This window comes from Mycolicibacterium sarraceniae (genome assembly GCF_010731875.1).
Classification (GTDB): Bacteria; Actinomycetota; Actinomycetes; order Mycobacteriales; family Mycobacteriaceae; genus Mycobacterium; species Mycobacterium sarraceniae.
In genome coordinates this window covers 3,070,610-3,127,270 of record NZ_AP022595.1, presented here as the reverse complement: position 1 = coordinate 3,127,270, position 56,661 = coordinate 3,070,610, and the positions used below count along the sequence as shown (strand labels likewise).

The window sequence follows — 56,661 nt, the reverse complement described above, 5'->3', positions numbered from 1 at the left end:
CACGGTGCCGTACAGGAAGCCGGCACCGGCGAAATCGGGCACCAGTGCGGCGTGCGCGGTGAACTCCTGGGCCGAGCCGTTGTTGACCGCGTAGATGATGCCCGAAATGAAGATGACGGCGGTCAAGACTGCGTACACGATGAAGACGCCGCTCATGATGCGCTGGTTGGCCGCGAGTTTGGCCAGCGCCAAGCCCACCACGGCCCACAGCAGCGCCACCTGCAGAATGATGCTGAGCGTCAGGCCGAGCTCAGCGTGGAAGGCCAGCAGCAGGAACTGCAGGATGATCGCCGGCGACGAAGCGGAGTTGAGCACTACGGGGATCCACGACAGGTAACCGCCGATGAATCCCCACGTCTCACCCATGGTTCGGGTGGCCCAGATGTACACACCGCCTTCACCGGGCCACAGGTTGCCCAGTTCGGCGACCGCCATACCCGCCGGGATCAGGAACGTGAGGATGCCGAGAATCCACATCGGGATCGCGGTCCATCCACCGGCCGCCATGATCGACGAGCCGGTGATCCAGCAAATAATGAAAACGTAGGTGGCCGTGAGGCCGAAGGTTGTCATCACCTTGGGCAGCACCTGCTCAGGGACGAGCTCTGTGGTCAGAAGCTTGTCGCGCTGGGCCGACGCTGGCGCCTCGAGTTCTTGCGTCATACGGTTACTTCCAATCCTGTTGGATCAGTTGATGATTTGTCCGTCTCGCATCCGGACAACACGGCTCGCTTCGTCGGCCACCGTGGGATCGTGGGTGCTCGCGACGACTGTGACGCCCAGCGTCGAGCACAGGTCGCGCAGCATGCGCACCACCGTCTCCCCCGTGCGGTGGTCCAGATTTGCGGTTGGTTCATCGGCCAGGACCAGCGTCGGGCTGCTGATCAGCGACCGCGCGATCGCGGTGCGCTGCTGCTCACCGCCGGACATCTTGGTCGGTTGGTGGTGCACGCGGTGACTCAGACCGACGAGGTCGAGCAGTTCCAGCGCCCGCTGGCGCAACGCTTTACGGTCATAGGGTTCGAACATGAGGGGCAGTTCGACGTTTTCGACCGCCGACAGGAACGGGATCAGGTTGTAGCTCTGAAAGATGAACCCGATCGTGTCGTGGCGCAACGACGCGAACTGGCTTTCGGTCAGTTTGGCGGTGTCGCGGCCGGCGATCAGCACCGAGCCTTTGGTCGGCCGGTCCAGGCCGCCGATGATGTTCAGCAGGGTCGACTTTCCGCTACCACTCGGCCCCATCAAGCAGACGAATTCGCCCGGCATCACCGTCAATTCGGCGGCGATCAGAGCTTTGACCACCTCGTCGCCGAGCTTGTGCAGCTTCCACACATCACTGATCTCGATCACCGGTGACGGCTCTGGCGACGGGATGAGGTCCGGGGTGGCGTCTTCGACTGCGGTCATGTCTAACCTCCGGTCGACAGGGAGCGAATGGGGGGACGCGACGCCGCGTTCCAGGTGGGCACGACGCTGGTGAGCAGGGCGGCGATGATGCTGACCGCGACGGCGATCGCCGCACCGAAGCCGATGCCGGCCAACGACACTCCGGTGGTGACCAGGCCGAGCGCGCCCATCACGACGGCGGTGATGACCGCCAGCACCACTCCGCCCAAGGCGCCAAGGACGGCGGCTACCGCGGGTTCGACCAACAGCGCGGCGATCACGGATCCGCGTGGCACACCGGTGGCCCCGAGCACACCGAGTTCGCGGGTGCGGTGCGAGATCGTGCGAGTGGTGGCGACCGCGACCTCGACGACACCGACCAGCAGCACGGTGATCGCGATCAGGATGACCGCCCGGCCGATTTCGGCGGCATGGCCCAGCGCTGCCGACTGGGCTTGGATGCCCGCCGACATCCCGAAGACGATGACCACGAGGAACGCGCCCGTCGCGGTGGTGACGATCGGCAGCACCATCTCGCGAACGCGGCGCCGTGCGGCCAGCCAGCCGTAGGAGAGTCCGAACGTGATCATCAGCGGCCTCCGAGCAGGTCGACCGGACGGTTCTGCAGCAGGCGGTGCACGGGTATCAGCGCGCCGACGATCGACATCGCCGGCAGGAAGCCCGCGACCATGCCGGCGGCCTGCAACCAGGCGATCGGTGTCGCGACGCCCGGGATCACCAGCCACACAGCGATACCCGCGGTGAGCACGCCCAGCACATGGGCCGCCACAAAGACGACGGCAGACTCCACCAGGAAGAAGTAGAGCACCTCGTCGGCCAGCCCGATGCTGGACATGATGCCGAATTCCCGCCGGCGTTCCTGTACCGCGGCCAGGAAAGATGACACGGCGATGATGAACCCCAGGATCAGGCCGATGATCGAGATGATCCCCAGAGTGGAGCTGGTGACCTTGCCGGAGAACAACGCCGAATACTTCTGGTCGAACGTCAGGGGGCCGGTGCCGCCCACCGTGTCATAGATCAGTCCGGCTCCGGCCGGGTCCGGCGTGACCGACGGGTCGGCGGTCGAGGGCAGACCGACGGCACCGCCGAAGGTGCTGCCGAGGCTGCGGCTCTTCTCTTGCCCGGCCGGCGCGTACACCGTCCACCATCCGTTGTCGCCGACGATGGTGCGGGCAAGTGGTGTCGCGACCGTCACGGACTGGCCGCCGGCACCGACCTGGACCTCAAGATCCTGGCCGCCGACGACGATCCGGTCACCGTCGTGCTTGCCGAGGCGCTGTGCCACGTCGGATCCCAAAAGTGCTTGGCCGTAGGGTGTTTCATCGTCACCGCGCAGCGCGACCGATGCCCCGTTGATATCGGTGGCCCCGGAGAGCGTCGCGATCGCACGCCACCCCTGCGGGGCACTGATCGCCGGGGCGGGGCCATCGGCGACGAGCGCCTGCACGGTGCTGTCGTAGTGCACTCCGGCGGCGGGGATTGCCCACAGCTGCGCGCCGCCCAGCACGTCGGTCACCGAGTCGGCGCCGGTGATGGCGAAGCTCGACGAAATGGTGCGCACCACCGTCACACAGGTGAGGGCCAGTGCGATGCCGAGAACAGACAGCACGAAGCGCTCGGGCCTGCGGCGGATGTTCGCCCAGGCAAACCGGAGGAGACACCCAATGGTGTTGTTTCCGGATGAGGTGGCGATCGGCGGTGGTCGCGAAATTACCGTGGAGGCAGGGGTTTCCACACCGCCAATATTCGGCGCGCCCTGTTTCGCGGACCGCAGCCGCTGATGTCGACGGGGTTACGGCAACCCCAGCGCTGTTAAATCAACGTGTCTACACCCAGGCGCGGCCATGGCTCGGCGGCCTCGAGTTCGAAGGCCAGTTCCAGCAGCCTGCGGTCGTGGCCCAGCGGCCCCGACAGCATCATGCCCACCGGCAAGCCGGACGCGGATTGCGCCAGCGGTAACGAGATTGCCGGCTCGCCGGTCGCATTCTGCAGTGGCGTGAACGCCACCCACTCCATCAGACGGTCCATGATCTGGTCATAACTCGCCGTCGGGTCGAGATGGCCGACCCGCACCGGTTCGCCCGCCAGTGTCGGCATAAGCACCACATCGTGTGAGCGGTACATCCGCGCGGTGGCCCGCCGCAACGTCGACAGCCGGAGGATCGCCAGCGGAAGCTTGTGCAGGTTGCGGACCGCGTGCCGTTCCAGACCCACCGTCAGGTTGTCCAACCGGTTGCGGTCGAAGGAGGGACCGAATGCGCGTGGCCCCATCCGCACCTGAGCCATCGCCAAAAACGCCCAATACAACACGAAGTCGTCGACGAACGATGTCGGGATCGGCACCTCGTCGAGGTATTCGACCCGATGACCCAACCCTTCGAGCAGGGCGGCGGTTTTGAGGGTGAGCTCCTTGACCTCCGGGCTGCACTCCTGGACGACCGAGCGGGTCAGAACGGCGATCCGCAGCCGGGGTCCCGGCGATTCGACGTTGCCGATCGGGCGCAATTTCGGGTTGGGACAGATCTTTTCGAGCTCGCGGTAGAAGGCCGCGGTATCGCGGACCGAGCGGGTGACCACACCGTTGGCCACGATCCGGACTGGCATCTGGCGAAGGTCGGCATCGAGTGGCACCCGGCCGCGAGAGGGCTTGAGGCCGACAAGTCCGTTGCAGGACGCGGGAATTCGGATCGAGCCGCCACCGTCGTTGGCGTGGGCGATCGGCACCACACCGGCGGCGACGAATGCGGCGGAACCCGAGGATGACGCACCGGCGGTGTAGTCGGTATGCCACGGGTTGCGCACCGGACCCAGGCGGGGATGCTCGGCGGCCGCACTGAAACCGAATTCCGACATCTGCGTCTTGCCCAGTGGGGTCAGGCCGGTCGCCAGGTAGGCCTTGGCGAAATCACCATCGGCGGCTTCCGGGCGCGGCTGCCAGGCGTCGGTCCCCCGCATCGTCGGCATACCCGCGACCGCGACATTGTCTTTGACGAAGCTCGGAACGCCGTCGAAAAAGCTGCCTCGTGATCGCTGGATATCGGCCCGCGCCCGGTCGAAGGCTTCGTAGACCAATCCGTTCAGCTGCGGATTGACCTTCTCGGTGCGGGCGATCGCGGCCTCGACAAGCTCAGCGGGTGACACCGTGCGGGTGCGGAGGGCATCGACCAGAGCTACCGCATCCAGGTCACCGAGCGCGTCGTCGCCGAAGGCGTGCACATGTTGCATTCCACCGACGCTAGCAGGCACGTGTTCAATAGTGGCCGGCCTACCGGGGCAGGTCAGCCGCCACAGCCTCCAACGCCGCCAGGTGGCCGTCGACCCCGCCCAAACCGGCGCCCATCGTGTTGATCGAGACGTGGGTGGCACCGGCCGCCGCCCAGGCCGCCAGGCCCTCGGCCACCGTGTCGCGGCCACGAGACCAGTCGACCCGGCCCTCCATGCCCAGTGCCGCCGGATCGCGGCCGACGGCCACCGCTGCGCGCTCCACCGCTTCGCGCGCCTCCTCGAGCCCGTGCCCGGGCGGCACCATCGGGAACCAGCCGTCGCCCAGGCGGCCGGCCCGCTCATAGGCACGCCGCGAGGCCGCGCCGAACCACACCGGGATGGGCCGCTGAATCGGCAACGGGGCCAGGCCCGCGCCGGTGACCGCGTGATAGCGCCCCTCGACGGTGACGCTGGGCTCGGTCCAGAGCCGGCGCATCACGTCGACCTGCTCCTCGGAACGGCGGCCACGGTTGGAGAAATCCTCGCCGAGTGCTTCGTATTCAACGGCGTTCCAGCCCAACCCAATTCCGAGTCGCAGCCGTCCGCCACTGAGCAGGTCCACCTCGGCGGCCTGTTTGGCCACCAGGGCCGTCTGGCGCTGCGGCAGGATGATCACACCGGTCACCAATTCCACCGTCTGCGTCACGGCAGCCAGGTAACCGAACATCACCAGCGGTTCATGGAAGGTGGTGCGGACGTCATACGGTCCGGCCCAGCCCTGGTGCACCGCCGGGTCCGCGCCCAGCACGTGGTCGTAGGCCAGGATGTGGGTGAACCCCAGTTCCTCGACCCGCTGCCCGTAGGCGCGGACCGCGCCGGCGTCGCCGCCGAGTTCAGTTTGGGGGAAGGTGACTCCGATGCGCATGGCTCATCCAACCGCAGACGCGCGGGGATGCTTCCCGGCTACGGCGGGGGAGCCATGTTGTTGACCGCGAATTCCGCGGTGTCAGACGTGCAGCTCAACAGAACCGGCAGCGTCATGGCATTGCCGGTGTAGCAGGTGAAGGGACCGATCTGCTGGTACTTCTCGCCTTCGGCCTGGTATTGGGCCGCCGTGGCATACGCATCGCCGCAAGTGATCGGACCGTGGACGATGTCGATTTGGGATTGATTCTGGGGCGGACAGCTCAGCCCCGGCGCCGCCGAGACCACCGCGAAACTCCCCATCAGTAACGCCACGCTGGCCGCGGGAACGAAAAGCTTCGTGATCGCCATGCCAAATTGTCACACGCGTAACACCGCCGCGTTCGGCTTTGTCCGGGAATGGCAAAACCCCGCGTCTCCGGGATCGCCGGGTTGACGCGGGGTTTTCCAGTGGACGGCCTTGTTGGTGCCGCCCAAGCTTTGTCAGGCCTGACCGACCTCGAACCGGGCGAACCGGGTCACTGTCACGCCGGCCTCGTCGAGCAGGGCCTTGACCGTCTTCTTGCTGTCGGAGACCGACGGCTGCTCCAGCAGCACGACATCCTTGTAGAAGCCCGTGACGCGACCCTCGATGATCTTGGGCAGCGCCTGCTCGGGCTTGCCCTCGGCCTTAGCCGTCTCCTCGGCAATGTGGCGCTCGTTGGCCACGATGTCGGCGGGGACGTCCTCGCGAGTCAGGTACTTCGCCTTCAGCGCGGCGATCTGCAGGGCCACGGCGTGCGCTGCGTCCTTTCCGTCACCCGTGTACTCGACCAGCACACCCACGGCGGGCGGCAGGTCGGCAGCACGCTTGTGCAGGTAGGCCTCGACGTTGCCGTCGAAGTACGCCGCACGGCGCAGTTCGAGCTTCTCGCCGATCTTGGCCGACAGCTCCGCGATGGCCTGCTCGACCGTCTTGTCACCAACCTTGGCGGCCTTGAGGGCCTCGACGTCGGTGGCTTTCGCTGCGGCCGCGGCGTCCACCACATCGTTGGCCAGCTGCTGGAATTCAGCGTTCTTGGCCACGAAGTCGGTCTCGGAGTTGATCTCGATCAGCGCACCGCCCTTGGCAGCGACCAGACCTTCGGCGGTGGCACGCTCAGCGCGCTTGCCGACGTCCTTGGCGCCCTTGATGCGAAGCGCCTCGACAGCCTTGTCGAAATCGCCGTCATTCTCGGCGAGGGCATTCTTACAGTCGAGCATGCCTGCGCCGGTGAGCTCCCGAAGCCGCTTTACGTCGGCAGCGGTGTAGTTAGCCATGTGGCCCTTCCTACGAATTAAGAAGCGTCAGTGGTGGTTGCAACAGGTTCAGCGGCCGGCCCAGCATCATTGGGGGCCGACGCGGTTGCACTGGCCAGCAGCTCCTGCTCCCACTCGGCCAGCGGTTCGGCAGCGGCTTCGGGCTTGTCGCCCGCGCCGGCACCGGAGCGAGCCTTCAGACCCTCGGCCACCGCGGAGGCAATCACCTTGGTCAGCAGAGCTGCCGAGCGGATCGCGTCGTCGTTACCCGGGATCGGGTAGTTGACCTGGTCGGGATCGCAGTTGGTGTCCAGGATCGCGATGACCGGAATGCCCAGCTTGATGGCCTCGCTGATGGCGAGGTGCTCTTTGTTGGTGTCGACGACCCACACCGCCGAGGGCACCTTGGCCATGTCGCGGATACCACCGAGAGACCGCTCGAGCTTGGTCTTCTCGCGGGTCAGCATCAGGATTTCCTTCTTGGTGCGACCCTCGAAGCCACCGGTCTGCTCCATGGCCTCGAGCTCCTTCATCCGCTGAAGGCGCTTGTGCACGGTCTGGAAGTTGGTGAGCATGCCACCCAGCCAGCGCTGGTTCACGTAGGGCATGCCGACGCGGGTCGCCTCTTCGGCGATGGACTCCTGAGCCTGCTTCTTGGTGCCGACGAACAGGATGGTGCCGCCGTGGGCGACGGTCTCCTTGACGAATTCGTAAGCCTGATCGATGTAGGTCAGCGTCTGCTGCAGATCGATGATGTAGATGCCGTTGCGGTCGGTGAAGATAAACCGCTTCATCTTGGGGTTCCAGCGTCGGGTCTGGTGCCCGAAGTGCGTGCCGCTGTCAAGCAGCTGCTTCATGGTTACAACAGCCATGTGTGGCCATACCTCATTAGGTTGTCGGTTGTGGCCCGGCTTCGGGTGAAGCCCTGCCCTGGCGCCTGAGGCATGCCGACCCGCGGACGGGACCAACCGGCATGCGTAGTGCAAGTTGCATTGGCAAACTTGCGGACAGACGCGCGAAGTCAACCCGCTCGCGCGAGTTGCGGGTCAAAGTTTACACCGCCGCAACGGGTGCTTTGTCCACAGCGGCTTGCCGGTCCACAGGGCTGGCATCTGGGCCTTTCATTTCGGCGACTGGGCGGCTGAACTGGGGTGATGCGCGTCATCGCGGTGGTTGCCTCGGTCGCGCTGCTGTGTGCGCCCGCAGCCTGGGCTGATTCCGGACGACTGGTGTGGCCGCTGCGGCCGCTGCCGGCGGTGACCAGGACGTTCGACGCGCCGTCGCCGGATTGGCAGCGAGGGCACCGCGGGGTCGACCTGGCCGGGGTGCCCGACCAGCCGGTCTATGCGGCCGGATCGGGCACCGTGGTGTTCGCCGGCACGCTGGCCGGGCGCCCGGTGGTGTCGCTGGTCCATGCCGGCGGGCTGCGTACCAGCTACGAACCGGTCGAGGCGGTGGTGCGGGCCGGCCAGTTGGTGGACGCCTCGACGGCGCTGGGCCGGCTGTTGCCCGGTCATGCGGGGTGTCCGGCCGCGGCCTGCCTGCACTGGGGCGCGATGTGGGGTGCGGCGTCACGAGCCGACTACATCGACCCGCTGGGACTGCTGGCCAGCACGCCGATCCGGCTCAAACCACTGGCGGGCTCCAGCTAGGCGCGTGGATCGTCCGTAGGCTCAACATCGATGAGCATTGCGCCCGACACGACCGTCGTCCTCGGCCACCGGTTCGCCACCGAGCTGCCCGAAATTGCGCTGCGCTGGCAGGCCGAATCCGCGCCTGATCCGCGGCTGCTGGTGCTCAACGAATCGCTGGCCGCTGAGCTCGGTCTGGATCCGGCGTGGTTGCGCGGCCCCGACGGGATCGGCCTTCTGGTCGGGACTCGACTGCCCGCAGACGCGGAGCCGGTCGCGCAGGGGTATGCCGGCCATCAGTTTGGCGGCTGGGTGCCACGCCTGGGCGACGGTCGGGCCCTACTGCTCGGCGAACTGATCGACACCGACGAGCGGTTGCGCGATCTGCACCTCAAGGGATCGGGGCGCACCCCGTTCGCTCGCGGCGGCGACGGTCTGGCGGCTGTCGGCCCGATGCTGCGCGAATACCTCATCAGCGAAGCAATGCACGCGCTGGGCATTCCGACCACCCGCGCGCTGTCGGTCGTCGCCACCGGGCGCCCCGTCCAGCGCGAAACCCTGCTCGGCGGCGCCGTGCTGGCCCGGATCGCGACGAGCCATCTGCGCGTCGGCAGCTTCCAATACGTCAGGACCGCAGGCGATCTCGCGTTGCTGCGCCGCCTCGCCGATCACGCGATCAGCAGGCACTGCCCAGGTGCCGCCGAGACGGAGAATCCGTATCTGGCGCTGCTCGATTCGGTGGTCGCCGTGCAGGCGAACCTCATCGCACAGTGGATGCTGGCCGGATTCGTTCACGGCGTGATGAACACCGACAACATGACGATCTCCGGCGAGACGATCGACTACGGGCCGTGTGCGTTCATGGACGCCTTCGACCCGAAGACGGTGTTCAGCTCGATTGACTCCTTCGGCCGGTATGCCTACGGCAACCAACCGGCGATCGCCGCCTGGAATCTGACCCGCTTGGCCGAGGCACTGCTGGCGTTGATCAGCGATGACCAGGACCGCGCGGTCGAGCTCGCCACGGAGTCGCTGCAGCGGTTCGCACCGCTGTACTCAGCGGCGTGGTCGGCGGGCATGCGCCGGAAGCTGGGGTTGGGCAACGAGGTCGACGACACCGTGGCTCAACAGCTCGTCGACGAGCTATTGGGGATGCTCGAGAGCGAACGCGTCGACTACACCTCTTTCTTCCGAGGGCTCGCTTCCGGCGAGATCGATCCGCCGTTCGAGGTGTGGGCTGCCCGGTGGCGCAGCCTGGACCCGGACAGCGAGGCAATGCAACGGGCGAACCCCGTCTACATACCGCGCAATCACCTGGTCGAGGAGGCGTTGGCCGCTGCCGCGACGGGCGACATGGAACCGTTCCACCGACTACTCGCGGTGATCAGCTCACCGTACGACGAGCGCACCGGGTACGAGCGCTACGCCGAACCCGCACCCGAGAACTTTGGGCGTTGCTTTCAAACTTTCTGCGGCACTTAAGTTTTCAAGCCCGCGGATGAGCCTGATCGTGCACGGCGCGCAGCCGTGCGACAGTCACATGGGTGTAGAGCTGGGTGGTGGCCAGCGTGGAATGGCCCAGGATCTCCTGAACGATGCGCAGGTCCGCCCCACCTTCCAGCAGATGCGTGGCAGCGCTGTGCCGCAGGCCGTGCGGACCCATGTCGGGGGCGCCGTCGACGGCCGCGACCGTCTGATGCACGACGGTGCGGGCCTGGCGAGGATCGAGCCGACGGCCGCGTGGGCCCAGTAGGAGTGCCGGGCCGGATTCGGGTTTGACCAGTTCCGGCCGCCCGTCGGTCAGCCACGCGCTCAGCGCGTCGGCCGCCGGCGCCCCGAACGGGACGGTGCGCTGTTTGTTGCCCTTGCCCAGCACGCGCAGCAGCCGACGGCCGGTGTCGACGTCGTCGATGTCCAGCCCGCACAGCTCGCTGACGCGGATGCCGGTGGCGTAGAGCAGCTCGACGATCAGCCGGTCCCGGATAGCCAGCGGGTCGCCCTGTTCGGCACCGAGGTCGGCGGCGGCCATGGCGGCCAGCGCCTGATCCTGACGCAGCACCGCGGGCAGGGTGCGGCGAGCCTTCGGCAGCTGCAGACGGACCGCAGGGTCGTCGGCCAGCAGACCGCGGCGGGTAGCCCACGCGGTGAAGGTCTTGACCGCCGAGGTGCGACGGGCCAGCGTCGTGCGGGCTGCCCCGGCGGCGGATTGCGCGGCCAGCCAGGAGCGCAGCAGCGGCAGACTCAGGCCCGCCAGACCGGAGCCGGGGGCACGTTCGTCGACGAAGGCGAACAGCGAGCGCAGGTCGGTGAGGTAGGCGCGGCGAGTGTGCTCGGAGCGGGTGCGCTCCAGTACGAGATGCTCGGCGTAATCGTCAAGGATCGCGTCGTAGTCGCCGGGGTCCACTTCCCTACGGTCGCACCTGCGGACGCCGACTCGGGCACGCCGGCGCGGCGTGTCCGCGGGTCGTGACTATTCCGTTGCTAGCCCTGGTCGCCTTCGGCGTCGGCCAGTTCCTTCTTCCACTGTCGGAATGTCTCCTCGGTGCGGCCGCGTCGCCAATAGCCGGAGATGGACGCCCATTTGGCGTCCACGCCGCGCTCCTTACGGATGTAGGGCCGCAGGTTGTGCATGACGGCTTGCGCTTCCCCATGGATGAAAACCTGGGCTTGGCCGGGCAACCAGGCCGCGGTGGTGACGGCCTCGACCAGTGGAGCATTGTCACCGGCCCGATCGTCACCGACCAGATCGGCACGCCCACCGCGGTAGACCCACGAGATTTCCACGGATTCCGGTGCGGCCAGCTCGATCTCGTCCTCAGGTCCGGCGACCTCGATGAAGACCTTGCCAATGGCGTTGGACGGCAACGCTTCCAGCGCCGCACTGATCGCGGGAAGGCCTGCCTCATCACCGGCGAACAGATACCAGTCGGCGGCCGGGTCGGGCGAGTAGGCGCCACCGGGGCCCATCAAGTGGATGGTGTCGCCCGGCTTGGCTGCCGCCGCCCACGGTCCGGCGACCCCCTGTTCACCGTGCACCACGAAATCGACGGCGATCTGGCGAGCCTTGGCGTCCACCCGTCGCACGGTGTAGGTGCGCACGGTCGGCTGCTGTTCTGCTGGCAGCTTGTTGAAGACGTCCAGAGTCAGCGGCGTGAGGCGTCCCTTCAACTTCGCCACGTCGACGTCGTCACGCACAAAGACGAATTTGACGTAAGAATCGGTGAACTCACCGGGCTTGAAGGTGTCGAAGCCGGTGCCACCGAGAACGACGCGCACCATATGCGGTGCGAGCTGCTCGGTGTGTGCGACCTGAAATGTGTGTAGTGGTCGACCCGCCACATCGCCTCCCGACGAAAATCGTTAGCCAACCATCGCGACTATACGTACCGACTGGGCTTTCGGGCTGGCTACGCCCGTTGCGCCGGAAGGCGGACCAGCTTCCAGCAGCCGTCCTCGCGGCGCACCAGTCCCGCCATCTCCAGCATCGCCAATGGCCCGAGCACCCCGATCGGTGGCAGGCCGGAGGCCACCGCGATCTCGTCAGCGCTGAGCGTGCCACGGGCCGGCAGCGCATCGTAGACCTGTTTCTCGGCATCGCTGAGACCGTCGAGCGGACCGGATGGTCGCGGTAGGTCGTCGGCGAATTCACCTGCCCGCCCGACCAATTCGATGACCTCCTCAGCGCGGGTCACCAACTCCGCACCGTTCCGCAGCAGGATGTGGCAGCCGATCGATGATGCCGACGTGACCGGACCGGGCACCGCGCACACCACCCGGCCCAACGCCCGCGCCCACGCCGCGGTATTCGCCGCCCCACTGCGCACCCCCGCTTCGACCACCACGGTAGCCGCACCCAATGCGGCTACCAGCCGATTGCGGGTCAGGAAACGATGTCGCGCCGGGCGCACACCCGGTGGATACTCGGTGAGCAGAAGACCGGAGTTGCTGATCCGGTGCAGCAAGGAAGAATGACCGGCCGGATAGAGAATATCGAGACCGCCGGCGAGGACGGCCACGGTCTGCCCCTCGACCGCGAGTGCAGCACGATGCGCGGCCCCGTCGATCCCGTAGGCCCCGCCGGACACCACGGCGACCTCGCGTTCGGCGAGGCCCGCAGCCAAGTCGGCGGTCACATGTTCGCCGTACCCGGACGCAGCGCGGGTTCCGACAATCGCCGCGCAGCGCAGGGCGAGCTCGTCGAGGCGGGCCGGACCGATCGCCCACAGGACCAACGGCGGCCGGCCCTGCGGCTTGTCCCGCACAGCGGATCCACCGAAGGCCGCGAACGCCAACGCCGGCCATTCGTCATCGTCCGGGGTGATCAATCGGCCGCCGCGGCGCTCCAGCAGATCCAGATCTGCTTCGGCCGCCTGGATATCGCGACGCGCGGCGGTGCGTTCTCTCAACGCGGGACTCAGCTCGCCCGCGGCGACCCGCAGCGACGCCTCCACGGGCCCGACTTCGGCGACCAGCGCGGCGATCTCGTCACACGGCGGTTCAGCGACTCGGGACAGATACGCCCAGGCCAGCGTTCTGGCTTCGTTCTCGGTCATGGCGCAACCTCTCCCTGGCGGAAGCTCAACGCCACCGCGACGTCGTCGACACTGGGCGTCGTGCGCCCGGCCAGATCCGCCAAAGTCCACGCGACGCGCAATGAGCGGTCGACGCCCCGGATACTGAGCACACCGCGCTCCAGCGCGGTCTTCAGCGGTGCCATCGCGACGGTGTCGAGGCGAAACTTTCGGCGCAGCACCGACCCGGTCACCTCGGCGTTCGTCGTGAAGCCGTACCGGCGCCAGCGCTCCGCTGCCGCCGCGCGAGCCTGGGCAACGCGGTGACGTACCGCGGCGGTGTTCTCCGCCTCGCCCGGGGCGAAGGCACCGGCGCGCACCATGTGCATCTCCACCCGTAGATCCACGCGGTCCATCAGCGGACCCGACAGCTTGCCCAGGTAGCGGCGTTTCTCGTGTGAGGTGCAGATGCAGTCTTTCGGGTCGGGCTGCGCGCACGCGCACGGATTGGCGGCCAGCACCAGCTGGAAGCGCGCCGGGTAACAGGCCACGCCATCACGGCGGGCCAGCCGAATCTCGCCGTCCTCCAATGGCGTTCGCAACGATTCCAGGACGCTCACCCGGATTTCGGCACACTCGTCGAGGAAGAGCACGCCGCGGTGCGCCCGGCTGACGGCACCCGGGCGGGCCAGCCCGGAGCCGCCGCCGACCAAAGCCGCCACGCTCGACGAGTGATGCGGTGCGATGAACGGCGGGTGAGTAATCAGCGGGGTGCTCTCCGACAGCAATCCGACGACCGAGTGGATGGCGGTCACCTCCAACGCCTCACTGTCGTTGAGTTTGGGCAACAGACCGGGAAGACGTTGCGCCAGCATGGTTTTCCCAACGCCAGGCGGGCCGGTGAGCATCAGATGATGCGCCCCAGCCGCGGCGACCTCAACGGCGAAGCGGGCATGGGTCTGCCCCACCACATCGGCCAGATCGGCCACCGTCTCCGGCGACGGTGTTGATACGTCGACACGATCGCCGAGTGCCGTCTTGCCTTTGAGCCAGCCCTGCAACTGTTGAAGCGTCTGCACCCCAAGCACTTCGATCCCGTCGACCAGACTGGCCTCGGCCAGGTTCGCGACCGGAACCACGACTGTGGGCCAGCCCTGCCGTTTGGCGGCCAGCACCGCTGGCAGTACACCGCGCACCGGGCGGACCCTGCCATCCAACGCCAACTCCCCCAGCAAGACCGACTTCTCCAGACGATCCCACGGGCGCTTGCTGGTGGCGGACAACACCGCCGCCGCGATCGCGATGTCGTAGAGAGAGCCAATTTTGGGCAGGGTGGCCGGGGACAAGGCGAGGACAAGCCGTGACTGCGGCCAGTCGTTGCCGCAGTTGGTGATTGCCGCACGCACCCGGTCACGCGACTCGCGCAGTGCGGCGTCAGGCAGACCGACCAGGAACACCCCGGGCAAGCCCGAGGAGATGTGTGCCTCAATCTCGACGATCTCGCCGTCGAGGCCGCGCACCGCGACCGAGTAAGCCCGCCCCAACGCCATCAGCCGACCCCGCGCAGGTGCGTGATCTCCGGGGTGCGCTGGCGGCCAATCCGAATCCCGATCACGTCGATGCGGATCGCCGCCCAACTCTGGTCCTGCTCGGCCAACCACAACCCGGCCAGCCGACGAATGCGGCGCACCTTGACCGGGGTGACCGCATACTCCCAGCCGCCGTACCCGTCACCGGTGCGGGTCTTGACCTCCACGAACACTACCGCCCGGTCGGCGTCGGCGGCGATCACATCGAGCTCGCCGTAGCGGCAGCGCCAGTTGCGCGCCACGATCCGCAAACCCAGCGAGGCCAGGTGCTCGACCGCCAGCTGCTCCCCGAGCGCGCCGATCTGGTTGCGCGTCAACATCGTCATGGGTGAAGCGTCGAGGAACCGACTGACAGCCGCCGACGGTACGGATCCCAATCGCACGAAAAGCGGGCAGTTATCCCCAGTCAGAGATTCATCAACAGGGACCGACCAGCACTAGTGCTTCCTTACCGGAATTCATAATCTTCTTGTTTTCGCCGGTGAACGTGCGGCCATCGAGATGCGTCACGTTGGAGACGCCCCATACCAGGTCCGTGAAAAGCGGCACCGGCTTGCCGTCGTAGGCGGCCATAGCATTCGGCCCACCGAAGAACAGTCCGCCGTTGCCGCCGGTCAGACTGGGCTCGAACGCGGTGTTGACGGTGAGGTCTAGATCAGCTCTATCGCCTCGGCGATCGACGGCAACACTCGCGCGGGCCGGAACGGATAGCGCTCGACATCCTCCAGCGTCGTCGACCCGGTCAGCACCAGGATCGTCTCCAGCCCCGCCTCGATACCGGCCACCACATCGGTGTCCATCCGATCGCCGACCATCACCGTGCTCTCCGAGTGTGCTTCGATCCGATTCAGCGCACTGCGGAACATCATCGGGTTGGGTTTGCCGACGAAGTACGGCTCGCGACCGGTGGCCTTGGTGATCATCGCGGCCACCGAGCCCGTCGCCGGCATCGGCCCTTCGGCCGACGGCCCGGTGACGTCCGGATTGGTGGCAATGAACCGCGCACCCTTGCCAATCAGCCGGACCGCCTTGGTGATCGCCTCGAATGAGTAGGTGCGCGTCTCACCGAGCACCACGAAATCCGGATCCGTATCGGTCAGCGTGTATCCCGCCTCATGCAGCGCGGTGGTCAGCCCTGCCTCGCCGATGACGTACGCCGACCCGCCGGGCAACTGATCATTCAGGAACGCCGCGGTGGCCATGGCCGAGGTCCAGATGGCCTCTTCCGGCACGTCAAGACCCGAACGAGCCAGCCGGGCCGCTAAGTCACGCGGGGTATAGATCGAATTGTTGGTCAGCACCAGAAATCGGCGTTGCTTATCGATCAGGCGCGCCAAGAAGTCGGCAGCCCCGGGCAGCGCATGCTCCTCGCGCACCAGCACACCGTCCATATCGGTGAGCCAGCACTCCGGCGTTCTACGCACGGTCCTCCCTTCGGAGAAGTCCCGCCCATCAGTGTTCCCCGCGGCCGAGAAGTCAACCGGGGAGTCGAGCAAGGCGGTCATGACGCGATGTCCGCGGCGGCCAGGCACTGCACCATCTGGCCCACGCCCGCGCACGTCTGCGTGAATGTGGCCACCGGCGTCGCTCGCAATACCGCGTCATCCTGCAGATGGGGAACACCATGGCCGATAACAGATTCCGACCCGACGAGCACACTCCACCCGACGGATCCATTGTCATCGGAATGGGCGACCAACAGCACGTCGCGCGCCGACATCTGGTCGAGCAACCCCTCGATCGCATGGTCAGGCTCAGCGAGCACGACGACCGGCTCGGCCCCCGCCTCGCTCAAGCGGACCACTTCATCGCGAAGTCCGGACTGTTCGGCCAGCAAGATCTGCAGAAGCATTCTGTCGCTGGACTTATCCCGATGGACCGCACCGATTCTGGTGCGCACCCACATGCCGCGGACCAGTCCTTCGATATGTTCGACGACGGGCGGCAGTGCCCGCCGGTCCACGTGCAGCCGGGCGGACAGGCATGTCCGGTACGACGCGCGGGCTTCGGCCAACGTGTTGGCACCTCCGGCGCACCCGCTGGGCACACTCCGGTAGGTGAGCTGCGGTTGATGGTCGGGATCGTGGCGGAAGATCACCTGTTCGGTCATCAGCTCGCCTCCTTCCGGACGGGTCTCTCACCCATCACGATCGTCATATGCTGCCGTGCAGGCAAATACAGTTCCACCTGCACGGGCTCGAGCTGTCTGCGCACGAAGGCCAGGACTTTCCTGATCACGGGGTGCCAACCGAAGAACGACGCTGCAGTGCCACCGAGATTGTGAGCACCACCAGTCCGCTGACGGCCAACGCGGCACCCGCCGCGGCCGGCGCGGTGTAGCCGTACCCCGCGGCGATCACCAACCCGCCGATCCACGCCCCCGATGCATTGGCGATGTTGAGCGCCGAGTGGTTGAGCGCGGCGGCCAGCGTCTGGGCATCGGCGGCGACATCCATCAGGCGGGTCTGCAACGCAGGGGCGATCGCCGCTCCCCCGGCGCCGATGCCGAACAGCAGCAGCATCGCGGTGTATGGATTGTGCGCGGCCGCAACGAATATCGCCAGCACCACTGCCAACGAGGCCATGGACACATACAAGCCACGGATCACCGAGCGATCGGCCATCCGGCCGCCGGCCAAGTTGCCGACCACCATGCCCACGCCAAAGACCATCAGCCCCAACGGAACCCAGGACCGCGGTACACCTGACACATCGGTCAGCGTGGTCGCGATATAGGTGTAGACGGCGAACATGCCGCCGAAACCGACCATGCCGATCACCAGCGCCAGCCACACCTGCGGGCGCCGCAGCGCCCCCAGTTCGGTGCGAGTGTTGGTGTTGCGGGCCGCCGCCAGGTCCGGCAGCCACATCCAGATCGCGGCCACCGTCACCAGCCCGATGACCACGACCAACGCGAACGCACTGCGCCAGCCGAAAAATTGGCCCAGCCACGACGCCAGTGGCACGCCGACGACGGTCGCGACCGTCAGGCCGGTCATCACCTGCGCGACAGCCTTGGCCCGCTGGTCGGGTCCCAACAGTTGAGCGGCCACCAGTGCCGCGACACCGAAGAAGGCGCCGTGTGGCAGGCCTGCGAGGAAACGCGCCCCGATCAGCACCGGATAGTTCGGCGCGAACACGGTGACTACGTTGCCGATAGCAAACAGCGCCATCAGGCACATCAGCACGATCTTGCGGTTGAACTTGGCGGTCACCGCGGCGATGACGGGCGCGCCGACCACCACGCCCAACGCGTAGGCGGAGATGACGTGGCCTGCGGTCGGCTCGGAGATGTACAGGTCGCCGGCGATCTCGGGCAGCAGACCCATCGAAACGAACTCATTGGTGCCGATGCCAAATCCGCCCAGCGCGAGGGCCAGGATGCCCAGCTGTGCCCGGCGTGGGCACAGGGTGGGAGACGCCGCCGGTCCGGCGGGCCGGGAAGTGACAGTCAAGAGGTATCGACTTTCTGTGCGGTGGCGGTAGCTGCCGCGCTGCAGCGTTCGATTCCTGCCGCCAACCCTAGCGTGACTTCAGTCGCACCTCCAACTACCTTTTGCCTGAAAAGAACAAAAGTGATAGGTGTCTCTATTGCTTTGTAGGCGGCATAGTTCTTGGTTCAATGGAAAGGTGCCCGTCACCAGGCGTTCTGCCGCCCCCGCTACGGCGGGGGACGTTTTTGGGCTGATTCGCGACGGCGTGACCACCACCCGCGGGGAAATACGCGAGGTCACCGGCCTATCCAGGACGGCTGTCGGCAGCCGGATTTCCGCGCTGACCCGCCGCGGACTCGTCTCCGAGGGCGATGAAGGCCCGTCGACCGGCGGTCGGCCACCGGCGCTGGTGCGGTTCAACGCCGAAGCCGGCGTGGTGTTGTCGGCGGCCATCGGTCGCAGCCGCACCCGACTGGCGGTGTGCAACCTCGCCGGTGACATCACCGCGCTCACCGATATGGACTCCGAGATCCGCATCGGCCCCGACGACCTGATGCCTGACCTGGTCAAGCGCCTTGAGGTGCTGCTCGACGAGACCGGCCACTGCGCCCGCGACGTCCTCGGCGTCGGGGTATCACTGCCCGGCACCGTCGACCAGCAGCGCGGCTGCAGCCTGGCCTCACCGGTGATGAGCGGCTGGGACGGGGTCCCGCTGGAGCCGTACTTCCGTAAGCTGACCTCGGCACCGATCGTGCTCGATAACGACACCAATGTGCAGGCCCTGTCCGAGCGCCGCGGCCCCTTGAAGGTGCACGCCAACCTGCTGCTCATCAAGGCATCCACCGGGCTTGGCGCCGGGATCGTGGCCGGCGGCGTTCTGCAGCGCGGCGCTCTGGGCGCGGCAGGCGAATTCGGCCACAACAAGATCGCGGCGGCCGATGGCATCCCGTGCCGCTGCGGTGACACCGGGTGCCTGGAGGCGATCGCCGGCGGATGGGCACTGGTGCGCACGGCGCGGGAGCAGGGCCGCGCGGTCAACCACATCCGTGACGTCGTCGAACTGGCCAACCACGGCGACGGCGAAGTACGCCAGCTGCTGCGCGAAAGCGGTCGCCACGTCGGCGAACTGATCGCCGCCGCAGTGAACCTGCTCAATCCCGAGGTTCTCGTGGTTGGCGGCGACATGTCTGGCGCCTATGACTACTTCGTGGCTGGTCTGCGAGAAACGTTGTACGGCAACGCAACTGCGTTGGCTACCCGCCATCTCCAGGTCGTGCCATCCACCTACGGCGACAAGGCCGGCAACATCGGCAGCGCGGCGCTGGTCCTGGAAAAGATCCTGTCGGCCGACGCTATCGACGCGTCGCTGCGCTGATTTACTCGGGCAGCCGCAGCTCGGGCTTCTCGACCTCTTCGATGTTGACGTCTTTGAAGGTGATCACTCGCACCTGTTTGACGAACCGGGCCGGACGATACATGTCCCACACCCACGCATCGGTCAGCCGCAGCTCGAAGTAGACCTCGCCGTCGGTATTGCGCGGTACCAGTTCGACACTGTTGGCCAGGTAGAAGCGGCGCTCGGTCTCTACGACGTAGCTGAACTGCCCCACGATGTCCTTGTATTCGCGGTACAGCGAGAGCTCCATCTCGGTCTCGTATTTTTCGAGATCTTCGGCACTCATCAGCTCAGCGGTCCTCTTGTCGTTTCATCGGTATCCATCTTGACTCACCCCTCATCGTCGCGTTGCGGGGGTGGGCACTCGGCCACCATCCCGGTACGACCGACCCCAGCTACCCGCCGCACATTGATATAGGAAAACCGGTGCTGGCGGCAGGGTCCCAGGCTGGTCAGCGCCGCGCTGTGCGCCGGGGTGCTGTAACCCTTGTGGTCGGCGAACCCATAGCCCGGGTGATCTTTGTCCATCGCGACCATCAGCCGGTCGCGGCTGACCTTGGCCAACACACTGGCCGCCGCGATACACGCCGCCGCCGCATCCCCACCGATCACCGGCAGCGACGGTATCGGTAGCCCCGGCACCCGGAAACCGTCAGACAAGACGTACCCCGGCCGCACCGACAAACCCGCTACGGCCCGTCGCATCCCCTCGATATTGGCGTGGTGCACGCCACGGCGGTCGACCTCGGGAGCCGGGATGAACACCACGTGATAGGCCAGCGCGTAGCGCTTGATGATCGGGAACAGACGCTCTCGTTCGGCCTCGGTGAGCTTCTTAGAATCATCGAGGGCCGCCAGGCTCTCGAGGCGGTTCGGGCTGAGCACACACGCCGCCACCACCAACGGGCCGGCGCACGCCCCACGGCCCACCTCGTCGACACCGGCGACCGGCCCCAAACCACTGCGATACAAAGCGGATTCGAGGGTCCGCAGCCCCGACGATCTGCGGATCACCGTCCGCGGCGGCCAGGTCATCGCCGGCACGATCAGCCCTGCTGCGGGTTGACCGAGGACACACCACCCCAGCGAGACGGCGGCCACGCGATGAACCGCGCCTTGCCGATGACGTTGCTCACCGGGACTGTGCCGGCGATCGGGTCACCGGTGCACAGGATGCCCTTCTGGGCGTCCTCGGGCGTGCTCGTGCAGTGTGCGCGGGAATCGGCCGAATGGGTGCGGTTATCGCCCATCACCCACAGCCGCCCCTCGGGCACCTTCACCGGACCGAACTCATTGCCCAGGCACGGGTAGACCAACGGATCGGCGTTCATGGTCTGCGCGTTGAGATAAGGCTCCGTGAGCGGCTTGTCATCCACGGTCAGCCCGGTATCGGCGCGACACTGGACGGTCTGGCCGCCCACCGCGATCACGCGCTTCACCAGATCGTTCTCGTCCGGCGGCACGAATCCGACCACGGAGAAGGCGTTTTCCACGTACCGGATCGCGGTGTTGTCCGAGCGGATGGACTTGTAGCTCACGTTCCAGTTGGGCGGACCCTTGAAGACGATGACGTCACCGGGCCGCGGTTCACCGAACCGGTAGGTGACCTTGTCGACCATGATGCGGTCACCGACGCATCCGGCGCAGCCGTGCAGGGTGGGTTCCATCGATTCCGACGGAATCAGGTACGGACGCGCAATGAACGTCAGCATCACGTAGTAGAGCACCACCGCGATGGCAACGAGGATCGCGCCCTCTTTGAGGGCTGACCGCTTCTTTTCTTCGCCCGCCGCGCCAGCGGCAGCGGCAGAATCATCCTGAGCAGGAGCGTCGTCAGCGGTGGTGTCGTCCGGAGCATCCGTCGTTGTGGCGGATTCCGGTGGGGAATCGTCCGGGCCGGTGTTGTCGGTCACGTCGTTAGCGTAGTCAGACGAGCTGACTGGTCAGTGCCGCGCACACCCGACGCTTAGCGCTTCTCCTTGATCTTGGCCTTCTTGCCCCGCAGCTCGCGCAGGTAGTAGAGCTTGGCGCGCCGCACGTCACCGCGAGTGAGGACCTCGATGTGATCGATGTTGGGCGAATGCACCGGGAAGGTCCGCTCGACGCCGACGCCGTAGCTTTCCTTGCGCACGGTGAAGGTCTCGCGGATGCCGCCGCCGGAACGGCGCAGGACAACACCCTTGAAGACCTGGATGCGCTGCTTGTTGCCCTCGATGACCTTCACGTGGACATTGATGGTGTCCCCGGGGCTGAAGGTCGGGATGTCGTCGCGCAGCGACGCCTGGTCGACGAAGTCCAGCGTGTTCATCGGTGACACTTCCTTGCAGTTCGCGGCGCAGCCAACTGCCTGCGCAAAGCGCTGGCGGTCGCCGGGCCGATGGATTCGGGCACGTGTTGTCTGGCGCAGCAGGCGGAACAAAAGGCCCAGCCCGCGCGGCAACTACTCAATTGTGCCAGATGCACCGCGAGCAGTGAAATCGCGCGACCCGCCGAGGTCTCAGAATGATCTAGCTGGCTAACCGCGCGGTGTCCAGAAGCTATGGTTAACCTGATTTACGGTCGGGCGGCAACGCAGCACCCAACACTACGGCGTTCCCCTGGGCCTTCGAGGAGATGGATATGCGACGGCAGCTGTCGATGCTGGTCGGCGGCACCGCGGCGGCCCTCGTCGGGGCGCTGGTGGCCGCATCCTCCGCCCAGATCAACGCCGGCCCCAACGACCGATCCGCCCGCCCGGTCAATCTGATGTCAGCCGGCCCGGACGACATCCCGCAAGCACCCGCGCTCGGTGGGATTCCCGACGCGCCACCCGATACGACCACCGGCCTCGACGTTCGGGCGAAGGTAGCCGCTTCCGAGGCCGCCCAGAACGGTGCCGATATCAGCTTCACGGTGCTCGACCGCACCACCGGTCAGACGCTCACCGGCGGTGACGACGCGCCTTTCCCGATCGCCTCGGTGAGCAAACTGTTCATCGCCGACGATCTGCTGATGCAAGTGGCCAAAGGCCAGCGCCAGCTGACCCCTGCCGAGCAGCAGTCCTTCGATGTGATGTTGCGGTCCTCCGATGACAGCGCCGCCGACGTGTTCTGGGGCGATGGTGGCGGCAACGCGATCATCAACCGCGTGAGCGCGCGGTACGGATTGGAATCGACCAGCCCGCCCTACGACGGCAACTGGTGGAACACCATGAGCACCACCGCGAACCTGGTGCGCTACTACGACATGCTGCTCGACGGCACCGGCGGGCTGCCCGCGTCTCAGGCCGCCGCCATCCTGGGCGACCTGTCGGAGTCCACCCCGACCGGCGTTGATGGGTACCCGCAGCGGTTTGGCATTCCAGACGCCCTGTTCGCGGAAACCGTTGCGGTCAAACAAGGTTGGATGTGCTGCTGGAACGGCGGCAACTGGCTGCACATGACTACCGGGGTGATCGGAGCCGATCACCGCTTCGTGATGGCCATGGCTGCACTGCAGCCGGTCGACGACGCCACTGCTCGCGCCACCATGACGCAGGTTGTGAAGACGATGTTCCCCGGCGGGCGGATCTAGCGGCGAGGTTGTCCGGGCGGCGGTGGCCGGCGGATTTCAGCGCGCGGCCGGAATGGCCGGGTCGGGATGTTGTCCTCTGTGAGTGCCGCGCCGGAGCGAATGCGCATCGTCGGCGCGGTCGCTGTGGCCGGCTCGCGATGGGAACCCAACACCATCGGACGGGTGTACTGCTCAGCACCGCCATTCTCGGCGAGCACATTGCGGGCGATGCGTTCCATCACACCCTGAACCTGCATGCGGTCGGGCCGGCCTTCGAATGCCGGTGAGCGCGTCAGGGTCTCGGTGATCCAACCCGCGATCTGGTTGCGAACGTAATTCACCTCGGCCGCACCCGAGGCGCTCAGCCACAATTGGTCGCCGCCGCGCTGGGCGTATCCCGATGCGACTAGCCGGTCGAAGACGGGTTCGAGGATCTCTGCGGGCACCCGATGGTGCGCGGCGATATCGGCCACCGCCACCGGGCCGGACACCTGGGCATGCCGATAGATCTGCAACAGCGCCCACATCCGCGGTACATCGAGATGGCTGCCCCCGGATCGGGCCAGTGCCGGCAGGTGCATGCCGCGGGTCTCGCGCATCAACCGGCTGACCGCCACCTCCAACACCTTCTCGGCGGGTTCGGTGGTGGGCATCCCGAAACCCTCGCCGAGGTCGGTGCTGCCCATGGCAGCGGCGTCGCGCAGCGGCACCTGTTTGAGGAACAGCGCGACGACGAAACCGACGACAGCGACAGGCGCCGCGAACAGGAAGACCTTGCTCAACGAGTCGGCGTAGGCGTCGACGATCGGTGCGGCGACCTCACGGGACAGCTGATGCAGGGCCTGCGGGGACTGCGCCACCCCGGGTGAGACGCCGCTGGCGGCCAGGGCGGACGGCAGCCGGCCGGCCAGGAAATTGCTGAATAGCGAGCCGAAGATCGCCGCGCCGAACGAGCTGCCGATGGTGCGGAAGAACGTGACACCCGAGGTGGCCACACCCAGATCGGTGAAATCCACGGTGTTCTGCACGGTCAGCACGAGCACCTGCATGCTCAGGCCGATACCGGAGCCCAGGATCAACAGGAACAGGGACTGCACCAGAACCGAGGTATGGGCGTCCATCATCGACAGCAGCACGAAGCCGACGGCCATGATCGCGGTGCCGGCGACCGGGAAGACCTTGTAGCGCCCGGTGCGGCCCACAATGACACCGCTGGTCAACGACGTGGCAAGCAGTCCCACCACCATCGGCAGGGTGTGCAGCCCGGACACCGTCGCTGAGACCCCGTCGACGAACTGCATATAGGTCGGCAGGAACGTCAGCGCACCGAGCATCGCGAAGCCGACGACAAACGACAGCACACAACAGACCGTGAACACCGGGTCTGCGAACAACCGGATCGGCAGAATCGGCTCGGTCGCACGACTTTCGACGACGACGAACGCGACGATTGCGACGATAGATCCGACGAACAACCCGATGATCGTCGCCGACCCCCAGGCGTAGGTAGTGCCACCCCAGCTGGTGGCCAGGGTCAGCCCGGCCGCCCCGAGCCCGATCAAGACGATGCCCGGATAGTCGATGGCCTGCCGAGAGGTCCGGCCCAGCTGCGGTATCGCCCAGGCGGCGACGATCAGCACCACCACAGCGACGGGCACGTTGATCCAGAACGCCCACCGCCAGCCGAGATGATCGGTGAACAGCCCGCCGAGCAGCGGGCCGACCACGGTGGTGACGCCGAACACCGCGCCCAGGGCACCCTGGTAGCGGCCGCGTTCCCGCAGCGGAATCACCTCACCGATGACCGCAACCGCCGTGACGGTGATCGCCCCGCCACCGATACCCTGCAGCGCCCGCGCCCCCACCAGCATGCTCATCGACCCGGCCAGCCCGCACAGCACCGAGCCGGCCAGGAAGAACAGGATCGCGGCCTGGAACACGATCTTGCGGCCGAACGTGTCGCCGAGCTTGCCGACCACCGCCGTCACGATCGTCGACGCCAATAGATAGCTGGTCACCACCCACGATTGGTGGCCGGCCCCACCGAGATCGGCGACGACGGTTGGCAACGCGGTGGCCACGATCGTCTGGTCCAGGGCCGCCAACAGCATGCCCAGCACGACGGCTAGGAAGACGAGGTTGCGTTGCCGGCCGCTCACCTGCGCGGCCGCCGGTTCTGGCGGAGCGCCGGTTGTTGGACGAGTCACGCCTTCCTCAATACCCCTCAGCGGCGACCGGTAACCAGTGCCGCGCCGGGCACTCAGTCTCCTAACAGGTCCGGCCTGCGCGACCGGGTGCGCTCGAGCGCCTGTTCGCGACGCCAGGCCGCGACCTTGCCGTGGTCACCGGAGAGCAGCACCTCCGGTACGGGCAGCTCGCGCCAGGTCGGTGGACGCGTGTAGCTCGGGCCTTCCAGGAGACCGTCCTTCTCCGGCGAGTGCGAATCGTCTTGGTGCGAGAGCGGATTGCCCATCACGCCGGCCAGCAGCCGGACGACGGCCTCGATCATCACCAAGGCCGCCACCTCGCCGCCGGCCAGCACGTAGTCGCCGATGGACACCTCTTCGACCCGCATCCGCCGGCGCGCATCCTCGGCAACCCGCTGGTCGATACCTTCGTAACGACCGCAGGCGAACACCAGGTGCGACTCCCCCGTCCAGCGCTGGGCGTCGTTTTGGGTGAACAGCCGGCCCGCCGGCGTCGGAATCACCAGAAGTGATGCCTCGGTGCAGATCTCGTCGATCGCCTCACCCCAAACCGGGGCCTTCATCACCATGCCGGGACCACCACCGTAGGGCGAGTCGTCAACGGAGTGGTGCACGTCGTGGGTCCAGCGGCGCAGGTCGTGTACCGCGACATCAAGGATTCCCGACTCGATGGCCTTGCCGGGCAAGGACTGCCGGATTGGGGCTAGATAGTCGGGAAAGATCGTGACGACGTCAACGCGCATCTCAACCGATGCCGTCCAAGTCCAAAAGTCCTTCAGGCGGGTCGATTTCGATCCCTTCGGCCAACGAAACCGACGTCACGATCGCTCCGACGAACGGCACCAAGATTTCGGCGCCGTCGGTGTTGCGCACCGCCAGCAGCTCGCCGCCGGCGGTGTGCAGCACTTCGGCGACCGTGCCCAGAGCGAGGCCGTCGACCGTCCGTACAGCGAGCCCTTCGAGCTGATGGTCGTAGAACTCATCAGGGTCCTCGATCTCGGGCAGATCAGCGGTGTCAACGACGAACAGATTGCCGCGCAACGCGTCAGCGGCATTGCGGTCGGACACGCCGTTGAGCCGAACCAGCAGGCGGGCACCATGCGGACGGACCGTCTCGATGACGACATCCTTGCCCGCGCCCCCGCGAGAAGGCTTGAGGTGCAACCGATTACCGACAGCGAAGCGCTCGTCGGGGTCGTCCGTGCGGACGTCGATCACCAGTTCGCCGGTGATCCCGTGCGCTTTCGCCACACGCCCGACGACGAGCTCCATCGCTACTGGTCGGTGTCCACCACGTCGACGCGGATACCGCGACCGCCGATACCGGCGACCAGGGTGCGCAACGCCGTCGCGGTGCGACCGCCGCGGCCGATCACCTTGCCGAGGTCCTCGGGGTGCACATGGACCTCAACCGTGCGTCCCCGCCGGTTGGTGACCATATCGACGCGAACGTCGTCGGGATTGTCGACGATCCCGCGGACCAGATGCTCTACGGCGTCAACGACGACCGAGCTCATTCTGCGGCGGCCTCAGTGGCTTCGGCGGTCGGCTCGGCAGCAGCCTCGGCGGCGGGCTCAGCGTCAGCAGCTTCAGCCTTCTTGGCGGGCGCCTTCTTCTTCTTGAGCTGGGCAGCCTCACCGGATGGCGCGCCATCGGCCTCGGCCAGCGCGGCGTTGAACAGGTCGAGCTTGCTGGGCTTGGGCTCCTTGACCTTCAGCGTGCCCTCGGCGCCGGGCAGACCCTTGAACTTCTGCCAGTCACCGGTGATCTTGAGCAGCGTGAGGACGGGATCGGTGGGCTGAGCTCCGACCGACAGCCAGTACTGCGCGCGCTCGGAATCGATCTCGATCAGGCTCGGATCTTCCTTGGGGTGGTAGCGGCCGATGACCTCGATCGCGCGGCCATCACGACGGTTGCGTGCGTCAGCGACTGCGATGCGGTACTGGGGGTTGCGGATCTTGCCGAACCGGGCAAGCTTGATCTTGACAGCCATGTAGTAACTCCTGCGGGTAATCACGCTGCAATTCAGCGATCCCGACGGGTTGCCGGATCCGGTTTTGCCTCGCGTGCGTGACCAGGCCCCGGCGCATCCTCGAAGGAAGCCGCGGGTCGGCCAGCCATTAATTGTGCCAGACGGCGCTGGTCAGGTGTTAATCGCGCATCAGCCCGGCTTCAGCCGTAGGTGAAGGAGAATACTTGCAGTCCACGGCTGACCTGGAATTCAAGGTGTCGGGGCGCGATGTCCACGCCGGCCACGATCTGGCGGCTGGTCGGCGGTCCACTGATCGCAACCGCACGCGTCCGACCACCGCGGGAGACCGTCACGGTTCCGGTGCCGCCGACGACCAGCTAGACGACTTTGGCACGGTAGTTCAGCTCGATCGCGCAGGCGTCGGCATCCGCGATCGAGCCCTGATAGTCCAGTGACCAGTGGCCACAGTAGGCAACGGCAGTGTCGCGACGCTGTGGCGGGTACTGAAAATCCCGTTTGCCTTGGCCGTATTGGCCTTGCCGACTGACAGATGCGTCTCGGGTGTCAACCCCTGAGGTGGTGTGCTGTCAGGGAAATAACTTGGTGCGGGCAGCTTTTCACCTGGATGCGCGTCGGTGAGCAGTTGACGCGGCAATCCGTTCGGTGTCGGGCGTAGCCACCTTCACCGAAGGTGATGTGCCGCACCGTTCCGATGGCGTCGACGAGGTAGCCGGCGGGCCAGTAGCGGTTGCCGTAATTGACCCAGGTCGACAGATTGTTGTCCAAGGCGATGGGACAGTACTGCAGCCGTAGATCGGGATTGCTGATGTTGGGTGTGTGTGCTGTTCAGGGGCGGTGACCGCGGCAGTGTTCAGAGTTTGTGAAGACAACCGAATACGCCGCGGTCGCCGCGGCTCCTAGGGTGAACCCTGATCGGTGGCAGACGGAGTTCTCGGTGGTGATCGACCGGATCGCGCCGCGATTCCGTCGCTACGAACCACTTCGGCATGCTGGCGCGCTGATTGCGGGCATGGTCTCGGGCCTGGACCGCAAGAATTGCTGGACCATCGCCGAGCACCGCGGCGCGAGCACTCCCGACGGGTTGCAGCATCTGCTGGCCCGGGCCCGCTGGGATGCCGACGATGTTCGTGACGATCTGCGCGAGTACGTCATCGAGGCTTTCGGTGATCCGGGTGCGATCTTGGTGGTCGACGAGACTGGCGATGTGACGAAAGGCGTCCACAGTGTCGGGGTGCAACGCCAGTACAGCGGCACCGCAGGGCGTATCGAGAACTCCCAGGTGGCGGTGTATCTGACCTACACCGCGCCGCGCGGACACGCCCTGATCGACCGCGCTGTGTACCTGCCCAAGTCGTGGACCGAGGATCCCGACCGCTGCGCTGCCGCCGGAATCCCTTAGGACAAGCAGGGTTTCGCGACCACACCGACGATGGCGGCAACGCTGATCGAGCGGGCGGTGGCTGCGAAGGCGCCCGCAGCGTGGGTGGCCGCCGATGAGGTCTATGGCACCGACCCGCGGCTGTGCGCCGCCGTGCGTGGCCACCGGCTCGGATATTTTCTGGCGATAGCGGCCAACCGGCGTGTCCCTACCCACGCCGGCGCGGTCCGCGTCGATGCGCTGCCCACGCTGATCGGCGCACACGGACCACGGCTGTACTCGTGGGCTGGGTTTCGGCTGCTGGCTGAAGACGATACCGACACCGGTGTGCACCATTTGCCGATCCGCCGCAACGATGCCACGGGCGAGTTGGCCTACCTACGCTGCTACAGCGCCGTTGCGCACCCTGGTGGCCGTGGCCGGTCAGCGTTGGCGCATCGAAGAGTCCTTCCACGCCGCCACAGGCCTCGTCGAACGCGACACCACACCCACCCCGGCAGGGCTGATCCCGTTGACTGTCAACGAGTTCCGCCGCCTCTTCGACGCCCCTGCTGCTGATCACCAACTACACCGTCGCGCCCCTGCTGGCCTGGTCACACTGGCACCGAAGACACCAATACCGAGCCCGACTGTCCCACTACCGACGGCGTGAAAACCAATGACCTCGAACTACGGCTGCAGTACTAGACGGTCACCTCGGCGAAGAATTTCAGTAGGACGTCCGCCAAAGCTTCGGGCTGTTCGATCTGCGGGCAGTGACCGGCATCGTCGACCACCGCCGAGCGGCCACCGCTGATCTGCCCGGCGATCTCAGCCGCCCACCCCGGTGCCAGCAGCTTGTCGCCCGCGCCCTCGACCACTAGGACCGGAACGTCGATCCGTTCGTAGGCCCGCTTGCTCGAGGGGGTCGGCGGAGCCTCCACGCCGGGCCGACGAAAACGAGCCGCCGCCAAAGACTCCCAGGCCCCGCGAACGATGCTCGACTCGTAGCGGCGTCGTACATAGTTTTCGTCAGAGGGGTAGGACGGGTTGAAGAACAGCGCCTCCACAATCGCGCGCATCGCCTCGTAGGAGGCGTCGTACTCGTAAAGCGCGCTCGCGTGCCGGTTCTTCTGAATCTCACCGCCGCCGCAGATCGTCACCGCGCTACGCACCGGCAGCACAGGAGCCCCCGAGGTGAGATCCACCAAGAGGTTTATGGCCCCCATCGAGTTGCCGACGAAATGCGACGAGTCGATACCCAACAGCGCACAGAACCGGGCGATATGCCGGATCCGCAGGCCCCGTCCGTCGGTGAAGTCGACGACTTTGGCCGAGTCACCGAAACCCAGCATGTCCGGTGCCAGCACCCGATAGTGCTGCGCCAGTAGCGGAATGATTCGTTCCCAGCCGATTTCGGCACTGACGCCGAACTCGCCACCGTGCAGCAGCACGACGGGGTCGCCGTGGCCCGCTTCCAGGAAATGCGTGGTCAGACCGTCGACGACAATGGTCCGGTTCTGAATGCTCACTTGATCGCGATCGGGTTGACCGGCGAGCCGACGCCCCCGGTGACAGATAGCGGCGATGCGACGAGCTGGAACTCGTAGCGACCGTCGGCCGCACAATCGACGGCCAGCTCGGTGAGGTTCCAGTACTCGCCCAGCAGCAGACCCATATCCCGCAGGCACAGCATGTGCATCGGCAGGATGGCACCATCGACCCCAGATGCCGGGTTCTCCACCATCAGGTTATCGGCCGCCACGGCCGCCACCTGGTGATCGGCCAGCCACGCTGCGCAGGTCCAGTCCAGCCCAGCGCCCGGCTCGGCACCGTCACCGGTCTCCACAAAGCGTGCCCACCAACCGGTTCGGACCAGCACGATATCGCCGGGTTCGATGGTCACGCCCTGTGTCCTGGCGGCCTCGTCGAGTTCGGCTGGGGTGATCGGCTCGCCGAGCTCACAGTACGTCGGCACCCCGCGTAGCTTCACGATGTCGAGCAACACACCCCGCGAGGTGATGCCCAAGCTGGCGACCTTGTCGATCCCCAGGTAGTAGGCGCCGAGGCTGGACACCGAGTCCGCCGGAAATCCGTTGTATAGCTTGTCCTCGTAGTAGACGTGCGACAGCGCATCCCACTGGGTAGCAGCTTGCAGCGGCATGATGATCATGTCGTCGTTGAACCGCATCGGTCCGGCTGTGCTGTACCCACTGAGTTGCACGGCCGCCGGGTTCTTGAGCCACTTGGGCCCATACTCCATCAACGTCTGAGCGTCGCCGCCGTCGATCGTCATCACATGGGTGGGATTCTGCCGATACTGGAACGCACCCTGCGGACCCGACGATCCGAAGTCGACGCCGAGCGGAAAAACCTTGCCGCGCTGGACCGTTGATGCCGCCTGAGCGACCTTCTCGGGCGTGATGAAGTTCAATGTGCCGAGCTCATCAGCATCGCCCCACCGGCCCCAGTTCCGGACGTCGTCGGACACCCGGCGGAAGTCGCTCATATCGGCCATGCCGGTCAACCCTTCTCGTAGTCGGCGGCATGGCAAGCCGCGAGGTTCCCACCGTCAGCCCAGATGACCTGCCCGGTGATATAACCGGCCGCCTTACTCCCCAAAAACACCAGCACCGCTGCCTGCTCGGCCGGGTTGGACACCCGCCCCAACGGTGTGGGAATGTCGTCGAGCAAGCCCTGCCCATAGGCCGAGCGCAGCTGATCGAGGATCGGCGTCTCGGTGACGCCGGGCCCGGTGCAGTTGATCCGAATACCGTTGGCACCCAGAGGAACGGCACCCTTCACCGCGTAGCCGATGATCGCCTCCTTCGACAGCCGGTAGCCGCCGTCGGCCAGTGCGTCGGGATGGTCGTGGCACCAACTGATGCCCTCGGCCATCGAGCCCGTCGCGAGCAGACCGGCCGCCTGCGGCAGGTTCTCACGGTAGTTCGCCGCAGCCAGCGAGGACACGCAAACGACCGACGAACCCGAGCCGAGCTTGGGCAGCATCGCCTCGGTGAAGTGCCGGGTGCCCAGGAAGTTGATCGTGACGACCAACAGCGGGTTACCGATCCCCGAGGACACCCCGGCGACGTTGAACAATGAATCGACGGAGCCCGTCACCGCCGCCGCGGCGCGATCGATCGACCCGGTATCGGACAGATCGAACTCGATGAAGTCACTCAGCCGGGGACCGTCGGATGCCGGGGGTCGCATGTCGAGGCCGACCACCTCAGCGCCCAGGTCCGCGAGCTGGCCGCACAGCTGCGCGCCGATTCCCGACGCGCAGCCGGTGACCACCGCACGACGGCCGTCATATCGCAGTAGATCGTCGATAGGTGCCACGGTTACGTGCCTTCCCGCTTCTCCTTCTCCAACTGTGCGGCTTTGACGCGGCCCTCGTTGATCTCGGCCATCGCCTCGGGAATCTCGCCGGCGGTGAACTTTCCACCGCGACCGGTGGGCAGACCACCAAAGGCGTAGGTCGCGTCGAACTGCGGTGCCTCGGCCGGTTGGCGCCGAGCCTCGACTTTCTCGATCACCGGCTCCAAGCGCTTGGCTTTGTCCTTGACGGCCTTCTCGTCGCGCTCGATGAACTCGGGCAGGATCTCCTTGCCCATGATCTCGATGGAGTTCATGGTGGCTTCGTGACTGCGCGGGTTGAGCAGCAAGATGATCTCGTCAACCCCGCTGGCCTCGTAGCCGCGCAAGAACTCCCGCACGGTGTCCGGGGAGCCAATGGCACCGCGGCCCGGACCGTAGGCCAGGGTGGGGTCTTCCTGGACGGCGTTCTCGTACAGCTCCCACACCCCGGTGCGACCCGGCGTGTGCATACCAGTGATGTAGTAATGCATGATGCCGAACGAGAAGAAACCGCCGCCGATCCCGATCTTCTTGAGCGCTTCCTCGTCGGACTTGGCCACCATCATCGACAGGTCACCGCCGATGGCGAGCAGGTTGGGGTTGATCGCCGGAGTGATCGGTTCGCCCCGCTCCTCGAGTTCCTCGTAGTAGCCGTCGACCCGCTCCTTGAGCGCTTCGGGGCCTGTGTAGGCGAAACTCAGTGCACCGATGGCCTTCTGGGCTGCCATCTGCACCGATGACGGGCGGGTGCATGCCACCCAGACCGGCGGATGGGGGCTCTGCAGCGGCTTGGGGATGACGTTGCGGGCCGGCATCTCGACGTGCTGACCCTTGAACCCGGTGAACGGCACCTCGGTCATACAGCGGATGGAGACCTCGAGCGCTTCTTCCCACATCGTGCGCTTATCGGCGGGGTCGATATCGAAGCCGCCGAGCTCGGCGACCGAAGAGCCTTCGCCGGTGCCGAATTCGACACGCCCGTTGGACAGATGGTCCAGCGTGGCCACCCGCTCGGCTATCCGTGCCGGGTGGTTGATCGGCGGGGGCAGGTGCATCACACCGAAGCCGAGGCGGATGTCCTTGGTGCGCTGGCTGGCCGCGGCCAGGAACATCTCCGGTGCGGTCGAGTGGCAGTACTCCTCCAGGAAGTGGTGCTCGGTGAGCCACACCGTGGAGAAACCTGCCTTGTCAGCGAGCTCGACCTCGTCAAGTCCATGCTGGAAAAGCTGGTGCTCATCGTCCTCCGACCACGGCCGCGGCAGCGGGAATTCGTAGAACAGCGAGATCTTCATGCGGTCACCTCTCGATCGGAATTGTGGGAGATGTGTTCTGCTGCGATGTATCCGAACGTCATCGAGGGTCCAATGGTGGCGCCGGCGCCGGCGTAGCTGCGGCCCATCACGGCCGAAGAGGCGTTCCCGGTGGCATAGAGGCCGTCGATGACGGTGCCGTCCTCGCGCAGCACTCTGGCGTGCTCGTCGGTGAGCAAGCCACCCGAGGTACCCAAGTCGCCGAGGATGATCTGGAACGCCAGATAGGGCGGCTTGCCCAGCGGCGCCAGGTTGGGGTTGGGCAGCGTCGGGTCACCGTAGTAGTTGTCGTAGGCGCTGTCGCCTCGGTTGAAGTCGTCGTCATGTCCCTTGCGGGCGAGCTCGTTGAACCGCGCTGCGGTAGCGCGCAATTCGTCAGCCGGGACACCGATCTTGCCAGCCAGCTCACCGATGGTGTCGGCGGCCTTGACGATCCCTGAGTCCAACCAGGCCTGCGGGATCTTGCGGCCGGTGGGCACCGGGGCGAACGGCACCTTCGGGATCGGCAGGTGTCCGCCCACCACGTACCGGCGGAATGACGCGATATCGGTGACCAGCCAGCACGGAATATGATCCACGCCCGCTTGCTGGCCCTCAATCATCGCGTGCGCGAAATCCATGTAGGGCGCGGCTTCGTTGATGAACCGCTTGCCTGCGCCGTTGACGACGAACTGGGCGGGCATCATCCGCTCGTTGAGCATGAATTGCAGGCGCCCGTCAGGCCAGCACATGGCGGGGAACCACCACGCCTCGTCGAGTAGATCGGTGGCCGCACCTATCTTCTCGCCGGCCCGGATACCGTCTCCGGTGGCCGCGGGATTGCCGAAGCTCCAATCCTTTTCCAGCACTGCGAGGTGCTCGCGACGCCAGGCCATATCGTGGTCGAACCCGCCGGAGGCGACCACCACACCGCGCCGGGCGGCAACCCGTAGCGCCGTCCCGTCCCGTTCCACCACCGCACCGACTACGGCTCCGTCCACGTCGGTGATCAGTTCGGTCATCGGCGCGGACAGCCACAGCGGGATTTTTTTCTCCATGAGCGCCAGCCGCATCCGCGCCATCAGCGACTGCCCGATCGCAGCCATCCGGTCGCCGAACACCCGGGCCCGGAACATCCGCCAGATCAGCTTGAGCAGCACCGCCTTGCCCCGCCAGTTCTGCCGCACCTGATAGAACAGTCGGAGATCTCTGGGCGCGAACCAGATTCCCCTCGGCGCCAGCGCGAGCGGCGCGAGCAGGTTCTGCTCCTCGTCGCCGAGCTTGCGCAGATCGATCTCGGGAACGTTGATGGTGCTGCCACGCTCGGACCCGCCGGGCAGCTCTGGGTAGTAGTCGGCGTAACCGGGCTTCCAGACGAATTCAAACCAACTACTGGACTTTTCGAGGAACTCCATCATCGCAGGAGCGGTATCGACATAGGCGCGTAGCCGCTCGTCGCTGACCAGTCCGCCGGTGATGGTCTTGAGGTATCCGAACACGGCGGCTGGGTCGGGCGAATAGCCGGCCTTGCGTTGCGACGGCGCGCCGGGCACCCAGATACCGCCGCCGGACAGTGCGGATGAGCCACCGAATTTCGGCGACTTCTCCACGATCAGGGTGTCCAGCCCGGACGCGTCGGCGCGCAGCGCCGCGGTCATCCCGCCCGCGCCCGAGCCGATGACGAGGACGTCCACGGTGTGATCGAACTGGGTCATAGAAGTACCGCAGTCCGGATCGCGAATCCCGCGATCAACTCGGGAGCAGCACGGTAGTAGCGCTGCTGGGTCTGATAACTCCCTTGGGCCGCCAGCGCGGCGAAAGCTGCTACCCAGGTGCGGATTTCGTGCGCCGAACTACCGGCCTCGCGGGCAATCCACTCATTGGTCCAGCCATCCACCTCCGCCAGGCGGTTGCTGTCGATCAGGTCGAGCAGGGCGTGGTCCCACTCCGGGTTCAGCGGCTGCAGCGGGCTGCGCCCGTGCGCGAACTCGTACGCCGCGGCCATTACCGCTTCCTGGCGGGCTGCCCTGCCCTCCGGCGACATCGGCGCCCCGCCGACGATGCGCTCCAGCGCGGCCGGTGGCGCGGTTGCCAAGGTCGGAACCGGCGGATCATGGGACAGCCCGCCGGATCCGACGATCAACACCCGCTTGTTCAGGGTGTCGACGTAGTCACCGATCGCAGTACCCAGCGCCCGCGTGCGTTTGAGCGGTCCCAGTGGGGTGGCCACCGAGTTGATGAACACCGGGATGATAGGCGGCGAGGCAGCGCGCAGTTTTTCGGACCCGAAGAGCACCTCGAGCGGTTGTACCGTGCCGTGATCGACGTCCATGGCCGCTGACAGCGAGACGTCGACGCCGGCGTCCCACACCGCGGCTGCCATCTCGTTGGCGATATCCGCGGGTACGTTCAGTGGTCCGGCGTGGGTACCGTAGTCGCCAACGCCCTGGGCGGCGGCGCCGATACAGAAGGGCGGCATTAGCCGGTAGAAGAACCCGTTGTAGTGGTCTGGAGAGAAGATGACCACGAGTTCGGGATCGAAATCGGCGACAAAGAAGCGAGTTTCGGCGAGCTGGGCCTCGATATCGTCAAGCAGTTCCTCCGATGGGCCGGGAAGGTTCAGCAGCGGACTGTGCGACATGCAGCAGAGGGCCAGTGGCATCGGTGCCTCCTCCCGGAGTGAGGGTGAGCTTGTCGAGCAGGGCCGCGCTCAGCTCAGGTGTGCGTTGGGCGATGCATGCGCCGGCGATGCAGCGGTCGGGGCGCAGGAACATCACGGATTCCTCGTGGGTGTCGAACCAGGCTTTCAACGCTCCGGTGCGATCGCCGACGACCACGACGTCGGGGTCATCGTGGCCCGTCCAGCGCAACTGAGTGTTTGGGCGCAATGCCACGAAGACCGTGCCCAGCGCCTTCCAATCAGCAAACGCCCTCTCCCCCAGCAGCTGTCGGGGGTTGTTGCTCCAGCACACAAAGGCGAACCATGAGCCGATGACGTCGTCGAGCAGCACATTCTGCTGTGCGCGGGTATCCACTCGGGGCTGGATGAACAGCGTGCCGACGGCCGAGGACGGTGAGCGCGGCTCGTTGTGTACCACCGCACCCTGTTCGTAGCGGGGCATCGGTTTGAAGCGCATCTCCAGGACATAGCGTTTCAACCTGGGCACCAGCGACGCCGCACGGATCAGCGCATCCCGTGCGCCGGCGACCCGCGGGTTGGTCGGTGAGATCACGTTGCCGACCGTGGTCGACAGGTCGATCATTGCGCGAGCGTGCTTGCGGCGCTCGACGTCATAGCTGTCCAGCAGGGCATCGCCGGCCTGCCCGTTCACCACCGCGGCCAGCTTCCAGCCGAGGTTGGCGGCGTCGCGGATACCGCTGTTATAGCCCTGGCCCTGCCACACCGGCATCAGATGCGCGGCGTCTCCGGCAATCATGATGCGCCCCTTGCGGAACGAGCCTGCGATGCGGGAGTGGTGGGTGTAGAGGCGCCGACGGATGATGTCGACCCGGTCCGGGTACGGCACCAATCGGGAGAGCATCTGCGCCACGAACGCGGGATCCTCGGCCTGCTCCTCGGTTTCATGGCCGTGGATCAAGAACTCGAAGCGCCGGATGCCATGGGCGATGGAGATCGAGACGTACGGCCGGCCCGGGTCCGCCCCGACCTCGCTGTTGGGATGTCCCAGTGGGTCATTGGCGATATCGACGACCAACCACCGGGTCGACGACGTCGTGCCATCGAAGGAAACCCCCATCAGGCGGCGGGTCGCGCTGCGCCCGCCGTCGCAGCCGATGACATAGCGCGCGTTGACCTTGCGCACTGCAGAGTTGGGCGGTGATAACTCCACGGTGACACCGCCGGCGGTCTCGGAGATCGAGGTCATCGGGTGTCCCCAGGCCACCTCGACGTGATCGAACCGGTCAAGACCCTTGTACAGTTCGGCGTCCACCAACGGCTGGACGAATCCGTTGCGCTTGGGCCAGCCGAACCGCGCGTCGGGCGGGGCCATCTCGGCCAGCAACCGGTGCTTGCGATCGTAGAAGCGCAAGATCTGGTTGGGCACGGTGTGCGGCAGCACGGCGTCCACGACACCGATCGTCTGGAAGGTGCGCAGAGACTCGTCATCCAGGCCCACCCCTCGGGGGTAGTCGATCAGCGCGTCGCGCTCGTCGACCACTAGAGTTCGAACACTCTGCAGGCCTAGGGCATTGGCCAGGGTCAGACCGCTCGGACCGGCACCCACCACGATGACGTCGAACTCCATGATCACCGGCCCAGTAGGAAGTCGATGTGTAGTCGGTTGAACGTCTTGGGGTCCTCGTACTGCGGCCAGTGTCCGCAGCCTTCCATCACCTCGAAGCGCGCGCCCGGGATCATCTCCGAGATGCGCCTGCCCTCGCTGACATCGGCGGTCGGGTCGTCACTGGTCCACAGCACCAGCGTCGGCGCGGTGATCGTTCCGTAGTCACTGGGGCTCATCAGGTTTGGTTGCCGGATCTCGGGATCTTGCAGTGCCATGATGTCCCGCATCGCGGCGACGAAGCCCGGCTGCCGATAGACTCGCTGCCTGCTGGCGACGATATCGTCGTAGTCCTTGGATTTGTCGGCCATCAGCCACTTAATCCTGGCTTGGACAGTCTCCCAGCTCGGGTTCTCGGCGGCGGCCATCGACAGCGTGATGATCCGCTTCATGACTTCCGGGTCAGCCTGCGAACCTCCGGCGGTGTTGAGCACCAGGCGTTCCAACCGGTCTGCGTGGCCGACGGCGAAGCGCGAGGCCACCCAGCCGCCCAGCGACTCACCCGAGATGTGGGCCCGGTCGACACCGATGGTGTCGAGGAAGTTCGCGAGGTGGTCGACATAATGCGGGATCTGCAGCAGATGTCCGGGCTTGTCGGTGTACCCGTGCCCCACCATGTCGATCGACCAGGTGGAGAAGTGCTCGGCGTGCGCCTCGAGGTTGCGCACGTAGGCCTCGGCGTGCCCGCCGGAACCATGCAGAAGTACCAGTGTGGGGTTACCCCGGTCGCCGGCATGCAGATAGCGGGTCCGTACCCCGCCGACATCCAGATAACCCTGCGAGAACGCAACGCCCTGCAGATCGCTCCAGACGCTTTCGAACTCCGGCACCCCGTGGCCCCTATCGCTAGCGAGAATGGCCTTCTCGCTTTTTGTAAGCGGTATGTGTAATTATTGAACTATGATGTGCGCTGCTTAAAGAGCATCACTCTCGCGGTGCTGTCTGTCAAGGCATTTCGGGGCGGTTCGCACCCGCTTTCGCACTTCAGGCACGAGAACGGCATGACGCAGGCACCCATCGATAGCCCGGTCAGTGCTGCGCCGGGGTCACAGACGCTGGCTCGCGGCCTGCAGGCCTTGCAACTGGTCGCCGAGGCAAAGGGCGGGTTGACCATCCAACACGTCGCCGACCACATCGGGGTGCACCGGACCATCGCCTACCGGCTGCTGAGCACCCTGGCCTCCTACCGGTTGGTGGCCAAGGCTGAGGACGGACGCTTCCGTGCCGCGGCAGGCCTTGCGGCACTGGGGGCGTCGTTCGACAACAACTGATCTCGCACCGCAAAGAGGTCGTGTTGCTCGGCCGTGAGGCGGCGATCGCCGCCGCCCAACGCCTTTCGGCCGTCCTGAGTTAAGCACCCCGCTGAACTGGGCGTATGCCGCTTGGGGCGCTTGACATCGCAGGAACAGCGTCATTAGCGTGACAACAAACGAACACCCGCGTTCGCCAGCTACATATGCCAATGCCGTTGTGCGGCAGAACAAGTAAGGAGCCGGCGATGACGGAGACCTGGGACCAGGAATTCGACGTCATCGTCCTCGGTAGCGGCGCCGCCGGCCTTACAGCCGCACTCACCGCCAGTGTCGAAGGCGCATCGGTCGCGGTGTTCGAGAAGGCGCCGACGGTCGGTGGCACCACCGCGGTGTCGGGTGGCATCGTCTGGATTCCGGCGCACAACCGGGCTGCGCGCGGCGAGCTCAGCGTCACCGACGCCCTGAAATATCTTCAGGCGCAGTCACTGGGCACCATGGACGACGACCTGGTCGAGGTCTTCGTGCGCACCGGCCCGGCCATGTTGGACTACATCGAGGCCCACAGTGCGCTGCAGTTCGAGGTCGCCGAGGGCTTCCCCGATTACAAGCCGGAGCTGCCGGGCGGGCAGCCAGGCGGTGGACGATCGTTGAATGCCAAGCCGTTTGATCGGGCCACGGTCGGCGAATGGGCATCGCGCATTACGTCATTCCCCATCGACTTCAGCAATGTCGGCATCGACGCCGAGACGCGGGCTCGCATCCATGCCACCGTCGACAATCTGGACGGTGACTACTGCGTCGCGGGTACCGCCCTGATCGCGGGCCTGCTGAAAGGACTGTTGGACCATGGGGTGACCCCCGTGACCGAGGCCCGCGCAGTCGAGCTGATCGGATCGGCTTCCGGTATCACCGGTGTGCGGATTGCACTGGTCGGCAAAGATATCCGGGTCAAGGCCAATAAGGCGGTGATCCTGGGCACCGGCGGATTCGAATGGGATCAGCGCTTGGTCGAGGCCTACCTGCGCGGGCCGTTACGCGGTCCGGTATCACCGCCGAACAACACCGGCGACGGTCTGCGGATGGCCATGGCACACGGTGCCGACCTGGCTAACATGGGTGAGGCCTGGTGGGTGCCGGTCATCCAGATCCCCGGTGACACGCTCGGCGGCAAACCGCGCAGTCGCAGTGTGCGATTGGAGCGCACCCGACCGCGCAGCATCATCGTCAACCGGGCCGGAAAACGCTTCCTCAACGAGGCCGGCGAATACAACTCGATGTCGGGCCCGTTCCACCAGCTCGACCCCCGTGCCGGCTACGTCAACGACCCGGCGTGGATCGTGTTCGACGACCAACACTTGAAGCGGTATGGGTTCCTCGGCATCGAGCCGGGCGGCGAGGCGCCCGACTGGTTCAACAAGTCGGCGACGCTGGCCGAGCTGGAAGCCAAGACCGGGATCGACGCCGACGGGCTGTCCGCCACCCTGGCATCCTGGAACGAGGCGGTCGCCGACGAGACTGATCCCGAATTCGGTCGTGGGGCAAGCGCATACGACAGCTACTGGGGTGACAACTCAGCGGCCACCCCCGAGCTGCAGACCCTCGGCCCGCTGGACACCGCGCCGTATTACGCCGTGCCGGTCGGGATCGGTGCCATGGGCACCAAGGGCGGCCCGCGCACCGACCGTGACGGTCGGGTGCTGCACGTCAGTGGTGCGCCCATCCCTGCGTTGTTCGCCGCGGGCAACGCGATGGCGGGTGTGACCGGCCGAGCCTACGGCGGTGCCGGCGGAACACTCGGCCCGGCAATGGTGTTCGGCTACCGCGCAGGCCTGGCCGCTTCTCGTTGACACCGCAGTGAGGGCGAGGTTTTCGCGAAATCTTCGCTCTCAGGGCGGTCTCAACGCAAACTGTTGCGCACCAGGTACTTCTGCACCTTGCCGCTGGCGGTGCGTGGGTAGTCAGCCACCTCGTGCAACTCCTCGGGCCACTTCTGCCGTGCGGCGCCGCAACTCTCGAAGTGGGCGCGCACCTCGTGCAAGGTCGGCATACTGTGGCCCGTTTTGACGCGCAACACCGCGGCTGTGTGTTCGCCGAGGCGGGAGTCCGGTGCGGCTACCACGACGGCTTCAGCCACCGCGGGCATGCTGAGCAACAGTTCCTCGACTTCGAGTGCGCTGATGTTCTCCCCACCGCGAATGATGACGTCAGCCTTGCGGTCGGTAATCGTCAGATAGCCGTCCTCATCGACGATTCCGATGTCGCCGGTGTGGTACCAGCCGTCATCGTCGAACGCCTGCGCGGTGAGCGCGTCGTCGGTATACCCCAGGCACAGATCCGGTCCGCGGGAGAGGATCTCGCCTTCTTCGGTCAGCCGCATCTCGACTCCGGGTCGGGCGTCGCCATCGGTGAGCAGGCGTTTGTCCTCGGGGGCGTCCGGCCGCGACCCGGTGATCGACGGGTGTTCGGTGCTGCCGTAGGAGCGAAACACGTGCACTCCTCGATCAGCCAGCCGGCGGGTCACCGCGGCCGGTACCGTCGAGCCACCAAGCCCGACGTGCTTGATCCGGTTCATGTGCGACTCGGTGAACTTCGGATGGTCGAGCAGGCTGGTGACGAAGTACGGTGGGCCGCCGCCGATCGACATACCCTCGGATTCCATCAATTCCAGCACCCGGCCTGGATCCCAGACGTCGGTGAGGTCGATAGGGGCGCCCTCGAGCACGGGGATCAGGAATGCCCCGACCATGCCGATGAAGTGACCGACGGGGGTGGCGGTGATCTGCCTGCCGCGATCGGGCGCGTAATTCTCCAGCAGCTGGCGGGTCTCGAAGCCCAGTGTCTGGTGGCTGTGGATCACGCCCTTGGGGTCGCGGGTGGTCCCGGAGGTAAACGCGATCAGCGTCGGCCCGGCCGGGTCGGTGTGCAGCTCGCCGGCCATCGGCTCATCGGCCAACAACTCCTCGAAGTCCTGGCCCACCAGCCCGACGATCGGGACCTCGGCGCACAGGTCCGGTTGGAACGTCAGGCGCCCGAACTGCTCGGTGGTGATGAAGACCTTCGGCCGTGCCGTGCCGATGATGTGGGTCAGTTCCTTGCGGCCGTAGAAGTGGACGATCGGGACGACGACGGCACCCAGGAAGGACGACGCCCAGAACGTCACCGCCGCCTCGACCCAGTTCGGCAACTGGAAGGCGATCACGTCGCCCGGCCCGACACCGCGAGCCCGCAGCCCGGCGGCCAGCCGGCGCGCGGCGATCTCGACGTCGCGGAAGGTTCCGCTGAACGGGCGTACCGCCGAATGCACCCAGAACCCCGTGTCGGGGTTGGCCGCAAGCCCTCGGGCGAGAACCTCACCAAGGGTATCCGGCGTCCACCAGCCCTCCTCGATGTAGCGTTTGCTCAGCTCAACCGGGATATTTCTCAACTACAGCACCTCCGCCTGGCGATGCTATTCTCCGTGATCGAGAATGCCAATACCGAAATTGGAGAACGACATGGTGGACCTGGAATGGAGCGAGGGACTCGTGGTCCTCACGATCGACCGGCCCCACGCCCGCAACGCCATCGCGCTGTCCACCATGGGCGAACTCGAAGAAGCACTCGATGCCGCGGCCGGCGCCCAGACGATGGTTATCCGCGGTGGCGGCGACCGGGCCTTCGTGTCCGGCGGCGACCTCAAAGAGCTCGCCGCACTGCGCACCACAAGGGAGGCCGCCGCGATGGCGTCCCGGATGCGCGCCATCTGTGACCGGATCGCCAGCTTCCCGGCCCCGGTGATCGCCGCACTGAACGGGCACGCGCTCGGCGGAGGCGCCGAAGTGGCCGTGGCCGCCGACATCCGGATTGCCGCCGACGATGTGAAGATCGGCTTCAACCAGGTGTCGCTGGAGATCATGCCGGCCTGGGGTGGCGCCGAACGGCTCGCCGCGCTGGTCGGCAAGAGCAAGGCGTTGTTGCTTGCGGGCTCTGGGCGCATCCTCACCGCCGCCGACGCCGAACGCTGGGGACTGATCGACGTCGTTGTTCCCCGGGCCTCGTTCGACCACGAATGGCGCACGCTGGCAGGGTCGTTGGCCAACCGGCCGGCTGGCCGGATCAAGCGGGTCATCACCGGCGTGACGCCCGCCGAGGCGATCGACGCGTTCGCCGAGCTCTGGGTATCCGACGAGCACTGGGCCGCCGCCGACCGGGTGATGAACCGCGCCAAGTGAGTTCCAGCGGACAGAACTGGCCGCCACATCAGAAGGACAGCTTTGCGATGCATGAGATCGCCCAACGATCAACATGCCGGGCCATGTGATCGCCCCTGCGCATCGGTCGGCCAGTGGCGGGGCTCCTCGGTGATCCGCGCGCCGAGGCGAGCAAACTCCGGTGGAAACTCATTTCCAGTTGGCGGACCGGCTCCGTCGACGACATCCGAACGATGTTGTTCTCAACCTCGAGCATCGGCGCCACCCCATCAGCTCCACCCCGGCCGCGTCGCAAGAAGGAGTAGCGGCTGGGATGTGTGCCTGCTCGCTGAGCTGGCGCAATCGTCAGAGTGGGAACCGGCCGCGCACTCCATTGAACCGGTCCCACAGCTGAGCGCTGCGCTCAGAACTGCTGACCCGCTTGGTATCCGGCGGCAGTGCATCATCGAGCGCTGCCCGCCCGACCAGCCGAGTGCGCAATACCGCCGGCTGACCCTCGAGCATGTGCCGGTAGGTGAGGTTGCCGCGTTCGAAGCCCTGGGTGTCCAGCCAGTTGTGTACACCGGGGTCGTCGTGGGCGAGAACCAGCCGGACCTTGCCGTCACTGTCCGTCGACGTGCGGCTCGGCGTGTAGCTCACCGGACGGTAGAGAAAATCCATGCTGGTGAAGAAGGCCCCCATGTTCGTGAGCATCCACAGGCCCTCGTGGGCGTCGAATTCGACGATCAGCGCGTCGTCAGGCCCCAACTTCCAGTACATATTCGCGGCGGCGCGCCCCCGTTTGGCGTCGGCCGCACTCGCATCGATCGCCGGAAAGCGATTCGGGTGCGCGCTGTCAACACCGCCGTAAGTGAACGGGAATTCGGGCCAGCTGGTCATCAATCCGGTGACGAAATCGCCGGCCCAGCCCATCGCCTCGACCATCTCCGTAGCCGTCGGCACCGGTTTGGGCGAGGCCATGTCGACCCGCTCGATGCCCAGCCGACCGGGCCGCTCGTCCCAGCGATCGAAGCCCTGGCGGATGAAAAGCTTGCGCGATTCGGGGGTGGTAGGCAGCCAATTCGGCGCGCGTTCGGCTCCCCCGATATACAGCTCGAACGTACCGTCGGCCTCAACGTGCAGTTCATGACCGAACACGTTGGCCTCGGGCGTGTCGCCGAACGGCTCGTGCAGGACATGCGGACCGGCCGGGCGGGCGCCTTGCACGGTGATATTGAAAAACTTGGTGGTGCCGCGTGTTCCGCTGATCCGGTAGGTCGATTCGCCGTCGATCCAGGCCTGCTGATAGGTGAAATCGGCACAATCACCGCCCAGCTTGCGGGTGGGGTTGCAGAACGCGTGGATGCTGGGATAGCGCGGATCGCGAGTTTCGAGCGCGAGATCAAAGGCCTGGCCCAAGTTTTGGGTGAGGAACCGGAAAGCATCGGTGCGCTGGACGTCGGAGGTCGCGTTGGCATCCTTGAACGCGTACGTGCCCGCGGCTTTCAACCGGTCGCAGAACTCACCCCACGCGGCGTCCAGCGCCGCGTCGTCTAACCCATCGCTAAACGCCACTGGAGTTCGTCCCACCTGGGCCACAGAGCCGATCGAGCATCGCGCTGAGTACCTCGCAACCCCGTCGGGCGGCGGCAAGTCGCCCCTCCGCCTCGATACGTGGCCCGAGCAACTCCAGGTCGAAACCGAACTGGTAGCCGTCGGCCAATACCTGCGCCACAACGGATTCGATTGGAATCGCACCGTCGCCGGGCACCGCGCGCGCCGGCAGTGCCCGATCGCCCAACACATAGTCGCTCACCTGGATCAGGCGTGTCCGCGCAAGCGCCGATCTCAGCAGGCCCGGCAGGCCTGCCTCGGCCCAGCAGTGAAAAAGATCGACGCAGATATCGAGTCCGGCCGCCTCCGCGAGCGTGATCGTGTCGCGCAGGCTGTGTGCGATATGGATGTCGGCGTAGAGGCTGGACGCGTTCTCGACAGCCACGCTGACACCGGCCTGCGCCGCCTGCCGCACACAGGGCTCGATGGCAGCGGAGAACGCCTCGGCGGCTTGCTCCCACTCGAGTTCGCCGCGCCCGCCGGTGAGCAGGTAGACACAGCTCGCTCCGGTGGCTGCGGCGGTGTCGATCAGCCGCGACAATGTGGTGCGGGCGGCGGATACCGACGACGGGGCGGCCGGTACCCGGCCGGCGCCGAACAGGTGGTAGACCGCGTGGATCAGATAGTCGTCGCCGTCGAGGATCCGCTGGAACGCGGGGGTGATCAGGTGCGTGTCGATGACGCTGAGGCGTCGCACGCCAAGCATGGTCCAATTGCGCTGCAATTCCGCCGGACTCGCCCCGAGAAAGGTGACGTCATGTACCGATAGGCGCTCGTGCACCGTCAGTCCCGCTTTTCGATCCGCACGTTGAAGCGCTCCCGGAACGGTGCGAACTCGGCGTGCAGATCATCGAGGTCTTCACCGATATCGGTCAGAAGCGACGTGGAATAGTCAAACTTGCCGTATCGATCGCTGCGATTACGGGCAAGGTAGTCCCGCATCGCGTCCTGGGCCGCGTCGGTGAGAACCCGTCCGCAGAAGGCGTAATAGCCGCCCACGGTCCCGATTGGATCGGCGACGAAGTCGGTGTAGGGGGTATGCATGATCCGCGGATCCCGCACCATCGGGTGGGTCATCGTGTTGGTGATGCTGGCCCGGGTCAGTTCAAGATGCATCTTCGCGGCGGCCTGCAAGTCAATCGGGCCCACGATACCGTCGAGAATATCGGCCATCATCATGGTTCGCGACGCCGCCACCTGCACCGGATCCCGGTGCAACCACAACAGATTCGCATCGGGGTAGGTGTCGAATAACGCTTCCAGACGAAAGCCGTGGAAGCCCTTCAGCACCCAGTGCTTGGGCTCTCGGTTGTACTGGAACTGCTGCAGCATCGCCTTATGTAGGCGGTACTGCGCGGCTGGATCGGTCGGCAGCCCACCGACCACGGTCTGCATCGGGACCCGCCACCACGCCGTCGGGGTCATCACCCTAAAATCGAAGGCCCAGGTGCGTTCGTCTTCGGGGAGTCCGTCACCGAGCATGTCGTTGTACGGATGGCTGCGTAGCCATTTGGGCATCGTGGTGTTGATCTCGCGCCAGGCGGCGTCGGCCGTGTCCCGGCGGTGATCCTCGGCGTCGGCCAGACCAGGCGGAGGCGACGGATACATCACCTCCCAGAACCGTAGCGCCCGCGCGTGGGGATCGACCGACATCAACGCATGCATGAGCGTGGTTCCGGACCGCGGTTCACCGGTCACGAACATCGGCCGGTCGATCACCTCGTCGGCGATCGGAAAGCGGGTCCGGTCGGCGAAGAGTTCGAGGCGCGAGGTGAGCAACCAGTGACACACCCGCGCGGCCTCGGCAATACCGTTGGCGTCCAGGCCGATACCGTCGAGATGCTCGACAGCCACGGCGAACCGCTCCGCCAGGGTCGGATCGCCGAAATCGTCATAGCCCGCCTCGGCCTGCGCTCGGGCCAGCAGCTCGGCCGCGTTCATTCCCACGGTTATGGCCGCCCTCCACACAATCTCAACAATTCGTCCTCTGTCGCGCGCACATTGGCGGCCGATACCGCACCGAATTCCAGGCCGGCCATCGTGCTGTAGTCCAGGATCTTAGGAACCCGGAGGCCGGCATCGACATACGATCTGATGATCCGCGCCACCTCGGTAGGTGTGCCGTGCGGGACGACCGCCAGGATCGCCTCAGGGTCGACGTGGGCGAGGAAATCGAGGACGCGTTCCCTGGTCATGGTCGCCGGGTGGATGTCATGGAATCCACCCCAGTCATCACCCATCGGATGCTCGAACCCGAAGTGGCGCAAGACCTGCGCCGACACCTGCAGCAGGAAGCTCGCAACCAGTGGGGCCCGCACGATTCGCTCGATCGCGGCGTCGTCCGCGCCGATCAGGCAGACCTGCACGAAGCACGGCGTGATCGCCATCGGGTCACGTCCGGCCCGCTCGGCCGACTGGCGTACCGCACCCAGCATGTCCGCGTAGTGTTCGGGGGTCCACGCGCCGGCCGGCCACCAGCCGTCGGCATAACGTCCCACGATCTCGAGCATGCGCGGTCCGCTGGCCCCGATCCAGATCGGCGGGAACCGGCCGTCGTAGGGTTCGGTATCCAACCGGGCGTTGTCGAGCCGGTAGAAAAGGCCATCGAAGTCGACCGGTCCCTCGCTATCCCATAGCAGGCGAATGACTTTCAGTGCTTCCTCGAAACGGCCCACCGGCTTGGCGAACTCGAAACCGTAGGGCACGATGTTTTCGGTCTCGCCGCTGCCCAGGCCCAGGATGAAACGCCCGCGGGATAGATGGTCGATGGTCAGTGCGCTCTGAGCGAGCAGGGCGGGATGGCGGCGGACGGTGTCGACGACGCTGGTCGCCAGCGGCACCGTCGTGGTGAGCGCGGCCGCGGCAGCGGCGACCGCCAGACCATCCAGGTGGCGATGCGGTGACGGGGAAACGGTTGCCAGGTCAGTGAATTCCGGTGTCCACAGCGCATCCGGCCAGAAGCTGACCATGTGATCGGGTAGCCAGACCGAATGGTAACGGCCGCTATCGAGCTCGGTGAGGCACGACAGGTCCAGCGGCAGTGTCGTGCGCAGGAACGCGGCAGGAGAGACATCCATCAGCGAAAGGCTTCCTCGCCTTCCAGTTTGGTGCGGTGCAGCAACCGGCCGGACGCGGGATCGTAGGGCGTGGCGCGGTGCATGGTGCCGGTGTTGTCCCAGATGACCAGGTCGCCCGCCGACCAGCTGTGCCGGTAGACGAACTCCGGGCGGGTGGCCCACTCTCGCAAGCGGACAAGGAGTTCGATGCTGCGCCTGAAGTCCATGTCCACCACGTGGCGCGCGGTGCAGCCCAGCACCAGTGACTTTCGCCCGGAACGGTGATTCCACACCAGCGGCAGCTCGCGGTCACCGATCGCCATCATCGTCCGCAGCGTCGTGAAGCTCGGTTCGGGCTCGTAGTAGAAGAGCGTGTTCCACGCCGAATGCATCACCCGCAGCGACTCGAGCGCTTCCTTGTCGGCATCCTCCAGCGCGTCGTAGGCCGCGTAGGTATTGGCGAATTCGGTGTCACCAGTGCCATCGGCGCACACCACCTTGCTGGACAACAGCGAGGCGCGGATCGGCACCTCGTTCATGGTTCCGTCGATGTGCCAGTACAGCGAACCCTTCAGATAATCGGCCAGCTGGTTGATGGTCGTGTCCAGCGTGACGGAGTAGACCTGCTCGCCGGTGCGCTCGGGGGCGAATGTGCCCAGGGTCTTGGTGAATTCGATCTGCTCGTCATCGCTGAGTCCGATCCGTGGGAAGACCAGCACACCACGCCGTTCCAGCAGGTCGCGCAGCGCTTCGGAGTGGTCGCCGCCGAACAGCTCGGCCTTGGTCGCGCGGACTTCGGAAGCGATGTTGGGTGTGATGTCGACAACCGACAGCGTCATTGCCACCCATTAACTATACCCAAGCGTAAAGTTAAGAGGAACTACCGGACCAGCACGCCGTGCAAGAAGAGATCCACCGCGTGCAGCAGGCGCCGCTGCTCTTCCTTTCGGCTCCGATAGAGACCGAAATCGGCCAGCCTGGCAGGCAGGACCTCGACCATCGCCAGAAAGTGTTCGGCGGCAAGCTCGATATCGTCGACCGCAAGGGCACCGGTCTCGGCGTGGCGGGCCAGGAGTTGCATCACCTGCTGCTGGCGGCTCGCCCAGCCGAGTGACTCGGCGGACAGCCCGAATTCGGGAAACCGATGCGCTTCGTTGCGCGCGATCTTGTGCAGCGCAACGATATCGGGATCGAGTGCCTGACGAAGGGCGCCCTGACCGACCGCCACCAGAGCGGTACGCAGGTCCTCGTCCTGCGCGGCGTCGAGGGTGTCGACCTGCACGGCCCGGCTGAACGCCCACGGGATGACGTCCAGGAACACCGCGCGCTTATCGGCATAGCGGGCATATAGCGTGGGTTTGGTGATCCCGGCGGCGTCGGCGATCGCGACCATCGTCGTCGCGTCGTAGCCGTTCTCCAGGAATGTCTTGACCGCCGCTTCCCGCAGCCGTTGGTGCAGCGCCGCCGCCTCGGCCTGCGTGGGCCGGCCGCCCCGCCGCTCCGGTGACGATGCCTGTGCCATTCGCGCGAGTTTACGTCGCGTGGCTATCACATCGGGTGGGCTGCGTTACCGCTGGCGCGATATCGTCACCGACGACTTCGTCCGCGACACCCGCCCGTCCGGCGGAGTTGTCATCGCCGGCGCGGACGCGTTCGTCACGTTCCTCCGCAAAACTCTGGGCAAGCCCTCCCAACCCACGGTTCATCAACCTCGCGGGCTACGGCCACTACCACGAGACCTACGAGAAGACCGGCGGACAGTGGCGGATCAAAACGTCCACCCTGCCTCGGCTGCGTGACGATGTCTTCAATCAGTTTTTCTCCCTGCGGATTTCACCGCGGCTGCGGGATTCCGCGGCGCGTCTGGCACGAAGGTGCTGGCCGGAAAGGCCGTCACCGACAGTGGGCCGCCCCGCGCGATACTGCGTCTGGCCGGGGCCATCTCCCCCGATGCCACCGCCAGCATGAATGGCGACTACCTCGTCCTGATGCGGACGACACCAGGCGACAACCGGTTGCACACCGGGTTCGCCAGTAGTGAAAATGGGCTTCTCACCGTGCCTGGCAACGAAGCGGCCCCTCGGTGGGACAAACCGCCGCCCGCAACGACTCCACCATGCCAAACTGAGCCATGAGGTTCGTTCAGTTGGGGTTGGCAGTGGCCCTGGCAGCGGGATGTGTGGCGGGTTCGTCAGCCCCGGCCGGCGCCGACGAGGGTGTACTGCACCAGGTCACCTACAGCGTCTTCGCCGAGCAGCCGTTCCGGGCCGCGGATATCTACTACCGGGACACCGAGCCGGCGAACTGGTCGGACTACAGCCACGACCCCTACGTGTTCAGCCCCAAGGTCGAGGCTGACGTCGGACCGACCCAGAAATGGGTGCTCAACGTTCAGCTAGCCAACCCCGACGAATGGGCTATGGTCGCAGCGACCAGCGGACTGTCGAAAACCCCGCCGAATTTTCACTGCGTGCTTGCGGTTGACGGGGTTGTCGTCGCGGAGAACTCCGGCCCCAAGGGCGCGCTCTGCTCGCTACGCCACTGGTGAGCTGAGTCGTCCGCCAGCAGCGGCGGGCCCTCCATCACCGTCAGGAAATTTTCGACGAGTTCCAGGGTTTCGGCATGCCCCGAGGTGACGCCAAGTGCCTCGCCCAGCATCACCACCGTCGACACACCGGTCAGCAGGATTGACCAGACCACCGGCGGAACCTCATTGGGCAGTACGCCGTTGCGCTCCAATACGGTCACGAACACCTGGCGCTGATCCTCGCGGAAACGCTCGGCGTAGCGGGACATCTCGGCGCGAAGGACCTTGCGGTGATTGGCCAGCGCGGCCATCTCCATCGTCAGCCGGCTGGCGGCGGGGTTGATCCCGAATCGCCACAGCGCCCACAGCGGTTGGGGCGAGGCCAGCGCACGCTTGTGGGCTTCCATGCCCTGATCGGCATAGCGGCGGAAGACCTCGAGGAACAGGTCGTCCATCGTGCGGAAGTAGTAGTGGACCAGCTGCGGTTTGAGTCCCGCCTTCTCGGCAACCCGACGCGAGGTCACTGCGGCGTAGCCCTCGTCGATCAGCAGCTGTTCGGCAGCGTCGAGCAGCACGAGGCGATTTTTCGCGTCGGGCGCACCGATCCGCCGCGCCGATGCCATATGCCACCTCGTCTCGTCACCGCCGATTGAACACGCCGATAGTACGTGGGCCGATGGGATGCAGCCTTGACCGGGGACTTTACGCCATGCTAAGCAGATGCACAGCAATCAGCCCGCTGCTTGGAGGAAGAACCCGCATATGACCGACTTCGCCACCGTTGACTTCCTCACCGATCAGACGCTGGTCCCCAATCCCTACCCGTACTACGACTACCTGCGCGATCAGAGCCCGACACTGCGTCTGGAGCCGCACGGCTTCGTGGCCGTCACGGGGTACGAGGAGGCACTGGAGGTCTACAAGAACCCCGAGGCTTTCTCGAACATCGTGGCTCTGGGCGGGCCGTTCCCTCCCCTGCCGTTCACGCCCGAGGGCGATGACCTCAACGAGCAGATCGATGCCCACCGCTCGTACTTCCCGATGAACGAACACATGGTGACGATGGACCCGCCGGATCACACCAAGGCCCGTTCACTGCTCAGCCGGCTGCTGACCCCCAAGCGGCTCAAGGAGAACGAAGACTTCATGTGGCGGCTGGCCGACCGCCAGCTCGACGAGTTCATCTCCCTGGGGCACAGCGAGTTCCTGGCTGAGTACGCAAAACCCTTCTCGCTATTGGTCATTGCAGATCTTCTCGGGGTCCCCGAGGGGGATCACAAGGAATTCCGCACGGTGCTCGGCGCTGATCGCCCGGAAGCACGAGTCGGCTCGCTGGACCATGGGTCCGTCGGCACGAACCCGCTGGAATTCCTCGACGAGAAGTTCAGCAGCTACCTCCAGGACCGTCGTCGCGATCCCCGCGATGACGTGCTGACCGAGCTGGCGACCGCCAAGTACGCCGACGGGTCGACGCCGGAGATCATCGACGTGGTCCGCACCGCGACGTTCCTGTTCGCCGCCGGCCAGGAGACCACCGCCAAGCTGCTGTCCGCGGCCATCAAGGCGATGGCCGAGCGGCCCCACCTGCAGCAGAGTCTGCGTGAGGACCGCAGCCTGATCCCGACGTTCATCGAGGAGTCACTGCGTCTGGAAAGCCCGGTCAAGAGTGACTCGCGGCTGGCCCGGCGGACCTCGAAGGTCGGCGATATGGAAGTGAAGGCGGGCACCGTCGTCATGGTGCTACCGGGCGCGGCCAACCGCGATCCGCGGCGCTTCACCGATCCGCACGAGTTCCAGGTGCGTCGCCCCAACGTCCGCGAGCACATCGCCTTCGGCCGCGGCGCGCACTCCTGCCCGGGAGCGCCGTTGGCACGCGTCGAAGGCCGAGTCTCCCTGGAACGGATGCTGGACCGGATGGGTGAGATCACCATCGACGAGGAGTTCCACGGACCCTCCGACGACCGTCGCTACAACTACGAGCCGACTTACATCCTGCGCGGGTTGGCCGATATCCACGTCCGGTTCACCGGCAGGAGCTGAGAAGTGAGAAAGCCCTAGGCCGCGATGCGGTCTGGGGCTCTTTCTCGTTCAGGCGGTCACGCGTCGCCCTGCACCCAGCGGGTCCTCCCGCCGGTCGCCACACACGTCAGGAACATGCCGTCCGGCGCCTGCGCGACAGAGTTCTCATAGCCGCCGCAATCGGCGTCTAGATTCTTGATGCCCACCATCGGGGGCGAGCGGAAGTACCGCGGCTCATAGCGTCGGGGCGACCCGCAGAAGATCAGCCGGCCCCAGTTGTTCCGGTTGTCGACGCCGAACACGTAATAGGTCGTGTTGCTGCACGGGGCCCCGAGTTCGACACCCGGCGTAATGCCCGGTGTGCAGAACGCGTCATTGCACTCATTGGCGTTGATCGGGGTCACCGCGGGGTCCGCGGAGGCCGACGCCGGCATCAGTAATCCGGCCGTCAGGAGCGCAGCAAGAACTGGCACGGTCGATCGCACTCGAATACTTTCGCATACTCGGTAAGCGAATTCTCCGGCTCAGGGAAGAAACCGGGACAAAACCCATAATCGCCGCTGTGGAATGCTGGCCCGCAGTGCTGGCGTCGCTCTTCGCCATGCGACCGTGATGGACGAGGAGGTCCCATGCCGGACAAGAATGAATCCGCGGCACCCGATGACGCAGTCTCCGCCGAAGCGGCCGAGGCGGCCGCTGCTGCGGCTGAAGCGCGCGCCGAGGCAGCCCGTGCTCGGGCAAACGAATTGCGCCGCAAACTGGAAACTTCTCGCGACGAAAAACCGGCACCGTCGGAATCGGTGACGGAAGCGGCCGTCGAGACCGAACCACCGCAAGCCACCGAGGATGTCACGACGCCACGCAAGCGCGGGCTGCGACTGACGACGGTCGCCGCCGCGCTGGCCGTTCTGGTGGTGCTCGCCGTGCTGCTCGGCGCAGTCGCCAACATGCTCTGGCAACACCGGAGTGCCGATCAGCAACAGCATCGCTCGGCCGAGTTCGCCGCCGCCGCCCGCCAGGGTGTGGTGAACCTGATGTCACTGGACTACACCAACCCCCAGGAAACCGTTCAAAGGGTCATCGACGGTTCGACGGGCAAGTTCAAATCGAACTTCGAGGACGGCTCCCCCGACCTGATCAAGGCGCTGCAACAGTCCAAGGTCATCACCAAGGTCACCGTCAACAACGCCGCCGTCGAGTCGATGGACAAGGACTCGGCCACCGTCCTGGTCGCGGCGACCTCGCAACGAACTGGACCGGATGCTCCGAAAGAAGATCAGCAGCCGCGGGTGTGGCGAGTGGTGGTCAGCCTGGTGCGCGAGGGCGATCAGTTGAAGGTGTCGGACGTCGAGTTCGTCTGACGCCGACGCAACCTGGGCAAACCCGTTCTCCGTAGAGCCCAGGGACGGTATTCTCCGATGACGAGAATGCCAATCTCGCAGCGTGCGTAGCTTGGCTCGAAGGCGAAGGAAGCCGGTTTGAAGTCCCTCGTGATAACCACGGCGCTGATGGCGGCTGCGGTGACCCTGGCTGCGCCCGCCACCGCAGAGATGTACCTGGGCAATTATGTGATGACCATGCCGGACCGCAGGGACTTCCACACCTGGGTATGGTCCGTGACTGCGTGTGTACCGCCGAACTCAATCACCAACACCCCCAACTGCGTTCACGTTCTCACCCTGCCGCGACCGATCGCGAAGGCCGTTCAGAGCAACGCCGACGCACCCTTGGTCAACGGCCAGTACACGTTGGCCATCAACGACCCGTTCGGCCTGCGATGCGGTGACATCTATTACGGCCCAACTATTCCCACCCATGACGTGTACACCTGGGATGCGAATACCCTGGTCGGTTCGATGGTGTCGACGTTCGACGCCGGTTGCGATGGCGCTCCTGGTGGCACCTTCACCTATCCGTTCAGCCTGAGCCGGATGTGAAAATGCATATCGCCACGCGGACTTTCGCCACTGCCCTAGCGGTTCTCGGCACCGCGACCTGCCTCGCGTCACCAGCACTGGCCGACGACGCTCCGCCCGGTGGTCCGCTGCCACCGCAGCTGTTCAACGTCAAATACACCGTCACGGCCGACAAGCCTGTCATCGCCGAGATCTACTACCGCGACACCGATCCGCCGACGTTCTCCGAGTACAGCCACGATCCGTACGTGTTCAGCCCGAACACCGAAGCGACTGTCGGACCCAACAAACCGTGGGTGCTCGTGGCCACGCTGACCGATCCGATGCAGTGGGGCATGGTTCTCGTCCAGGCGACCGGGGCGCTCCCCAAGGCAACAGCCGGATTCAACTGCACGATGGAAATCAACGGCCAGGTCGTCAAGCGGAACAGCGGCCCCAAGGGGGCGCTGTGCTCGCTGCGCAATTGGTAATGCGCTAACGCTTTTTCATGTAGAACGGCATCTGGATCACCGGCGGCTGGTTGCGCCCGCACGATCCGCTCGGACCGACGACTCGGTTCTGACCGGAGTATTCAGTCGACGCAGCGTTGTAGTGACCATCGCTGCCGTTGACGGGATACATCTGGTACTCCTGGAATCCTTCGATCGCCGCTCCGTCAGCACAGAACCGCCAGTTCGGAATGGTGCGCTTGACATACCACAGGCCGTTCGTGGTGAAGACCGGCGCCGTCCAGCCTGCGTCGCTGTGCACAATCCCGGTGCACTCGGTGGGCGAGATGCATTGAGTCGAAATCGTCCAGGTTTCACGCTCGGAAGGCTGGTCCTGATAGCGCTCATTGACCTTCGCCCAATCACCGTTGGATGACGTCGCAAACGTGCCGTTGATGCCCCACGTCTCGTCCGCCGCAGCGGGTGCGGCACAACAGATCCCAGCGAGGGCAGCGGCCGAGCCGATCGCGGTTAGCGCTTGACAAGCGCGCATCCCATACCCCTTTCAGCTCTGCAGCATGTCCTGCCACGTCGTTGCCGGCTTGGCCAAATTCGTCTGGCGATAGAGCGTTCCGTCGCTACCCATGTACTCGCCGGTGCGTTTGTCGTACTTGGCGACCTGCAGCACCGGAGCCGTCCGGCTGCCGCCGTTGAACGCACTCGGAGCTGCCTGGGGCACAGCCGGATCCGTGGGTGGAGGCTGCTTGTCAACCGGCAGCATGTTCTGCGGCCCCGGCGGGTTGACCGGTGCGGGTCCGATATTGCCCTCCGGGCCCGGCGGCGACACCGGCGGCGTCTGATAGATCGGCTGGCCGGGCAGCAGCGGCCCCGGCCCGGTACCCGCGAAGTTCGGCGGCGGCGGACCGATCGGCGGCGCGCCCGGCGGCGGGGCGCTCACCCCCGGCGGCAGCGGCGTGCCCTGCAGTGGCCCAAAGAGGTTGGAGCCCGGCAGCGCACGGCTGTCGATCGGGATCCCCTGAGCAACCAGATTGGGGTCAATCGGGTACGGCCCGGTGACGTGCTGACGCTGCGCCAGCGGTTGGAAGCCGTTGGGGTCGTTGCACAGTTCCACGGTGGGAGCGCGCTTACCGGGATGCTCCATGCAGGGGTAGTTACGTGCGCCGCGGACGGCCACCGGCGAGTCCTGCGGGAGCTTGCAGTAGAGCCCGTCCGGGGTGTCGATCACCGACGTGTCAGCCGGGTTTCGCCACGATGACGGCGGCAGGAACCCGATCGTGCAGGCTGCGGGATCGCCGAGTCCCAGTGAGAAGTCACCGTTGGGCACACCGGTGGGGTTGTTGGCTTGGGTGTAGGTCTGAATCTGGGCGACGAACGGCGGCACAAGAACAAACAACTGTTCGACCGATTTATTGTACGTCAGAAAGATCTGACCGAACGTGGTCAGGTTCGCCAAAAGCACTGGCAGCGTTGGTTTTATCTGCTCGAGCAGCTTCGAGGTCTCCTGCGCGAAGCCCGGCCCGTTCTTCAGAATCGAACGGAACTGCGGATCGTTGTCAGCCACCTGCCCGGTGATGCCGGCCAGGCTCTGCGCCCAGGTCCTGATCGAGTCGGTGGTCATCTCCTGCGCCCGGACGAACGGCCGTGCGTCGTCGATCAGCGCTCGGGTGTTGTCGGCGATTCCGTTAGCGTCGCGGGTAATCGTCGCACCCGAGTCCACAAGCGACCCGAAGTCGTAACCCGTTCCGTTGAAAGCCTGGTAGGTCTCGCCAAGCAATTGGCTCAGTGTGTCTTTGGGGATGCTTCCGACCAGCTTGCTCACCTGGTCGAGCATCGGGCCCACCGCCTGCGGAATCGAGCTATTGCCGACCGCGATGACCGAGCCGTCCTGTAGGTAGGGTGCTTTGTTGGTGCGCGGCAACAGTTCGACATATTGCTCGCCCACCGCTGACATGCTGCGCACCTCGGCCTTGAGATCCGCCGGGATCTTTGGCGAGTTGTCCAGCGACAGCGTCGCCTGAGCGCCGGTGTCGGTCAGCTCGATCGAGGTGACCTTGCCGATTTGCAAACCCCGGTAAGTGACATTGCTGAACTGGTAGAGACCGCCGGTGGCCGGTAGATCCAGCTTGACGGTGAGCCGACCCACTCCCAGCAGGGTGGGTATCTGGATGTAGGCGAACAACATGATTGCCACACCGACGATCGAGGCGACGGTGAAGATGATGAGCTGAGTCCGG

57 protein-coding genes and 4 pseudogenes (2 of these 61 only partly in view) are annotated in these 56,661 nt (G+C 65.8%); 14 read left to right on the top strand and 47 right to left on the bottom strand.

Annotated elements, in window-relative coordinates; translation table 11 throughout:
- The 9 genes from G6N13_RS15535 to rpsB all read right to left on the bottom strand — a co-directional run.
- A protein-coding gene (locus tag G6N13_RS15535) for an APC family permease (RefSeq protein ID WP_163698373.1) crosses the window boundary here: on the bottom strand, positions 1-663 show its 5' portion. Its footprint begins 858 nt before the window's first position; the window shows 663 of its 1,521 coding nt (coding positions 1-663); the start codon lies at positions 661-663; the stop codon falls past the left edge of the window.
- A gap of 24 nt (positions 664-687) precedes the next feature.
- A complete protein-coding gene (locus G6N13_RS15530; RefSeq protein WP_163698371.1) occupies positions 688-1,410 on the bottom strand; it encodes an ABC transporter ATP-binding protein in 723 nt (240 codons plus the stop codon).
- A 2-nt stretch (positions 1,411-1,412) separates the two neighbouring features.
- A complete protein-coding gene (locus tag G6N13_RS15525; protein ID WP_163698369.1) occupies positions 1,413-1,979 on the bottom strand; it encodes an ABC transporter permease in 567 nt (188 codons plus the stop codon).
- Entirely contained in the window at positions 1,979-3,157 is a 1,179-nt protein-coding gene (locus G6N13_RS15520; protein WP_163702172.1) for an FtsX-like permease family protein, read from the bottom strand. The genes G6N13_RS15525 and G6N13_RS15520 overlap by 1 nt, the downstream gene beginning before the upstream one ends.
- Before the next feature lie 68 nt (positions 3,158-3,225).
- Positions 3,226-4,638: an amidase gene (locus G6N13_RS15515; protein WP_163702169.1), complete on the bottom strand. Its 1,413-nt coding sequence runs from the start codon at positions 4,636-4,638 to the stop codon at positions 3,226-3,228.
- 40 nt (positions 4,639-4,678) lie between these two features.
- Positions 4,679-5,542: an LLM class F420-dependent oxidoreductase gene (locus G6N13_RS15510; protein ID WP_163698367.1), complete on the bottom strand. Its 864-nt coding sequence runs from the start codon at positions 5,540-5,542 to the stop codon at positions 4,679-4,681.
- 38 nt (positions 5,543-5,580) lie between these two features.
- Positions 5,581-5,892 (bottom strand): hypothetical protein, encoded by a 312-nt coding sequence (locus G6N13_RS15505; RefSeq protein WP_235677776.1) that lies wholly within the window; start codon positions 5,890-5,892, stop codon positions 5,581-5,583.
- Between the two features lie 132 nt (positions 5,893-6,024).
- Positions 6,025-6,840 carry a translation elongation factor Ts gene (tsf, locus tag G6N13_RS15500; protein WP_163698365.1) on the bottom strand — a complete coding sequence of 272 codons (816 nt, stop codon included), beginning with the start codon at positions 6,838-6,840 and terminating at the stop codon, positions 6,025-6,027.
- Positions 6,841-6,857: 17 nt separating this feature from the next.
- A complete protein-coding gene (gene rpsB / locus G6N13_RS15495) occupies positions 6,858-7,691 on the bottom strand; it encodes a 30S ribosomal protein S2 (protein ID WP_163698364.1) in 834 nt (277 codons plus the stop codon).
- 282 nt (positions 7,692-7,973) lie between these two features.
- Here rpsB and G6N13_RS15490 point away from each other — a divergent pair, with 282 nt between their 5' ends.
- Together G6N13_RS15490 and G6N13_RS15485 are read left to right on the top strand one after the other, a co-directional pair.
- Positions 7,974-8,471, top strand: a complete 498-nt coding sequence (locus G6N13_RS15490; protein WP_163698361.1) for a M23 family metallopeptidase — start codon at positions 7,974-7,976, stop codon at positions 8,469-8,471.
- Positions 8,472-8,501: 30 nt separating this feature from the next.
- On the top strand, positions 8,502-9,932 hold the full coding sequence (locus G6N13_RS15485) for a protein adenylyltransferase SelO (protein ID WP_163698359.1): 1,431 nt from the start codon (positions 8,502-8,504) through the stop codon (positions 9,930-9,932).
- 4 nt (positions 9,933-9,936) lie between these two features.
- Here G6N13_RS15485 and G6N13_RS15480 read toward each other — a convergent pair whose 3' ends face one another.
- The 9 genes from G6N13_RS15480 to G6N13_RS15440 form a co-directional block, all read right to left on the bottom strand.
- A complete protein-coding gene (locus tag G6N13_RS15480) occupies positions 9,937-10,830 on the bottom strand; it encodes a tyrosine recombinase XerC (RefSeq protein ID WP_407663931.1) in 894 nt (297 codons plus the stop codon).
- Positions 10,831-10,931: 101 nt separating this feature from the next.
- Positions 10,932-11,789 carry a siderophore-interacting protein gene (locus G6N13_RS15475; RefSeq protein WP_163698355.1) on the bottom strand — a complete coding sequence of 286 codons (858 nt, stop codon included), beginning with the start codon at positions 11,787-11,789 and terminating at the stop codon, positions 10,932-10,934.
- 68 nt (positions 11,790-11,857) lie between these two features.
- A complete protein-coding gene (dprA, locus tag G6N13_RS15470; RefSeq protein WP_163698353.1) occupies positions 11,858-13,003 on the bottom strand; it encodes a DNA-processing protein DprA in 1,146 nt (381 codons plus the stop codon).
- Positions 13,000-14,511 (bottom strand): YifB family Mg chelatase-like AAA ATPase, encoded by a 1,512-nt coding sequence (locus G6N13_RS15465; RefSeq protein ID WP_163698352.1) that lies wholly within the window; start codon positions 14,509-14,511, stop codon positions 13,000-13,002. The genes dprA and G6N13_RS15465 overlap by 4 nt, the downstream gene beginning before the upstream one ends.
- Entirely contained in the window at positions 14,511-14,876 is a 366-nt protein-coding gene (locus tag G6N13_RS15460; protein WP_163698350.1) for a YraN family protein, read from the bottom strand. Before G6N13_RS15460 ends, G6N13_RS15465 begins: the two co-directional genes overlap by 1 nt.
- 91 nt (positions 14,877-14,967) lie before the next feature.
- Positions 14,968-15,123, bottom strand: a complete 156-nt coding sequence (locus G6N13_RS15455; protein ID WP_163698348.1) for a hypothetical protein — start codon at positions 15,121-15,123, stop codon at positions 14,968-14,970.
- 77 nt (positions 15,124-15,200) lie between these two features.
- Positions 15,201-15,941 (bottom strand): HAD-IIA family hydrolase, encoded by a 741-nt coding sequence (locus G6N13_RS15450; protein ID WP_179965158.1) that lies wholly within the window; start codon positions 15,939-15,941, stop codon positions 15,201-15,203.
- A 110-nt stretch (positions 15,942-16,051) separates the two neighbouring features.
- Positions 16,052-16,660, bottom strand: a complete 609-nt coding sequence (locus G6N13_RS15445; protein WP_163698346.1) for a hypothetical protein — start codon at positions 16,658-16,660, stop codon at positions 16,052-16,054.
- A gap of 124 nt (positions 16,661-16,784) precedes the next feature.
- Positions 16,785-18,005 (bottom strand): MFS transporter, encoded by a 1,221-nt coding sequence (locus G6N13_RS15440; protein ID WP_163698344.1) that lies wholly within the window; start codon positions 18,003-18,005, stop codon positions 16,785-16,787.
- A 175-nt stretch (positions 18,006-18,180) separates the two neighbouring features.
- Between G6N13_RS15440 and G6N13_RS15435 the strand changes: the two genes are divergently transcribed.
- Positions 18,181-19,359, top strand: coding sequence for an ROK family protein (locus G6N13_RS15435; RefSeq protein WP_163698342.1), 1,179 nt, complete (start codon positions 18,181-18,183; stop codon positions 19,357-19,359).
- Position 19,360: 1 nt separating this feature from the next.
- Here G6N13_RS15435 and G6N13_RS15430 read toward each other — a convergent pair whose 3' ends face one another.
- Genes G6N13_RS15430 through rplS form a run of 4 tightly spaced genes read right to left on the bottom strand, consistent with a single transcriptional unit; the run spans position 19,361 to position 21,688 of the window.
- Positions 19,361-19,666, bottom strand: a complete 306-nt coding sequence (locus G6N13_RS15430; protein WP_071946215.1) for a DUF2469 domain-containing protein — start codon at positions 19,664-19,666, stop codon at positions 19,361-19,363.
- A 44-nt stretch (positions 19,667-19,710) separates the two neighbouring features.
- On the bottom strand, positions 19,711-20,415 hold the full coding sequence (locus tag G6N13_RS15425) for a ribonuclease HII (protein ID WP_407663738.1): 705 nt from the start codon (positions 20,413-20,415) through the stop codon (positions 19,711-19,713).
- Positions 20,416-20,426: 11 nt separating this feature from the next.
- A complete protein-coding gene (gene lepB, locus G6N13_RS15420; RefSeq protein ID WP_163698340.1) occupies positions 20,427-21,293 on the bottom strand; it encodes a signal peptidase I in 867 nt (288 codons plus the stop codon).
- A gap of 53 nt (positions 21,294-21,346) precedes the next feature.
- The gene (gene rplS, locus G6N13_RS15415; protein WP_163702161.1) at positions 21,347-21,688 is read right to left on the bottom strand and encodes a 50S ribosomal protein L19; all 342 of its coding nucleotides are present in this window, start codon (positions 21,686-21,688) and stop codon (positions 21,347-21,349) included.
- Between the two features lie 311 nt (positions 21,689-21,999).
- On the opposite strand from rplS, the gene G6N13_RS15410 reads away from it, so the two are divergent.
- Positions 22,000-22,932 (top strand): serine hydrolase, encoded by a 933-nt coding sequence (locus G6N13_RS15410; protein ID WP_163698338.1) that lies wholly within the window; start codon positions 22,000-22,002, stop codon positions 22,930-22,932.
- Here the strand turns inward: G6N13_RS15410 and G6N13_RS15405 are convergent.
- The 6 genes and pseudogenes from G6N13_RS15405 to G6N13_RS26210 form a co-directional block, all read right to left on the bottom strand.
- Positions 22,929-25,118, bottom strand: a complete 2,190-nt coding sequence (locus G6N13_RS15405; RefSeq protein WP_163698336.1) for an MDR family MFS transporter — start codon at positions 25,116-25,118, stop codon at positions 22,929-22,931. The two genes, G6N13_RS15410 and G6N13_RS15405, sit on opposite strands and share 4 nt — an antisense overlap.
- A gap of 53 nt (positions 25,119-25,171) precedes the next feature.
- The gene (gene trmD, locus G6N13_RS15400; RefSeq protein ID WP_163698334.1) at positions 25,172-25,861 is read right to left on the bottom strand and encodes a tRNA (guanosine(37)-N1)-methyltransferase TrmD; all 690 of its coding nucleotides are present in this window, start codon (positions 25,859-25,861) and stop codon (positions 25,172-25,174) included.
- Position 25,862: 1 nt separating this feature from the next.
- Entirely contained in the window at positions 25,863-26,390 is a 528-nt protein-coding gene (gene rimM / locus G6N13_RS15395) for a ribosome maturation factor RimM (protein WP_163698332.1), read from the bottom strand.
- A 2-nt stretch (positions 26,391-26,392) separates the two neighbouring features.
- Positions 26,393-26,635 (bottom strand): RNA-binding protein, encoded by a 243-nt coding sequence (locus G6N13_RS15390; protein ID WP_005148848.1) that lies wholly within the window; start codon positions 26,633-26,635, stop codon positions 26,393-26,395.
- Positions 26,632-27,111 (bottom strand): 30S ribosomal protein S16, encoded by a 480-nt coding sequence (rpsP, locus tag G6N13_RS15385; protein WP_163698330.1) that lies wholly within the window; start codon positions 27,109-27,111, stop codon positions 26,632-26,634. The genes G6N13_RS15390 and rpsP overlap by 4 nt, the downstream gene beginning before the upstream one ends.
- Positions 27,112-27,290: 179 nt before the next feature.
- Positions 27,291-27,590: pseudogene (locus tag G6N13_RS26210) on the bottom strand (cytochrome c biogenesis protein DipZ); the annotation flags it as partial.
- A gap of 461 nt (positions 27,591-28,051) precedes the next feature.
- On the opposite strand from G6N13_RS26210, the pseudogene G6N13_RS15370 reads away from it, so the two are divergent.
- A pseudogene (locus G6N13_RS15370) lies at positions 28,052-29,151 on the top strand (IS701 family transposase).
- 21 nt (positions 29,152-29,172) lie between these two features.
- On the opposite strand, the gene G6N13_RS15365 reads toward G6N13_RS15370, so the two are convergent.
- Genes G6N13_RS15365 through G6N13_RS15330 form a run of 8 tightly spaced genes read right to left on the bottom strand, consistent with a single transcriptional unit; the run spans position 29,173 to position 38,254 of the window.
- Positions 29,173-30,000: an alpha/beta fold hydrolase gene (locus tag G6N13_RS15365; protein WP_163698326.1), complete on the bottom strand. Its 828-nt coding sequence runs from the start codon at positions 29,998-30,000 to the stop codon at positions 29,173-29,175.
- Positions 29,997-30,986, bottom strand: coding sequence for a cyclase family protein (locus G6N13_RS15360; RefSeq protein WP_163698324.1), 990 nt, complete (start codon positions 30,984-30,986; stop codon positions 29,997-29,999). The genes G6N13_RS15365 and G6N13_RS15360 overlap by 4 nt, the downstream gene beginning before the upstream one ends.
- A gap of 5 nt (positions 30,987-30,991) precedes the next feature.
- Complete coding sequence (locus G6N13_RS15355) at positions 30,992-31,813, bottom strand: coniferyl-alcohol dehydrogenase (RefSeq protein ID WP_163698322.1); 822 nt, start codon at positions 31,811-31,813, stop codon at positions 30,992-30,994.
- A gap of 2 nt (positions 31,814-31,815) precedes the next feature.
- Positions 31,816-33,123, bottom strand: coding sequence for an LLM class flavin-dependent oxidoreductase (locus tag G6N13_RS15350; protein WP_163698319.1), 1,308 nt, complete (start codon positions 33,121-33,123; stop codon positions 31,816-31,818).
- Positions 33,120-34,835: an FAD-binding protein gene (locus tag G6N13_RS15345; protein WP_163698317.1), complete on the bottom strand. Its 1,716-nt coding sequence runs from the start codon at positions 34,833-34,835 to the stop codon at positions 33,120-33,122. The genes G6N13_RS15350 and G6N13_RS15345 overlap by 4 nt, the downstream gene beginning before the upstream one ends.
- Positions 34,832-35,761 (bottom strand): 3-carboxyethylcatechol 2,3-dioxygenase, encoded by a 930-nt coding sequence (locus G6N13_RS15340; protein WP_235677775.1) that lies wholly within the window; start codon positions 35,759-35,761, stop codon positions 34,832-34,834. Before G6N13_RS15340 ends, G6N13_RS15345 begins: the two co-directional genes overlap by 4 nt.
- Positions 35,709-37,388, bottom strand: a complete 1,680-nt coding sequence (locus G6N13_RS15335; RefSeq protein WP_163702159.1) for a bifunctional 3-(3-hydroxy-phenyl)propionate/3-hydroxycinnamic acid hydroxylase — start codon at positions 37,386-37,388, stop codon at positions 35,709-35,711. Before G6N13_RS15335 ends, G6N13_RS15340 begins: the two co-directional genes overlap by 53 nt.
- A 2-nt stretch (positions 37,389-37,390) precedes the next feature.
- Positions 37,391-38,254, bottom strand: coding sequence for an alpha/beta fold hydrolase (locus G6N13_RS15330; RefSeq protein ID WP_163698313.1), 864 nt, complete (start codon positions 38,252-38,254; stop codon positions 37,391-37,393).
- Between the two features lie 171 nt (positions 38,255-38,425).
- On the opposite strand from G6N13_RS15330, the pseudogene G6N13_RS15325 reads away from it, so the two are divergent.
- Together G6N13_RS15325 and G6N13_RS15320 are read left to right on the top strand one after the other, a co-directional pair.
- Positions 38,426-38,692: pseudogene (locus tag G6N13_RS15325) on the top strand (helix-turn-helix domain-containing protein); the annotation flags it as partial.
- Between the two features lie 230 nt (positions 38,693-38,922).
- Positions 38,923-40,524: an FAD-dependent oxidoreductase gene (locus G6N13_RS15320; RefSeq protein WP_163698311.1), complete on the top strand. Its 1,602-nt coding sequence runs from the start codon at positions 38,923-38,925 to the stop codon at positions 40,522-40,524.
- 50 nt (positions 40,525-40,574) lie between these two features.
- Here G6N13_RS15320 and G6N13_RS15315 read toward each other — a convergent pair whose 3' ends face one another.
- Positions 40,575-42,101, bottom strand: coding sequence for an AMP-binding protein (locus G6N13_RS15315; protein WP_163698309.1), 1,527 nt, complete (start codon positions 42,099-42,101; stop codon positions 40,575-40,577).
- Between the two features lie 70 nt (positions 42,102-42,171).
- On the opposite strand from G6N13_RS15315, the gene G6N13_RS15310 reads away from it, so the two are divergent.
- Positions 42,172-42,888: an enoyl-CoA hydratase/isomerase family protein gene (locus tag G6N13_RS15310; protein WP_163702157.1), complete on the top strand. Its 717-nt coding sequence runs from the start codon at positions 42,172-42,174 to the stop codon at positions 42,886-42,888.
- Between the two features lie 324 nt (positions 42,889-43,212).
- Here G6N13_RS15310 and G6N13_RS15305 read toward each other — a convergent pair whose 3' ends face one another.
- From G6N13_RS15305 to G6N13_RS15280, 6 genes are read right to left on the bottom strand one after another with little or no spacing between them, the layout of a single operon-like run.
- Entirely contained in the window at positions 43,213-44,421 is a 1,209-nt protein-coding gene (locus G6N13_RS15305) for a DUF1214 domain-containing protein (RefSeq protein WP_163698307.1), read from the bottom strand.
- Entirely contained in the window at positions 44,411-45,241 is an 831-nt protein-coding gene (locus G6N13_RS15300) for a sugar phosphate isomerase/epimerase family protein (protein WP_407663737.1), read from the bottom strand. The genes G6N13_RS15305 and G6N13_RS15300 overlap by 11 nt, the downstream gene beginning before the upstream one ends.
- A 2-nt stretch (positions 45,242-45,243) precedes the next feature.
- Positions 45,244-46,401, bottom strand: a complete 1,158-nt coding sequence (locus tag G6N13_RS15295; RefSeq protein ID WP_407663736.1) for a sulfotransferase family protein — start codon at positions 46,399-46,401, stop codon at positions 45,244-45,246.
- Between the two features lie 8 nt (positions 46,402-46,409).
- On the bottom strand, positions 46,410-47,537 hold the full coding sequence (locus tag G6N13_RS15290; RefSeq protein ID WP_163698305.1) for an LLM class flavin-dependent oxidoreductase: 1,128 nt from the start codon (positions 47,535-47,537) through the stop codon (positions 46,410-46,412).
- Complete coding sequence (locus tag G6N13_RS15285; protein ID WP_163702151.1) at positions 47,537-48,355, bottom strand: TauD/TfdA dioxygenase family protein; 819 nt, start codon at positions 48,353-48,355, stop codon at positions 47,537-47,539. The genes G6N13_RS15290 and G6N13_RS15285 overlap by 1 nt, the downstream gene beginning before the upstream one ends.
- Positions 48,356-48,396: 41 nt before the next feature.
- A complete protein-coding gene (locus tag G6N13_RS15280) occupies positions 48,397-49,038 on the bottom strand; it encodes a TetR/AcrR family transcriptional regulator (protein WP_163698303.1) in 642 nt (213 codons plus the stop codon).
- On the opposite strand from G6N13_RS15280, the pseudogene G6N13_RS15275 reads away from it, so the two are divergent.
- Positions 49,037-49,391, top strand: a pseudogene (locus G6N13_RS15275) (hypothetical protein); the annotation flags it as partial. The gene G6N13_RS15280 and the pseudogene G6N13_RS15275 sit on opposite strands and share 2 nt — an antisense overlap.
- Before the next feature lie 256 nt (positions 49,392-49,647).
- Complete coding sequence (locus tag G6N13_RS15270) at positions 49,648-50,064, top strand: Rv2576c family protein (protein ID WP_163698302.1); 417 nt, start codon at positions 49,648-49,650, stop codon at positions 50,062-50,064.
- Here G6N13_RS15270 and G6N13_RS15265 read toward each other — a convergent pair.
- Positions 49,980-50,666 (bottom strand): TetR/AcrR family transcriptional regulator, encoded by a 687-nt coding sequence (locus G6N13_RS15265; RefSeq protein ID WP_163698300.1) that lies wholly within the window; start codon positions 50,664-50,666, stop codon positions 49,980-49,982. The two genes, G6N13_RS15270 and G6N13_RS15265, sit on opposite strands and share 85 nt — an antisense overlap.
- 139 nt (positions 50,667-50,805) lie before the next feature.
- Here G6N13_RS15265 and G6N13_RS15260 point away from each other — a divergent pair, with 139 nt between their 5' ends.
- Positions 50,806-52,083, top strand: coding sequence for a cytochrome P450 (locus G6N13_RS15260; RefSeq protein WP_163698299.1), 1,278 nt, complete (start codon positions 50,806-50,808; stop codon positions 52,081-52,083).
- 56 nt (positions 52,084-52,139) lie between these two features.
- Here G6N13_RS15260 and G6N13_RS15255 read toward each other — a convergent pair whose 3' ends face one another.
- Positions 52,140-52,496, bottom strand: coding sequence for a hypothetical protein (locus tag G6N13_RS15255; protein WP_163702149.1), 357 nt, complete (start codon positions 52,494-52,496; stop codon positions 52,140-52,142).
- 195 nt (positions 52,497-52,691) lie between these two features.
- On the opposite strand from G6N13_RS15255, the gene G6N13_RS15250 reads away from it, so the two are divergent.
- From G6N13_RS15250 to G6N13_RS15240, 3 genes are all read left to right on the top strand, one after another.
- Positions 52,692-53,423, top strand: coding sequence for an Rv1363c family protein (locus G6N13_RS15250; RefSeq protein WP_163698297.1), 732 nt, complete (start codon positions 52,692-52,694; stop codon positions 53,421-53,423).
- A 117-nt stretch (positions 53,424-53,540) separates the two neighbouring features.
- A complete protein-coding gene (locus G6N13_RS15245; protein ID WP_235677774.1) occupies positions 53,541-53,999 on the top strand; it encodes a hypothetical protein in 459 nt (152 codons plus the stop codon).
- 2 nt (positions 54,000-54,001) lie between these two features.
- Positions 54,002-54,448 carry an Rv2576c family protein gene (locus G6N13_RS15240; protein ID WP_163698295.1) on the top strand — a complete coding sequence of 149 codons (447 nt, stop codon included), beginning with the start codon at positions 54,002-54,004 and terminating at the stop codon, positions 54,446-54,448.
- 4 nt (positions 54,449-54,452) lie between these two features.
- On the opposite strand, the gene G6N13_RS15235 is transcribed toward G6N13_RS15240, so the two are convergent.
- Positions 54,453-54,959 (bottom strand): Rv2253/PknI dimerization domain-containing protein, encoded by a 507-nt coding sequence (locus G6N13_RS15235; protein ID WP_163698293.1) that lies wholly within the window; start codon positions 54,957-54,959, stop codon positions 54,453-54,455.
- A 12-nt stretch (positions 54,960-54,971) separates the two neighbouring features.
- Positions 54,972-56,661, bottom strand: partial view of an MCE family protein gene (locus G6N13_RS15230; protein WP_163698291.1) — the 3' portion only. The gene runs 17 nt beyond the window's last position; 1,690 of the gene's 1,707 nt are visible here — the last part of the coding sequence; the start codon falls outside the window, past its right edge — the gene reads right to left on this strand; the stop codon is at positions 54,972-54,974.

Coding starts and splice junctions, on each gene's coding strand:
- G6N13_RS15285 (WP_163702151.1), bottom strand. CDS start 48,355: ATGACGCTGTCGGTTGTCGACATCACACCCAACATCGCTTCCGAAGTC.
- tsf (WP_163698365.1), bottom strand. CDS start 6,840: ATGGCTAACTACACCGCTGCCGACGTAAAGCGGCTTCGGGAGCTCACC.
- G6N13_RS15425 (WP_407663738.1), bottom strand. CDS start 20,415: ATGACCTGGCCGCCGCGGACGGTGATCCGCAGATCGTCGGGGCTGCGG.
- G6N13_RS15465 (WP_163698352.1), bottom strand. CDS start 14,511: ATGGCGTTGGGGCGGGCTTACTCGGTCGCGGTGCGCGGCCTCGACGGC.
- G6N13_RS15530 (WP_163698371.1), bottom strand. CDS start 1,410: ATGACCGCAGTCGAAGACGCCACCCCGGACCTCATCCCGTCGCCAGAG.
- G6N13_RS15410 (WP_163698338.1), top strand. CDS start 22,000: ATGCGACGGCAGCTGTCGATGCTGGTCGGCGGCACCGCGGCGGCCCTC.
- G6N13_RS15250 (WP_163698297.1), top strand. CDS start 52,692: ATGCCGGACAAGAATGAATCCGCGGCACCCGATGACGCAGTCTCCGCC.
- G6N13_RS15295 (WP_407663736.1), bottom strand. CDS start 46,401: ATGAACGCGGCCGAGCTGCTGGCCCGAGCGCAGGCCGAGGCGGGCTAT.
- G6N13_RS15360 (WP_163698324.1), bottom strand. CDS start 30,986: ATGGCCGATATGAGCGACTTCCGCCGGGTGTCCGACGACGTCCGGAAC.
- G6N13_RS15340 (WP_235677775.1), bottom strand. CDS start 35,761: ATGTCGCACAGTCCGCTGCTGAACCTTCCCGGCCCATCGGAGGAACTG.
- G6N13_RS15265 (WP_163698300.1), bottom strand. CDS start 50,666: ATGGCATCGGCGCGGCGGATCGGTGCGCCCGACGCGAAAAATCGCCTC.
- trmD (WP_163698334.1), bottom strand. CDS start 25,861: ATGCGCGTTGACGTCGTCACGATCTTTCCCGACTATCTAGCCCCAATC.
- G6N13_RS15510 (WP_163698367.1), bottom strand. CDS start 5,542: ATGCGCATCGGAGTCACCTTCCCCCAAACTGAACTCGGCGGCGACGCC.
- G6N13_RS15270 (WP_163698302.1), top strand. CDS start 49,648: ATGAGGTTCGTTCAGTTGGGGTTGGCAGTGGCCCTGGCAGCGGGATGT.
- G6N13_RS15280 (WP_163698303.1), bottom strand. CDS start 49,038: ATGGCACAGGCATCGTCACCGGAGCGGCGGGGCGGCCGGCCCACGCAG.
- G6N13_RS15460 (WP_163698350.1), bottom strand. CDS start 14,876: ATGACGATGTTGACGCGCAACCAGATCGGCGCGCTCGGGGAGCAGCTG.
- dprA (WP_163698353.1), bottom strand. CDS start 13,003: ATGACCGAGAACGAAGCCAGAACGCTGGCCTGGGCGTATCTGTCCCGA.
- G6N13_RS15290 (WP_163698305.1), bottom strand. CDS start 47,537: ATGGATGTCTCTCCTGCCGCGTTCCTGCGCACGACACTGCCGCTGGAC.
- rplS (WP_163702161.1), bottom strand. CDS start 21,688: ATGAACACGCTGGACTTCGTCGACCAGGCGTCGCTGCGCGACGACATC.
- G6N13_RS15485 (WP_163698359.1), top strand. CDS start 8,502: ATGAGCATTGCGCCCGACACGACCGTCGTCCTCGGCCACCGGTTCGCC.
- G6N13_RS15240 (WP_163698295.1), top strand. CDS start 54,002: ATGCATATCGCCACGCGGACTTTCGCCACTGCCCTAGCGGTTCTCGGC.
- G6N13_RS15390 (WP_005148848.1), bottom strand. CDS start 26,635: ATGAGCTCGGTCGTCGTTGACGCCGTAGAGCATCTGGTCCGCGGGATC.
- G6N13_RS15345 (WP_163698317.1), bottom strand. CDS start 34,835: ATGACCCAGTTCGATCACACCGTGGACGTCCTCGTCATCGGCTCGGGC.
- G6N13_RS15445 (WP_163698346.1), bottom strand. CDS start 16,660: ATGACCGAACAGGTGATCTTCCGCCACGATCCCGACCATCAACCGCAG.
- G6N13_RS15260 (WP_163698299.1), top strand. CDS start 50,806: ATGACCGACTTCGCCACCGTTGACTTCCTCACCGATCAGACGCTGGTC.
- G6N13_RS15525 (WP_163698369.1), bottom strand. CDS start 1,979: ATGATCACGTTCGGACTCTCCTACGGCTGGCTGGCCGCACGGCGCCGC.
- G6N13_RS15255 (WP_163702149.1), bottom strand. CDS start 52,496: ATGCCGGCGTCGGCCTCCGCGGACCCCGCGGTGACCCCGATCAACGCC.
- G6N13_RS15515 (WP_163702169.1), bottom strand. CDS start 4,638: ATGCAACATGTGCACGCCTTCGGCGACGACGCGCTCGGTGACCTGGAT.
- G6N13_RS15430 (WP_071946215.1), bottom strand. CDS start 19,666: ATGAGTGCCGAAGATCTCGAAAAATACGAGACCGAGATGGAGCTCTCG.
- G6N13_RS15490 (WP_163698361.1), top strand. CDS start 7,974: ATGCGCGTCATCGCGGTGGTTGCCTCGGTCGCGCTGCTGTGTGCGCCC.
- rimM (WP_163698332.1), bottom strand. CDS start 26,390: ATGGAGCTCGTCGTCGGGCGTGTGGCGAAAGCGCACGGGATCACCGGC.
- G6N13_RS15310 (WP_163702157.1), top strand. CDS start 42,172: ATGGTGGACCTGGAATGGAGCGAGGGACTCGTGGTCCTCACGATCGAC.
- G6N13_RS15335 (WP_163702159.1), bottom strand. CDS start 37,388: ATGGAGTTCGACGTCATCGTGGTGGGTGCCGGTCCGAGCGGTCTGACC.
- G6N13_RS15235 (WP_163698293.1), bottom strand. CDS start 54,959: ATGCGCGCTTGTCAAGCGCTAACCGCGATCGGCTCGGCCGCTGCCCTC.
- G6N13_RS15350 (WP_163698319.1), bottom strand. CDS start 33,123: ATGAAGATCTCGCTGTTCTACGAATTCCCGCTGCCGCGGCCGTGGTCG.
- G6N13_RS15450 (WP_179965158.1), bottom strand. CDS start 15,941: ATGGACGGTGTGCTGGTGCGCGAGGAGCATGCGCTGCCCGGGGCTGCC.
- G6N13_RS15320 (WP_163698311.1), top strand. CDS start 38,923: ATGACGGAGACCTGGGACCAGGAATTCGACGTCATCGTCCTCGGTAGC.
- G6N13_RS15505 (WP_235677776.1), bottom strand. CDS start 5,892: ATGGCGATCACGAAGCTTTTCGTTCCCGCGGCCAGCGTGGCGTTACTG.
- G6N13_RS15455 (WP_163698348.1), bottom strand. CDS start 15,123: ATGGCCGCCTACGACGGCAAGCCGGTGCCGCTTTTCACGGACCTGGTA.
- rpsP (WP_163698330.1), bottom strand. CDS start 27,111: ATGGCTGTCAAGATCAAGCTTGCCCGGTTCGGCAAGATCCGCAACCCC.
- rpsB (WP_163698364.1), bottom strand. CDS start 7,691: ATGGCTGTTGTAACCATGAAGCAGCTGCTTGACAGCGGCACGCACTTC.